The organism is Gallibacterium sp. ZY190522 (assembly GCF_054166015.1).
Map to the genome: position 1 here is coordinate 1782509 of NZ_CM135118.1, position 57671 is coordinate 1840179.

Below are 57671 nucleotides of genomic sequence, written 5' to 3' on the forward strand. Positions count from 1 at the left end.
AGCTATTGTAACTAAGAAAACTGGCGATAAAGGACAAAATATTTACAATGTCCATGTAGACCCTGTAGTTGATGTAGTCGACGCAGACGGAGGTAATGTTGTACGTGGCGATGATGGCAAGTACTACAACCCAACGGATATTGCGGATAAAACATTCGTGTCCGATGGTAAAGGTGGCGGAAGCTGGTATAACAATAGTGATTTAACTGATGGTAAACCAAAACCAGATGCAAAACCGCAAACCATTAAGACAGCAAATATTAAGAACAAGATGGTTAACCCTAACGGTGGTGATAGCATTGTTCTTGATAACATTAAGAGTGGTATTGGCGGTGAAGTGGTAGATCCAAATAAACAAAACAGCAATACATTCTTAGAAAATGTAAATAAGGTCGGAGATACCATTAGCGAAAATACCGTTGTGAATGCGAAAGATTTGAAAAATGTAGTAGATACAGGATTCAAATTGAACACGTCGGGACAAGGTAAGAACCCTGCCGACACGGTTAAGATTGGTGATACAATCCAAGTGGTAGATGGCAAGAATACAACCGTTTCTGCTATTACTCATCCAACCACTGGTGTACATGAATTCCATATTGATGTAACAGGATTACCAGTAACGTACACGGCAACAGAAGGCGAAAATGGTCAACCAGTCGATGTATCCAAAGTAGGGGATACTTATCAATTAGCCGATGGTACGAAGCTAGTTAACTATGATGGTAAGTTCTACAAACCAAATCAAATCGTCAATGGACAACCAGTAGGGGATGCACAAGGCTTCACTATTAATGACGATATTCGTTTAGTAAATCCTAACAATGGCACTGGTCCTGTGAAGATTACCAATGTAGCACCAGGTGTAGGTGATAATGATGCGGTTAATATGTCACAGTTGAAAACCTTGTCGGCTGGTTCTAAAACGGAAGTGACAGGCACTGGGGCAGCAGAAGTTACGAAAGTAACAGGTGCAAACGGTCAAAATATTTACAATGTTCACGTGGATAAATTAATGACCGTAAAACCTGTGGATGCGAATAGCACCATTGCACGCGGTGGTGATGGCAAGTACTACAATGCCGGTGATATTGCAGGCAAAACATTCGTATCTGACGGACAAGGTGGCGGTAGCTGGTATGATGCTAATGACGTAGACCAAGCAACAGGCAAACCGAAAACCGAAGACGATGGCATTACGCCTAAACAACCATTGGCAGATCAACCACAAGCGGTGGATCAAAATACATTGAAAAACAGCGTAGTAAATCCAAATGGCAACGGGCCTACCGTACTGGATAATGTAAAATCGGGAATTGGTGGCGACGCAGGCAATGGTATTAAAAACGGTAGCACCATCGACGGTACAACTGGTAACAATACTTTCATCGAAACCTTGGATAAAGTAGGCAAACCAGCTAACGAAGGTGGTATTGACAAGACGACGGTTGTCAATGCTGGCGACCTTAAGAACCTAGCAGATACCCCATTGTTCTTCAGTGGTGATAGTGCTGATGGTGTGGTTGCAGCAGATGGTACGGATAAAAATACATTCAGTCGCAAGTTGAGTCAAGAAACGAAAATCGTTGGTGGTGTAAACCTTGAATTACAAGATGGTGCAACAGCAGAACAACGCAAAGAAGCGATTGCAGCGAAATTAACAGATGGTAATATCGGTGTTATTTCTGATGGTACTGATACATTAACCATTAAATTGGCGAAAGAGTTGAAGGACCTTGCCTCCGTTAAAGTATCCAATGGCAAAGATGGTAAAGAGGCGAAAGACCTCGTTACTATCGGTAAAGAAGTAGACGATAAAGCCCCAGCTGGCAAAGATGGTGAAAATGGCTTTATCGGTTTAGACGGTAAAAACGGCAGTGAAGCTGTCATTACTATCAACCGTGGTACTAAATCCATTACTGACGAAGCAAACCTAGGGGAAGCTCCAAGTCAACCAGTTAGCGGTACCAACAAATCGGCTAACATGGACCGCATTACGTACACTACAAAAGGTGCTAATGGCGACATTAACCACGAAGTAGCGACGTTAGACGACGGATTCATGCTTACTACTTCTACAGATGTAGCTAACAGCAAAGCACCAGCTAACGTGAAGTTGAACAATACCATCAAGTTCACCGACGGTGCGAATACGAAGGTGTCCACTGTAACGTCTAAAGATGGTGTCCATGAATTACATGTTGATGTAACTGGCTTACCTATGACGTACACCGTATCCCAAACGGGAGATGCAGGCACTAGTGAAAGCGTATCCAAAGTAGGCGACACCTACCAATTGGCAGATGGCACAAAATTGGTGAAAGTAGACAACAAGTTCTATAAACCAAGCCAATTAGTAGACTCTAAGGCGGATCAGCCACAAGTAAGACCAGAAGAAGTAGCTAAAGACTGGACTGTTAACGACAGCATTTCCTTAGTGAATAAAGACGGTTCTACTAACGCACCTACGTTGAAAAATGTAGGCTCTGGTTTGAAAGATGCTAATGGCAATGCTACAACCTTAGATAAAGCAGTAGGGTCTAATGCAGTTAACGTAGATGATTTACGTACGATGGGTAAAGCAGCGACTACGGAAGTAAAAGGCACTGGCGCAGCAGAAGTTACGAAAGTAACGGGTGCTGACGGTCAGAATATCTATAATGTTCACGTTGAACGCTTTATGCAGGTGGCTGAAACCGATGTTGAGGGCAATAAAGTCGTAAAAGCTGCGGATAACCACTATTACAAAGAAGCAGACATCAAAGATAAAACCTATATTGATGGTAAGTGGTATAACAATACCGATATCAAAGATAAAACTAAAATAGGTGACAAGTGGTACAATGCAGACGACGTTGTGAACGGCGTACCTAAACCAAATGCAACAGAATTGACTGTACAAGACACAACTCCAAATAAAGCGGTCGGCTTACAAAATAACCTCGTTAATCCGAATGACAATACACCGACACGTTTAAGCAATCTTGCTTCTGCATTAAGCGGAGAGGTGGGCAACGGTGCAAATACGGAGGACAACAGTGCTATCAACGGCATTGATAAAAATGGTAAACCGACAAGTGAATCCGGTAACAACACCTTTGTGAAAAATGTATTAGACTTAGATGCAACCGTAAAAACAGAGGAACAGTTAAAAACTTCTCTAGGACACGACCCAAGCGAAGATGAAGTAAAAGCGGAAAAGGCACGTGCTGAAAAAGATAAAGCCTTACTCAATTCAGCCGTTACCGTTGCTGATTTACAAAAAACGTTACAATCCCCACTGTTCTTTGAGGGCGACAGTGCTGATGGTGTAGCCAATGAAAATGGTTCAGATAAAAATACATTTGCCCGTAAGTTAAGCCAAAAAACGAAAATCGTTGGTGGCGTTGATTTAGGCTTGAAGGAAAACGCTACAGCAGACGAGCGTCAGAAAGCCATTGCCGACAAATTAACGGACGGCAATATCGGCGTTATTTCCGACGGCACGAACACCTTAACCATTAAATTGGCGAAGAATCTAGTTAACCTAACTTCTGTCGAGACCGGTTCGGGTGATAACAAAACGAAAATGACCGAAAATGGCATCACTACTACGGTCAAAGATGGGGATACCTTTAAGGTAACCACCACAACACCAAATGGTTTAGCAACCACAGAAGTGAAATTAGATAGTGAGGATATGCCAAAAGGTGAATCAACGACTACAATGGTGACTACTGATGGCGTCACTATTACAACCCAAACGCCACCGGATCCGGATGGAGATAAACCAGCAAGCACTACTGAAACGAAGCTTTCTAAAGACGGTCTTGCAACAGACGGTACCGTTAAAGTAACGAATGGTAAAACTGGCGATGACGCAAAAGACCTCGTTACTATTGGCAAAGGTACAGAAACTGATCCAAACGCAACGGATAAAGAGTTTGGTACAGTAGCGATTGATGGCAAGAATGGTTCTAAAGCGACATTGACTGTAGATCGTGGCACTAAATCTGTTACTGACTCGGCGAATGTTGGCACAGATCCAACTAAACCAATAGACAAAGATAACCCAGCTGCTGGAATGGATCGTTTAACCTATACCACTACGGGTATTGGTGACAAAACGATTGAACACCAAGTGGCAACTTTGGATGATGGCTTCTTCTTAACCACAGAACATACCAAAGCAGATAAAACAAGAACAGTGCTATTTAACCACACTATTAAAGTTTTAGATGGCGCTAATACAAAAGTTTCCGCTATGGGTGGCGAAAAGGGAACGCATACTTTTAGTATTGACGTAACTGGCTTGCCTGTAACCTATACGGCAACCAAGACGGATGCTAAAGGTGCACCAACGGGTGAACCTGTGGATGTATCCAAAGTGGGCGATGGTTACCAATTAGCGGATGGTACAAAACTTGTGAAAGTAGACGACAAGTACTACAAACCAGAACAATTGGAAAACAATAAACCTAAACCAGGTGAAGAAGGCTTAACCATTAAACAAAGCGTATCCTTAGTGCAAGATAATGGCGCACCAGCGACTTTAGAGCGTGTTGGCAGTGGTCGCCGTAATGGCATGGATGCTACGGCAGATCCAATGGCATGGGATAAGATTTTAAACCCATCCGATGCTGATAAGGCTAAAGTAGATGACATGTTAACTAATGCAGCTAACATCGGTGATGTACGTGACGCTATTAAGAGCATTACTAACGGTACTGGCGACAATGCAACAGGTGGCTTCGGATTAACTGGTAACAATGGTGAGGTAAAACAAGACCTTGGTAAGACCATAACTGTTAAAGGTGGTATTGCGAACAAGGTTGATGAGGCAGGTCAAGACCTTCATGTGCCAGAAAAATCTACAACGGATAAAAACACCTATGTAAACGTGAAAAATAACGAAATGGTTGTGGAAATTGCCAAAGACCTTACTGATTTAGATAGCGTAACCATTGGCAACGTGGATGAAAAAGGTAATGGTGGCACTGTTATTAACAAAGATGGCATGACCGTTAAGGATGCTACGGGTAATAACAGCACATCCATTGGCACAGGCACTATTGGTACTTCTAAGACTGATGGGAATGGCAATACATCTAGCACTAACATTGATGGTGGTACGATTACCTCTGAAAAGAAAGATAAAGATGGTAACAAGCAAAGCACGACTATTGATGGCAGCCATATGACTTTGGAAAACAAAGATAAAGATGGCAAATTAACAGGACCTAAGACGGAAGTATCTAATAAAGGGATTACCATCACTCCTGTTGATGAAGATGGTAAGCCAATTGAAGGCAAAAAAGTCGAACTTTCTGACAAAGGCCTTGATAATGGCGGTAACCAAATTAAACATGTAGACAGTGGCTTGAAAGATGAAAACGGAAATTCTGTTAAGTTGAAAGATGCTACTAGTGACATGCTTAATAATGCCGTTAATGTTGGCGATTTGAAACAAGCGATTAACTCAGTAACCAATAGTAGTAATGGCGGTGGCTTTGGCTTAACCGGCAACAATGGTAAGATAATGCAAAATCTTGGTGAGACTATCACCATAAAAGGTGGCATTGCTAACAAGAAGGACGATTCTGGTAAAGACCTACCAGCTAAGTCTACAACGGATCAAAACACCTATGTAAACGTGAAAGATAGCGAAATGGTTGTGGAAATTGCCAAAGACCTTATTGATTTGGATAGTGTAACCATTGGCAACGTCGATAAAAAAGGTAATGGTGGCACTGTTATTAACAAAGATGGCATGACCGTTAAGGATGCTACAGGTAATAATAGTACATCCATTGGCACAGGCACTATTGGTACTTCTAAGACCGATGGAAATGGTAATACATCTAGCACTAATATTGATGGCAGTACGATTACTTTGGAAAACAAAGATAAAGATGGCAAATTAACAGGTCCTAAGACGGAAGTATCTAATAAAGGTATTACCATCACTCCTGTTGATAAAGATGGTAAGCCAATTGAAGGCAAAAAAGTCAAACTTTCTGATAAAGGACTAGATAATGGTGGTAACCAAATTAAACATGTAGACAGTGGCTTGAAAAAAGAAAATGGAGATTCTGTTAAGTTGGAAGATGCTGCTGGTGACATGCTTAATAATGCCGTTAACGTTGGCGATTTAAAATCTGTTAACGAAAAACTTAAAGACGATATTATAAATATCAGTAATCAGGTTGATGATATAAAGAACTCTGCACCAGTTGTCTATGTCTATACAAATGAAAAAGGTGAGCGTAAGCGTGTTTCTAAACAAGGGGATAAATTCGTCGATGAAGATGGTAATCCAGTTAAGCCACACGAGATTAAGCTAAGTTTGGTAAATGTAGATGGTAAACCAAGCACATTGCAAAATGTGGCTAAAGGGGTTCAAGACACAGACGCTGTTAATGTAAAACAGCTTACAGATGCAACAGAAAAACCGCTAACATTTAATGGTGATGCCGGCTCATCTAGTGCCAAATTAGGTGAAACCGTTGCTATTAAAGGTGGCGCAAATAGTGCTGATTTAACTGATAATAATATCGGCGTGATCGCAAATAGCTCCACTAAGACTTTAAATGTGAAATTGTCTAAGAAACTGAAAGGCCTAGAAAGTGCAGAGTTTGTAGACAATAATGGCAATACCACTAATATTACAGGCGATGGCGTGCATATTAGTGGCGGTAATGGAAGTAACGTGTCATTAACTTCTCAAGGATTGAATAATGGCGGTAACAGAATTACCAATGTTGCGCCGGGTGTGGAAGCAACCGATGCTGTCAATGTTAGTCAGTTGAATCAGGTTGGTGCAGCTTTACATAACCGTATTAATAATGTGGCGAAAGGTGCATATGGTGGTGTTGCTTCTGCTGGTGCAATGGCAAGTTTGCCGCAAGCCTATTTACCAGGTAAAAGTATGGTTGCTGCTGGCGCAAGCCATTACCGTGGAGAGTCTGCTGTAGCATTAGGTGCATCTCGTATTTCAGATAATGGTAAGATTATTTTGAAATTAAATGCTAGCCATAATACTTCAGGAAATACAATGGTTGGAGCTGGTGTAGGCTATCAATTCTAGTTGTATTCTGTTATCTTGAGTCGAAAATAACCAACTAACTATCCAGTTAGTTGGTTATTTCATTATTGTAGTGAAGATAAAAACACCATTTTAATTGGGTAGAATCAATAATAAGCAAAATAATATGGTTATATTGTTTGAATGGAGAAACGGATGAAAAAAATTATTGTGGCAATATCTGGAGCATCGGGCATTGTTTATGCCATAGATTTACTGCAATCTTTACGAACAATAGGACAGCCGATAGAGATTCACGGCGTGGTGAGCCATTGGGCAAAAGAAAATTTGCGTATAGAAAGCAAAATGCAATTATCGGAACTATATCAGCTTATGGATTATCACTATTCCAATCGAGATATGACATCAACTATTGCTTCTGGATCTTATTTAATTGATGCTATGGTTATTGTGCCAGCAAGTATGAAAACCGTTGCAAGCATCGCTTGTGGTTTTCACGATAGTTTGATTGGTCGAGCCGCAGATGTGACTTTGAAAGAACAACGTAAATTAATTATTGTGCCACGTGAATCACCGTTAAGCGTTATTCATTTGGAAAATTTGACCAAATTAGCAAAATTGGGAGCGCATATTATTCCGCCTATTCCGGCATTTTATCACCCACCACAATCAGTAGATGAACTCATTCGACAGCAGACAGGGAAAATTCTTGATTCATTAGGTTTAGAGCATCAATTAACACCGCGTTGGCAAAGCGGAAATTAAAAACGTAATGCAACAATCTGTCGATAATGGATAAATTGCGGAGCGAACAAGAAAATTTAGCGGAAAAGCGTTATTGCTCGTTCAACAAGCGATAAAAATGTGCAAAAATAAGCAAGTTTATTTATCCGTCTTTTTCCAATAAAAATAACACCGTTGCGGTGATATTTTTTGGCGAGGAAGACAATTTTTCCGGAACTCATTTCGCGCTATTTATCTCGGCGGAGTACGGAATAATAATGAAAATAGAAGAATAAGACTTCTGAAAAAAAAGAATAGGATTTTTATGAAAACAACGGCAGAAATTAGACAATCTTATTTAGATTTCTTTCACAGTAAAGGGCATCAAATTGTTGCCAGCAGTTCATTAGTGCCAGAAAACGACCCTACCTTGCTTTTCACAAATGCAGGGATGAATCAGTTCAAAGATGTTTTCTTGGGCATTGATAAACGATCTTATCATCGTGCCACTACCGCACAACGTTGCGTGCGAGCAGGTGGAAAACATAATGATTTAGAAAATGTTGGTTATACTGCTCGTCATCACACTTTCTTTGAAATGTTGGGAAATTTTAGTTTTGGTGATTACTTCAAACACGATGCCATTCATTTTGCTTGGGAGTTTTTGACTTCTCCGCAATGGTTAGGGTTACCAAAAGAAAAATTATGGGTCACCGTGTATGAAACCGATGAAGAGGCCTATAACATTTGGCATCAACAAATTGGCGTGCCGGCAGATCGTATTGTCAGAATTGGAGATAACAAAGGCGCACCTTATGCTTCTGATAACTTCTGGCAAATGGGAGATACTGGGCCTTGTGGGCCTTGTACTGAAATTTTCTATGATCACGGTGATCATATTTGGGGTGGTCCTCCGGGTTCTGCTGAAGAAGATGGCGACCGTTATATCGAGATTTGGAATATTGTGTTTATGCAATATAACCGTTTAGCAGACGGCACAATGGAAAAATTGCCGAAACCATCTGTAGATACCGGAATGGGATTGGAACGTATCAGCGCGGTATTACAACACGTTAATTCTAATTATGACATTGATATTTTTAAAGTATTAATAGCTAAAGTGGCAGAAATTACGGGTGAGAAAGATCTTGCCAACAAATCTTTACGAGTAATTGCCGATCATATTCGTTCTTGTGCTTATTTGATTGCTGATGGCGTTTATCCATCTAATGAAGGGCGTGGTTATGTATTACGCCGTATTATTCGCCGTGCAGTGCGTCACGGTCATTTATTAGGAGCAAAAGACACTTTCTTCTATAAATTAGTGCCAACCTTAATTGAAGTTATGGCTCAAGCCGGAGAAATTCTTAAAGAAAAACAAGTGCATATCGAAAAACTATTACGTTTGGAAGAAGAACAATTTGCTCGTACATTGGAACGTGGCTTAGCGTTATTAGATGCTGAGTTGGCTTCCTTAAAAGGTAATGTTCTTTCCGGTGAAGTGGCATTTAAACTTTATGATACCTATGGCTTCCCATTAGATTTAACAGCCGATGTTTGTCGTGAACGCGATATTGCGATAGATGAAGATGGTTTCAATCGTGAAATGGAGGCTCAGCGTGAACGAGCGCAAGCAGCAAGCCAATTTGGTATGGATTACAATAATTTAATCCGTGTTGATGGCACTACTGCCTTTGAAGGCTATCACGCGGTTGAAAGTTTAGCGAAAGTGAACGCAATCTTTATTGATGGAAAAGAAGTTAATCAGGTTCAAGCTGGACAAAGTGCAGTGATTGTGCTTGAAAATACACCATTCTATGCGGAATCGGGTGGGCAAATTGGCGATAGCGGTATTTTAGAAAGTGCTGATGTGCTATTCGCTGTAAATGACACTCAAAAGTATGGTCAAGTTTTTGGTCATATCGGCGAGTTAAAAAAAGGCGAAATCAAAGTTGGGCAGACCTTGCACGCTGTTGTTGATGAAAAACGCCGTCAAGCAACTTCTTTGAACCATTCTGCAACTCATTTGCTTCACGCTGCCTTACGTCAGGTGTTGGGAACTCATGTAGCACAAAAAGGCTCTTTAGTTTCCGATAAAGTATTACGCTTTGATTTCTCACAACCTGAAGCGATATCCAAGGCACAAATTACGGAAATTGAACGCATCGTGAATGCGCAAATTCGTGCTAACTACGAAGTCCGTATTGAAGAAATGGATATCGAAGCGGCAAAAGCGAAAGGTGCAATGGCGTTATTCGGTGAGAAATACGGGGATCGCGTGCGAGTGATTACTATGGGCGATTTCTCTATTGAGCTTTGTGGTGGTATTCACGTTAAACGCACAGGTGATATCGGGCTATTCAAAATTATTTCTGAAAGTGCAATTGCAGCAGGAACTCGCCGTATTGAAGCAGTAACAGGTGAAGAGGCGTTTAATGTGGTATTAGCGCAACAATCCTTACTGACACAAAGTGCGGAGTTGTTAAAATCTGATCTGCCTTCTATTGTCGAAAAAATTCAACAATTGCAGGATAGAGCGAAAAAACTTGAAAAAGAGTTGCAACAATTAAAAGAAAAATCCGCTGTTCAAGCAGTTTCTGATCTAGCACAAAAAGCACAGACTATAAATGGTGTTAAAGTAGTAATAGAATCAGTGACTGGCGTTGATCCTAAATCATTGAGAATAATGGTCGATGATTTGAAAAATCAACTTGGTACAGCAGTGATTGTTTTTGGTGCAACACAGGATGAAAAAGTCAATCTTATTGTTGGCGTTACCCAAGACTTAACCGGTAAAGTAAAAGCTGGCGAATTAGTAAATCAACTAGCACAACTTGTCGGTGGAAAAGGGGGCGGCAGACCAGATATGGCGATGGCCGGTGGTAATGAGCCAGCAAAATTGAACGAAGCATTAGCTTTAGCTCAGCAATTGTTAGCGGATAAGCTATAAAAAATCACCTCCGAAAGGAGGTGAATGACCTCGTGAAATGAACCTATCTGAAGTAACAAGATTGATAAATTTCTAATGGAAAAATACAGGAAAAGGAGTGAATTATGTTAATTCTAACTCGAAAAGTGGATGAGAAATTATTGATCGGTGATGATATTGCTATCAGTGTTCTTGAAATACGAGGAAACCAAGTCAAAATTGGCGTAGATGCACCGAAGGATGTTGCGATTTATCGTGAAGAAATTTACCACAAGGTAAAAGAAACACAGGATAAAGCACAACAAGAAGAGTAATTTTGGCAACTGAAAAATGAGGTAAAAAATGGATAAAATAACCTGTTTTAAAGCTTATGATATTCGTGGGCGCTTAGGAGATGAGCTTAATGCGGATATAGCTTATCGAATTGGTCGTGCTTTTGGGCAATTTTTAAAGCCGAAAAGTATCGTTGTTGGTGGCGATGTACGTTTAACCAGTAAAGAACTGAAAAGTGCAGTAACAAACGGGTTACTGGATTCCGGTGTCGATGTTATCGATCTCGGTCAAACCGGAACTGAAGAGATCTATTTTGCTACTTCATTTTTAAAAACAGATGGTGGAATTGAGGTCACTGCAAGCCATAATCCAATGGATTATAACGGCTTAAAATTAGTACGTGAGGGCTCACGTCCAATCAGCGGTGACACCGGTTTAAAAGATATTCAACGTCTTGCTGAAGAAAACAATTTCCCTGAAGTCACCACTAGAGGTCAATATAAACAAATTTCCGTAGTGGATGATTATGTTGCTCATTTACTTTCCTATATCGATTTAAGCAAATTAAAACCACTTAAATTGGTGATTAATTCCGGTAATGGTGCTGCTGGCCCTATTGTGGATAAAATCGAGGCTGTATTTAAACAAAAAAATGTGCCGGTTGAGTTTGTGAAAGTACACAATAATCCAGATGGAACTTTCCCTAATGGCATTCCTAATCCTTTACTTCACGAAAATCGTCAGGATACCATTGATGCAGTATTAAAAAATAAAGCAGATATGGGAATTGCCTTTGACGGTGACTTCGACCGTTGCTTCCTATTTGATGAACACGGTAATTTTATTGAGGGTTATTATATTGTCGGTCTATTAGCTCAAGCATTCCTACAAAAAACACCGGGTGCAAAAATCATCTATGATCCTCGTTTGATCTGGAACACAGAAAAGATCGTGAAAGAACACGGTGGTGAAGCAATAATGTCCAAATCCGGACACTCATTTATCAAAGAAAAAATGCGTAGTGTTGATGCTGTTTATGGCGGTGAGATGAGTGCGCACCACTACTTCCGTGATTTCTTCTATTGTGATAGCGGAATGATTCCGTGGTTATTGGTAACTGAATTGCTTTGCACTACCGGTAAAACCTTAGGAGAATTGGTTGGACAAAGCGTAGAAACTTTCCCTTCTCCGGGTGAGATCAACAGCAAATTAGCGGATGCGAAAATTGCGATTGAGCGTGTAAAAGAGGCGTATGCGCCAAATGCGGTTGATGTCAGCGAATTGGATGGTATCAGTATCGAATATCCTAACTGGCGTTTTAATTTACGTTCTTCCAATACCGAACCGGTTGTGCGTTTAAATTTGGAAACACGCGGTGATAAGGCTTTAATGGAAGAAAAAACAGCTGAAGTTTTAGCTTTATTACGTCAATGATTTGTTAAATACTGTATTAAATAACCGTAACCGCACACAATTGTGCGGTTATTTGTATATATAAAACAACAAAAGGAAATTTTTAATGAAAGCGATTATTCCTGTTGCAGGGTTAGGTACGAGAATGTTGCCGGCAACCAAGGCAATTCCAAAAGAGATGTTGACGATTGCGGACAAGCCGTTAATTCAATATATCGTCAGCGAATGCGTTGCTGCCGGAATTAAAGAAATTATTTTAGTTACACATTCCTCAAAAAATGCGATAGAAAACCACTTTGATACCTCATTTGAACTGGAAACAATGTTGGAAAAACGAGTAAAACGTCAATTATTGGAAGAAGTGCGTTCTATCTGCCCGAAAGATGTCACCATTATGCACGTGCGTCAAGGTTATGCTAAAGGCTTAGGACACGCAGTACTTTGCGGTAAAGCATTAGTAGGAAACGAACCTTTCGCCGTTGTATTGCCAGATGTGGTTTTGGCTGAATTCACCGCCGATCAAAAAACGGAAAACTTAGCGGCAATGATTAAACGTTTTGAACAAACTCACGCCAGCCAAATTATGGTGGCTCCGGTAGCAAAAGAAGATGTTTCCAGCTATGGTATTGTTGACTGTGGCAATGAAGATCTTAGCCTACAGGAAAATGCAGTAATTAAGAATATTGTGGAAAAACCAAGCGTGGATAAAGCCCCTTCCAATTATGCAGTAGTCGGACGTTATGTTTTCTCCGCAGCAATTTGGGATCTACTTGCCAGAACGCCAATTGGTGTCGGTGATGAAATCCAATTAACTGATGCAATTGATATGTTGATTAAACAGGAAACCGTAGAAGCCTTTACAATGAAAGGTAGAACATTCGATTGCGGTGATAAACTCGGTTATATGCAAGCGTTTGTCGAATATAGTTTGCATCATCCTAAATTGGGTGCGGAATTCAAAACTTATTTGAAACAGCTGGCAACTAAGATTTAATTAAAGCATTCACATTAAAAAGTTTTTAATCTCCTTTCAATTAAACAAACCGCCTAAAAATGGCGGTTTACCTCACTGTATCGTCAATTCCTGTCCTTTTGGTGGAGTCTGTCAATTTTCAGGTTATCGCAAAAATATCACTTTTTCATTTCAATAGCTGTTTAAAATTCTTTTTTGCTCATTTATTTGGCTTTTTTAAACCAAAAAATCATAAAGGAAAGAAAAAATATCAAATAATTTGTGATAACGCTCACAAATAATAAATTTGCCAGATAACATTATTTTCGTTTGGTGGTATCCTTATAAACCTTAAAGTTGTTTGCATTACTTAATTTTTATAACAAAAATAGGAGGACGTATGCTTGGTTTTTTAAAACCTTTACCGGAAAAACCTCTGTTACCAGAGGATAAAATCGATCCAACGTATAGACGTTTACGTTGGCAAGTCTTTATGGGAATTTTCTTTGGTTATGCCGCTTATTATTTTGTGCGCAGTAATTTTGACTTAGCACAGAAAGGGTTAATTGAAGCTGGTATGTATACCAAAACGGAATTAGGTGTTATTGGTATTGCACCGGGATTAGCCTATGGTTTATCAAAATTCTTTATGGCTACTGTTTCTGACCGTGCAAATCCGAAAGCATTTTTACCGTTTGGTTTGATGTTGTCTGGTTTGTGTATGACATTAATGGGATTAGTGCCTTGGGCAACTTCAGGTATCCTCATTATGTTTATTCTTTTATTCCTCAATGGTTGGTTCCAAGGAATGGGTTGGCCACCTTGCGGTAAAACAATGGTGCACTGGTGGTCACAAAAAGAACGCGGAACTATCGTATCTATTTGGAATACCGCACATAACCTTGGAGGTATGGTGCCAGCTGTATTAGTTGGTCTGGCAAGTATGATTTATGCAGCTAACCACCCTGAAGTAGCGAAAGTAACTTTCGGTCACGTTTGGCAACAAGCGCTTTACTATCCAGGTATTGCAGCAATGGTAGCAGCTGTTATCATCTATTTTGTAATGAAAGATACTCCTCAATCTTGCGGTTTGCCACCAATTGAAGTGTATAAAAATGATTATCCTGAAAACTACGATGCGAAAAAATCAGAACAAACTTTAAGCACAAAAGAGATTCTTTTAAACTATGTGTTGAAAAATCGTTTGTTATGGTACATCGCAATTGCTAACGTATTCGTTTACTTAATTCGTTATGGTGTTTTGAAATGGTCACCAGTTTATTTGGGAGAAGTAAAACACTTTGATATTAAAGCCACTGCATCTGCTTATGCTATTTATGAATTTGCGGCAATTCCTGGCACATTAATTTGTGGATGGGTATCTGATAAAGTGTTTAAAGGTAAACGTGGTTTAACTGGTTTCGTATTTATGGTGATGGTAACTATTGCGGTTGTTGTCTTCTGGTTAAATCCAGCAACTCCAGCAGACCAAATAGCATATTACTCAACATTACCTTGGTATAAAAACCCATATCAATTAACTGACTTCATTATGATGACTATTATCGGTTTCTTGATTTACGGCCCAGTAATGCTAATCGGTTTACACGCACTTGAATTGGCACCGAAAAAAGCAGCTGGTACATCTGCTGGTTTCACCGGTTTATTCGGTTACTTAGGCGGTACAGTTGCAGCAAGTGCAGTTATTGGTTGGGCAGCAGATAAATATGGTTGGGACGGCGGCTTCTATATTATGATTGGCGGTTCTGTTATAGCCTGTTTATTAATGCTTGTTACTATGATGGAAGAAGGCAAACATAAAGCAAAAATTGCCAGAGAAGATCGTTACGGTAACTAATTCTAAATTTAAAAGGCGATAACTTGGGGGTGTCGCCTTTTTTACCTCTAAATTTGATAATCGTAACTGATAAAGTCTATTCATTAATTATTCCGTTTTAAAGGGAAATATTTTCAACAATAAGTAAAGGGGAAAACTATGAAACTGAAACATGTTGTAGTGGCATTAATGGGCGTTGGTTTATTAGCAGGTTGTGCAGCACAATCAGCAACACAAACAGTATCTTGCGATAAAAAACTGGTAATTGCTCATCGTGGAGCAAGTGGTTATTTACCAGAACATACTCTGGAATCTAAGGCATTGGCATTTGGACAGAATGCTGATTATCTGGAACAAGACTTAGTGATGACAAAAGATAACCATCTGATAGTAATTCACGATCACTTCTTAGATGGTTTGACCGATGTAGCGAAGAAATTCCCGAATCGTCATCGTAAGGATGGAAAATATTATGTAATGGATTTCACCTTGGCTGAAATTAAAACACTTAATATGACCGAAAACTTCAAAACCGAAAATGGTAAACAAGTTCAAGTTTATCCTGATCGTTTTCCAATGTGGAAATCTAATTTCAAAATCCACACTTTTGAAGAAGAACTTGAATTTATTCAAGGTTTAGAAAAATCAACCGGTAAGAAAATTGGTATTTATCCTGAAATTAAAGCGCCTTGGTTGCATCATCAAGAAGGTAAAGATATTGCATTGGCTACCTTAAAAGTGTTGAAAAAATATGGCTATACCGACAAAAACGATCGCGTTTACTTGCAAACCTTCGATTTTAATGAGCTAAAACGCATTAAAACTGAATTGGAGCCGAAGTTAGGAATGGATTTAAAACTGGTACAATTAATTGCTTATAGCGATTGGCACGAAACCGAAGAGAAAAATGCACAAGGCAAATGGGTAAATTACAGTTATGATTGGATGTTCAAACCGGGTGCAATGGAGGAAATCGCAAAATATGCCGATGGTGTTGGTCCGGGCTGGTATATGTTGGTTGATGATGAAAAATCAACATTAGGCAACATTAAATATACGCCAATGGTTAAAGAGGTGGCTGCCCAAAAATTGGAATTGCACCCTTATACCGTGCGTAAAGATGCTTTACCAAAATATATGGCCAATGTGAATGAAATGTATGATGCATTGTTCAATAAAGCCGGTGCGACCGGATTATTCACAGATTTCCCTGATTTAGCGGTTAAATTCTTAGCAAATCAGTGCAAGAAATAGCCGACAATAAGTTGCGAAAATTTAAATCCGTTCAATAAGGTTAAATATTGAGCGGATTTTTATTACTCAATTTCTTTTTTGCGATCAGCTTCCCACTTTTTTAACAACAACATCGCTGAATAGGGTTGCCTTATAGAAAATAGCATTGCCAGATCTAATGGCACCTATAGTTGATAATTTATGAGGTAACTTATGAAATTAAAACATTTATTTGCGTTAACTTTCGGTTCACTAGCACTGTTGTCCGGTTCGGTTGCGGTAGCGGAAAGCGCCAATCCGCCGCCGGCAACTGAAACGGCACAACTCCAACAGGCGGCACAGAGCGACAAAGTGAATCTGAATAATGCTACTGCTGATCAGCTACAAAAAGGCTTGGTCGGCATTGGTGCGAAAAAGGCACAGGCGATTGTCGAGTATCGTGAGCAGCACGGGCCGTTTGTTTCTGTGGAACAGATTACGGAAGTAAAAGGAATCGGTTCAGCTATTTTTGAAAAAAATAAAGATCGTCTAGCGATTGAATGATTGCATCATTAAACAAAAGAAAATTGCTCCTAACTTTACCGCTAGGAGCAATTTTTTCATCATCTGAAATTCAGTTCAGGATCAACCCATACCGTATTTTTTTAATTTTTTACGTAATGTACCGCGGTTAATGCCTAACATTGTTGCTGCACGAGTTTGGTTACCACGCGTATATTGCATAACCATATCCAACATTGGATGCTCAACTTCCGCTAATACGAGTTCATAAAGATCATTAACGTCTTGACCATTTAATTGCGCCAAATAATTTTTTAATGCTTGTTTTACAGAGTCACGTAATGGTTTATTTGTTACTTGTGCCTGTGCATTTAACGTTGAAACGGTTAATGCATCAGCATTGCTACGTTGTTCTAACATTTTTTCCCTTTTTATTACTTTATTATGATCACGACATAGGTCGGATTGAACACAAAAATTCTTCCAACGCCGTTAATTGATCGCTCGGATTGGTTAAGGCGTTAAAAGATCGCTTAAAATCAGAAACAGGAGAAAGTCGATCCAAATACCAGGCTACGTGTTTACGTGCGATACGATAACCTTTTTCCGCACCATAAAATTGATGCAAAGCGGCAATATGTTGCAAAATAACAGTTTTCTTTTCAGAAAACGGCACTTGTTGCACAACTTTACTCGTTTCTAATAATTCGGTAATTTCTCGAAAAATCCACGGATTGCCCAGTGCACCACGTCCAAGCATAATCGCATCGGCTTCGGTGTAATCCAAGACATATTTCGCTTTTTCCGCAGAATCAATATCGCCATTGGCAATGACTGGAATTGACACCGCTTTTTTCACCGCTTTGATGCTGTCGTATTCCGCCTCGCCATTGAACAGGCAAGCTCTTGTCCTTCCGTGAATCGAAAGGGCTTGAATACCGGCATCTTGTGCGATTTTAGCGATTAAAACACAGTTTTTATGTTGTTGATCCCAACCTGTTCTTATTTTTAACGTGACCGGAACATCAACCGCACTCACCACTGCATTTAAAATCTTGGCAACCAGATCAGGATATTGCAACAGCGCTGAACCGGCTAATTTTCGATTTACTTTTTTAGCAGGGCAACCCATATTAATATCAATAATCTCGGCACCATAACCAACGTTTACTTGCGCTGCCTGAGCCATCTCATCCGGATCACTGCCGGCAATCTGCACGGCGTTAATTCCGATTTGCGGATGATGCGCTAAACGTAATTTGGATTTTTCGGTATGCCACACATCCGGATTGGTCGACATCATTTCCGAGAATGTCAATGCCGCCCCATATTGAGAACAAATCCGCCGAAACGGGAGATCAGTAATCCCAGCCATAGGTGCTAAGATAACCGGATTTTTCAAACTGAATTGACCAATCTGCACGCTTAATTACCTATTGCTGTACTACTTCTACTTTCTCATTATGCTGAATCTGAATGATGACAAAATCGCCAGCCTTGAAGACTGAAACGGTCGCTTATCATACGCACTTTTGTTCAATTAGTGAAGAGTTAAATCGTATTTATCGCAGAAAAAGTGTCTTTTTTTTCGTCTTAAATTGCTGAAACTTTAAACAGAACGATTTTTTTGCAAATTCGTTACCAAATTTGATCAAACTTGATTGCGAAAAGCAACGGAAAAAAGGAAGATGGGCATTTTTCAACACCATTTTTGTCGTTCCACCTTTAAAGGATTAAAAAGGAGAAAATATGCCGTTGCAACCGAGTTTAGATTGGTTATCCGATCCGTCCGTTTTTGCGGTTAATCGTTTAACTGCACATTCCGATCACAGCTATTATGCCAGCTTGGCACAGGCACAACGCAATGCCGCAATGTCGATGCGTCATTCGCTAAACGGTGAGTGGTATTTTCATTACGCGAAAAATCCACAGTTACAACCACAAGATTTTTATCAATCGGACGTGGATAATCGCAGTTGGTCGACAATTCGTGTGCCGGGGCATATTCAGTTGCAAGGCTTTGCGCAACCGCATTATGTCAATACGATGTACCCTTGGGACGGCAAGGCGGATATTCGCCCACCGGCAATTCCGCAAGACGAAAACGGTGTCGGCAGTTATGTTACCTATTTTTCCGTACCGACCGCGTGGCAATCACAACCGGTTTTTATCTCTTTTCAAGGGGTGGAAACCGCCTTTTATCTTTGGCTTAACGGGCATTTTGTCGGTTATAGCGAAGACTCCTTTACACCGGCGGAATTTGAATTAACCCCTTATTTAAAAACCGGCGAAAATAAATTGGCAGTAGCGGTATACCAGCGCAGCACCGGCAGTTGGTTGGAAGATCAAGACTTTTGGCGTTTTTCCGGTATTTTTCGTGATGTCTATCTTTACACCATTCCCAAAATCCACCTCTATGATTTGGAGATCAAACAACAGATTTCTGAAAACCTGCAAACAGCGGAAATTCTGATCAAAGGACAATTTTCAACGCACAGTGAAAACGCAAAAACAGTACAAATAATGTTGTGCGATCAAGAGGGCACCACGCTTGCCACCACCGAACAACAGCTGACAACAACAACCTTCAGTGCATCCTTGCCGGTTGCCAATCCACATTTATGGAGTGCCGAATCGCCCTATCTTTATCAGCTTTATATCCAAATTTTCGACCGACATCATAAATTGATTGAAGTGATCCCGCAGCCGGTCGGTTTACGCCGTTTTGAAATGAAAAACGGCGTGATGTGCTTGAATGGAAAACGCATTATGTTCAAAGGCGTCAATCGCCACGAATTTCACCACCAACGTGGACGTGCCATCAACGAACAGGATATGTTGGCGGATATCCAAATTTTGAAACAACATAATATCAATGCGGTCAGAACCTCACATTATCCAAATCAAAGCCGTTGGTATCAATTGTGCGATCAATACGGCATCTATCTGATTGATGAAACCAACCTTGAAACACACGGATCGTGGCAAAAAATGGGGCAAGTCGAGCCGTCTTGGAATATTCCGGGCAGTGATTTACGTTGGAACGAGATCGTATTGGATCGGGCAAAATCGATGTATGAACGCGACAAAAATCATCCATCGATTTTAATTTGGTCGTGCGGTAATGAGTCCTACGCCGGCGAAGTTTTACGCAATGTTGCCAACTATTTTCGTGAAAAAGATCCGCAACGTTTAGTGCATTACGAAGGCGTTTTCCATTGTCGTGAATTCGATCAAATCAGCGATATGGAGAGCCGAATGTATGCCAAACCGCACGAAATTGAGCAATATTTACAACAAAATCCGCAAAAGCCCTATATCAGCTGCGAATTCAGCCACGCAATGGGCAACTCAAACGGCAATTTACACAAATATATTGAGCTGGAAAAATATGCACAATATCAAGGCGGTTTTATTTGGGATTTTATCGATCAAGCCTTATTGCACAAAGATCGCTACGGCAACGATTATTTGGCTTATGGCGGTGATTTTGACGATCGCCCGACCGATCGTAATTTCTGCTGTAACGGTTTGATCTTCGCCGATCGCCGCTTATCGCCGAAAATGCAAGAAGTGAAATTCCTCTACCAAAATATCAAACTCTACCCACAAAAAGATAAGGTATTGATTAAAAACGAAAATCTTTTTATCGATACGCAAGATTACTACTTTGTGGCAACGTTGCGTCTTGATGGCGAAATTAAACAAAGTTACCGTTTTGATGCGCTTATTGCAGCACAAACGGAACGGCTAGTGCCACTGCATTGGGATGAATATAATTGGCTTGAGAATGGTGAATATTGCGTAGCAGTCAGCGTGCATTTAAAACAGAAAACCTTGTGGGCAGCGGCAGACAGCGAACTGGGTTTCGGGCAGTTTATTGTTGCGCAAACCGCTAATAAAACCCAAGAATCACAAATAACGGCATTACCACCGCTAAAAATGGTCGTGGGCGATATTAATGTCGGCGTGTTTGGCGATCATTTTTCTGCACTGTTTTCACGACAGGAAGGCAGCCTAATTTCATTAAAATTTGGCGATAACGAACTAATCAAAACGGCACCGATGCCATTATTCTGGCGTGCAACCACCGACAATGACCGTGGCACAAACAGACGTTTTAAAGCCGGTTACTGGTTAATGGCAAGCCAATGCGGACGCTGCCAGAAAATGGATTGGCAACGTCACCAAGACGGCAGCGTCAGTGTCAGCTTTGACTATATTTATCCGATTTATCAACAACTTAGAGTCACAGTAAGCTATCACATCCGCTGTAACGGCGAGATCAAAGTGCATTGCCATTATAAAGGGGAAGCCGGTTTACCTGATTTACCGACTTTCGCTTTGAGCTTCCGCGTTGCTGCCGACTATCAACATTTACGTTGGTATGCGCTCGGCGAAGCAGAAAATTATCAGGATCGTTGTAGCGGCACAAAATTGAAAATTTTTGAAAACAACGTTAAAGATAACTACACCTTTTATACTATTCCACAAGAGTGTGGGAATCGCACTGGCGTACGTTGGGTGGAGTGTCGTCAATCAGCAGGCGGTTTTAAAATCGAAGCCATAGATAAACCGTTATCCTGCAATTTCTTGCCTTATACTGCTTTTGAATTGGAACAGGCACAACACCATTATGAATTACCGCCAATACATTATACTGTTGTGACAATTGCCGCCCAACAGATGGGGGTTGGTGGTGATGACAGCTGGGGTGCGGAAGTACATCCGGAATATTGCCTGCCGGCGGATGGTGAACTCTCTTTTGCTTTTGTAATCAAGGTAGTGTAGCTTTTATTAAAACTTTACTTTAGACCTTATAGGGAATCTTATTCAGAAAACGAAACTCTAAATGAAAAATTCCAACACAGATCACAAAAACAATTATGTAACCTTATTTACATATTATTAACCCTCCGATATAGTGTTTAAATGTTGATGATTAAATCAGCAAACTATCTGATAAACACATCGTATTTTCATTTTTTAGGAGGATTACACTTATGGATAGTGCAACTTTGCTCCCTCTTATCGGCATCCCTATTGTTGTAATAGGGTTTGCCCTTCGCTTCAATCCATTACTGGTTGTTGTTATTGCTGGCATAGCGACCGGTTTAATGGTTGGAATGGATTTTGGAATGTTGCTTGAAACTTTTGGTGAGAAATTTATCAATAGCCGTTCATTAGCTACTTTTATTTTGATTTTACCTGTAATAGGTTTGCTTGAATATTATGGTTTAAAAGAACGTGCGCAGGCTTGGGTTGCGAAAATAGCCAGCGCCACTTCGGCACGTATTCTAATACTCTATTTTGTGGTACGAGAAGGAACAGCAGCATTAGGATTAATGTCTTTAGGTGGACACGCTCAAACCGTACGCCCCCTGCTTGCACCAATGGCAGAAGGTGCTGCACTGAATAAATATGGTGATTTACCACAACATATCCGTGACAAGATCAAAGCACACTCTGCCGCTTGCGACAATATTGCCGTTTTCTTTGGAGAAGATATTTTTATTGCTTTCGGGGCAGTATTGCTGATTGATGCATTTTTGAAAGAAAACGGTATTACCAATATTGAACCATTACATATCGGACTTTGGGCAATTCCAACCGCTATTGCAGCATTAATCATTCATATGTTCCGCCTTGTTCGTTTAGATGCTGCTATTCATCGAGATGTCATAGCGTGGCAAGCGCAACAGGAAAAAAGAGGTATAAAATAATGACAACCTTACTTTCAATTAATGGTGTTTACTATTTGATTGGTTTTGTAGTAATGATTTTAGTCGTGATGACATTACGTGATAAAGCCAATCCGAAACGATTCACAACTGCACTGTTCTGGTTTTTATTTGGCAGTACATTTCTCTTTACAGATTTAATGATTGATTTGTTTGGTAAATCAATCACCTATCGTATTGTTGGTATAGAAGTGATTATTATTGCTCTGCTTGCTGGTTGTGGTTTAGTAGGTAAAGGGCATTATCCGATGTCGAACGATCAACAGCGTGAACAATCCGCTATAAAACTGGGGAATTGGTTGTTTTTACCTGCATTATTAATTCCTATTGTCACAGTTATCGGCACAGTCGGATTAAAAGGTATTTCTGTTGGCGGTATTTTTTTATTAGATCAAAAATACCTAACTTTAGCTTCGCTTTGTATCGCCTGTATTACAGCAATTTTAGTAGGTTGGAAATTAACCGGTGGTACGCCGTTACACGCAATTCGTCAATCACGTCGCTTAGTGGATACCATTGGTTGGGCTGCTATTTTACCGCAAATGTTGGCAATGCTAGGAGGTGTATTTGTGGCAGCAAATACCGGTGATTCTGTTCAAAAAGTGGTTAGCTTATTTATCGACCCCAATAACCGTTTTTTGCTGGTTTTAACTTACTGTGTTGGTATGGCGTTATTTACAATGGTAATGGGTAACGCATTTGCTGCTTTCCCTGTATTAAGTGCCGGCATTGCATTACCGTTTTTAGTCTTAACTCATCAAGCCGATCCTGCACCGCTGTTTGCAATCGGAATGTATGCTGGTTATTGTGGCACTTTAATGACGCCAATGGCAGCGAACTTTAACATTGTGCCAGCAGCATTACTGGAATTACAAGACAAATACCAAGTGATTAAAGTGCAGATTCCATCCGCTGTCAGTATCTTAATTGCCAATATTTTATTAATGTATTTTATTGTTTTCTAAGGAGATATTATGAAGTTAACACAACAACAGGCATTTGAATTTGCTAATATGCCACTCACCTTTTTAAGGCAAGAATATCCAAATCATATTATGCATTTATTAAACAGTGAGAAAGATATTTTATCTCCCCGTCAACTACACCCTATTTTTTATGGTTGTTTTGACTGGCACTCCGCAGTACACGGTTATTGGTTATTATTACGCTGCTTAAAAATCTATCCGGATCTGGCGTGCAAAAATGACATTATTCAACTCTTTACTGAACACTTTACTAAGGAAAATGTAGCACAGGAACTTGCTTATTTCCAAGCACCTTTTCGTGCTTCTTTTGAACGCCCTTATGGTTACAGCTGGTTGTTAGCATTGGCACAGGAACTAAAACAATCCACCTTAAAGGAAGCCCAAACGTGGTATCAAACATTACAACCATTGACTCAAGATCTGCGTAATCGTCTAATTGAGTATCTCAACAAATTAAGCTATCCGATTCGTGTTGGAACTCATTTTAATACTGCATTCGCACTTGTATTGGCGTTGGATTACACTAAAGCCCTCAAGGATCAAGAATTGGAACAATCAATATTAAATGCTTGTAAACGTTTTTACTTGGATGATAGTAATTATCCGGCACAATATGAACCTGCGGGAGATGACTATCTTTCCGGCGCATTAACTGAAGCATTATTGATGAGTAAAATAATAACCAATTTTACTCAATGGTTTGATCGTTTTTTACCAAATACGCAACTTCAACGTTTACTACATCCGGCGGAAGTAAGTGATCGTACTGATCCGAAAATTGCTCATTTAGACGGTTTAAATTTAAGCCGTGCTTGGTGTTTTAAAGATATAGCTCGTTCATTACCGGTAGATCATACTTTGCAACCTGTTTTACAAAAAGCAATTATGGATCACCTGAACGCAAGTTTACAGCACGTTGTCGGCAGCCATTACAGTGGTGCTCACTGGCTGGCAAGTTTTGCCGTATTGGCATTAGAATGAAGCTTGATTTCAAGCTACTAATAAGTTTAAAAGATTCTCCATTTTCTACGGTATAAAATGAAGAACAGCAAATGATTAATTAGGGCGTTTTTTCTTGCACGAGCAAAAATAAAATCGCCCTTTTTATGAAACTAAAAATAAAGTCTGAATATTGCTACAGTAAAAATCGATCAATGAATACAAGGCCACAGAAACATCCTCCACGAAACTATCATAACCTATGATAACATTGTCTTTTTTGTAAAAATTTCTAAAAACTAACACCCATATTGCAGAAATAGCAATATCCAAACAAAATTTTTAAATAAAATATTAACAGAAAGGCAAAAGAAAGGTAAATTAATCCATTTCCCAATAATTTTATGGAGTAGATATTAGTGAGTAGTTCAATTACGGAATCCATTTCCGCGATTTTTCACTTGATTTTGAGTAATCTGCCGTGGATGGATGATAATAAAGCAACCATTGCGATTGATGCATTCTTCCCAATGTTGCAAGGGATGATTCTTTACACCATTCCATTAACCATTATTTCATTTATTGTCGGAATGGTGATTGCGTTGGCGATTGCATTGCTTCGAGTTACACCTCGCAAACATTTTCTACATAAAATCGCTTATGCACTTTCCAGTTTTTACATTTCAGCAATTCGTGGAACACCGTTATTAGCACAGCTATTTATTATTTTCTATGCACTACCGAATGTAGGCATCACACTCGATCCGCTCCCGACAGCAATTATTGCCTTTTCATTAAACACTGGGGCTTATGCATCCGAAACGGTGCGAGCAGCGATTTTATCCGTACCGAAAGGGCAATGGGAAGCCGGTTATACTATTGGAATGAGTTATTGGCAAAACTTTTTTCGTATCATCGCTCCTCAAGCATTACGAGTAGCTGTACCACCGCTTTCTAATAGCTTTATCGGTTTATTAAAAGAAACCTCACTTGCCAGCGTAGTGTTAGTGCCGGAAATGATGCGTCAGGCAAATGTGATCTCTTCACGCACCTATGAATTTTTGTTGGTTTATTGCGAAGCAGCATTAATTTATTGGATTGTCTGTGCCATTCTCGGCTATGCACAACAACGTCTTGAAAAACATTTTGAACGTTATGTAGCGAGGTAATTATGTTATCAATCAATAATTTACATAAATCCTTCGGTGATCACGAAGTGTTAAAAGGGATCGATATACGCATTAATAAAGGTGAAGTGATTGTGTTGCTCGGTGCTTCCGGTTCAGGCAAAACCACGCTATTGCGTTGTTTAAATGTTTTGGAAACGCCGGATGCTGGCACACTGACATTTGATGACAGCTCATTGTCGATTGATTTTTCACAGCCGTTAACTAAAGAAAAAATTCAGGCATTACGCAAAAAAAGCGGAATGGTTTTCCAGAATTACAACCTGTTTCCGCACAAAACTGCACTGGAAAATATCACTGAAGGGTTGATTGTAGTGCAGAAAATACCTAAAGCTGAAGCGGAGCAGAAAGCACGCCATTTATTGGAACGCGTGGAATTGGCTGATAAAGCTAATTTTTATCCATTTCAGTTATCCGGCGGGCAACAACAGCGTATCGGTATTGCTCGTGCATTAGCGATTGAGCCACAATTAGTGTTATTCGATGAACCAACTTCTGCCCTTGACCCCGAATTGGTACAGGGAATGTTGGCATTGATGAAATCTTTAGCCTCTGAAGGCTGGACAATGGTGATTGTGACACACGAAATTCAATTTGCTCGAGAAGTGGCGGATCAGGTGATTTTGATGGGTGACGGTAAAATTATTGAACAAGGCACACCAGAGCAGCTTTTTGAATACAGCACCAATCCGAGAACAAATGCATTCTTACGTTCGATTCGTCGATAGTTGTTTTGTTTAATTGCTCTTTTGTTTGGAATTGCCTAAAAGCCCCCAACCCACTGACAAGCCCACCTTTTTAGACCTTCTGTCAAAGGTGGGTTTATTTTTTGTCGTTTTATCTCTTTCTCTTGTATTTCTCTTCAAATAGCCTATCAAGCGGTCTTATTTTTAACCTATGGAACATTGCGACAAATTCAAGCATCACACAAAAGGCAGAACTTAAAGCCAAATAAAATCTTTACCCTTTACGCCAAGTCGTACCGTTTGCACCATCCTCAATCACCACGCCCATAGCAGCTAGCTTATCACGTGCGGCATCAGCAGCAGCCCAGTCTTTATTGGCTCTAGCTTGATTACGTTGTGCAATTAATGTTTCAATTATTTTAGTTTCATCATCATCCATACCGGCTTGTAAGAACGTTTCCGGATCTTGATATAACAAGCCCAATACCCCTGCCAACTCTCTTAAACGTGCAGCAAAAGCATCCGTTTGTGGATTCTGTTCTGCTTTTAATTTGTTTAATTCACGTGCCATATCAAATAGAACCGACAACGCACCTGGCGTATTAAAATCATCGTCCATTGCGGCTTTAAAGGCTTCGATAAACTGTTCACCACCGGCAGCAGTAGCATTGACATCAGTGCCTCGTAAGGCGGTGTATAAACGTTCCAATGCTGAATGTGCCAATTTTAAATTCTCTTCGCTGTAATTTAATTGGCTACGATAATGTGCCGTTAACAAGAAATAACGCACGCTTTCCGCATCATAATGTTGTAACACGTCACGGATAGTAAAGAAATTGCCTAACGATTTCGACATTTTCTCTTTATCAACCATAATCATTCCAGAATGCAGCCAATAATTAACATAAGCACCTCCGTGCGCACAGCACGACTGAGCAATTTCATTTTCGTGGTGAGGAAACATCAAATCTGAACCGCCACCGTGAATATCAAAATGTTCACCAAGCTGTTTGCAGTTCATTGCCGAACATTCAATATGCCAACCGGGACGACCTGCCCCCCACGGCGATTGCCAGCTCGGTTCATTCTCTTTTGACATTTTCCACAATACGAAATCCATCGGATTTTTCTTGATATCATTGATCTCAACGCGTGCGCCTGCTTGCAATTGAGATAAATCTTGACGGGATAATTTACCGTATTCTGGGAATGAATCGACATCAAACATCACATCACCATTTTGAGCTACATAGGCGTGCCCGTTATCGATCAATCTTTGCACCAGTGCAATAATTTCTGGAATATGATGTGTAGCTCGTGGCTCAAAATCAGGACGTTGGATATTCAAAGCATCAAAATCTTTATACATTTCTGTTACCATCCGATCAACCAAATGCTCACAGGTTTCGTGATTTTCTAGCGCACGTTTGATAATTTTATCGTCCACATCAGTGATATTACGCACATAAGTCAAGTGGTAACCTAAATAACGTAAATAACGAGCGATAACATCAAAGCTAACAAAAGTACGCCCGTGTCCAATATGACAAAGATCATAGACAGTTACACCGCACACATACATTCCTACCTGATTAGGATGAATAGGGGTAAAAATCTCTTTTTCTCGTTTTAATGTATTAAAAATCTTTAACATATTGATGACCTTACTTTTTTACTCTTTAATCTGATCTCTTTCTCACCACGCTGATATCGTGTTTTTTGCAAAAATAGACCACTTTTACATTTTGTGGAATAATAATGCGATTTTTCACATTATTTAAAGGAATAGCTAATGATAATACTACACACCAATTTTGGCGATATTAAAATTGCATTAAATTTTGAAAAAGCACCGATTACCGCAGAAAACTTCTTAAATTACTGCAAAGAAGGCTTCTACAACAACACCATTTTTCACCGTGTAATCAACGGTTTTATGATTCAAGGTGGTGGAATGGAAACCGGAATGAAAGAGAAAGCGACCAAAGCACCGATTCGCAATGAAGCCAATAACGGGCTTAGTAATAAGCGTGGTACTATCGCAATGGCACGCACTTCCGATCCACATTCTGCTTCTGCACAATTCTTTATCAACGTTGCTGATAACACTTTCTTAGATTACCGTGCAAAACAGATGTTCGGACGTGAAGTCGTACAAGATTGGGGCTATGCTGTGTTCGGTGAAGTGGTTGAAGGAATGGATGTTGTCGATAAAATCAAGGCGGTGAAAACCGGTAATAAAGGTTTCCATCAAGATGTGCCGACAGAAGATGTGGTAATCACTTCCGTTACAGTAGAAGAATAATTTCCTACTATTTTCTTTTCATAGATCTTCAGATAAAAAAATGCCGCTTTTCATCAGCGGCATTTTTGCGTCTGTCTAAAAAGGTGGGCATATGCCCACGTTGTACTACCGATATCAGTTGCATCTTTTTCTCTGTTGTCTACTTTAACTTGACACTATTGACAGTTTCACCATCGCAAACTTTTACCGTCACTAAAAAGCACTTTATCCTCATTCCGCTTCTACCTTATTAAAAACATCGTAACCGGCAACAGTAATAAATTTGATTTCAGTTTCTGCTTTAAAATATACTTCAGGTTTACTCACATTACTATGAAGATCTTGTAACAGGGTTTAGACAATACTACTTACCTGAATAGAAAGTTTACACTCACTATCCACAATTGAAGTAAAGGCTTCATAAGGGTTATTGAATGTAACCTCATGATAAGGATTAGTGAAAAATAACATTAAGCCAAGCATCATATTTTCATTTTTTCTCTTTTGGATAGATTAAATAACAAAAAATAGACCTACGATGAGATTTCATAGATTTATCAATAGACTAAACCACCGCACTTTGTCGGTGGTTTGATGAGGGTTACTCGTAAACGAGAGTTAATCAGGCAAGGCGTAAGCCACGAGGGCGTCGCCGAGTTTGGTGCCAAAGGAACTATGACCGCCTGCCATAATCACGACATATTGTTTGCCGTTTTGCATATAGGTCATTGGCGTGGCTTGACCGCCTGCAGGCAAGCGTGCTTGCCAGAGCTGTTCACCGTTGCTGGCGTTGAAGGCACGAATGTAGTTGTCTTGCGTTGCTGCCACAAACATCACATCGCCTGCGGTGGAAATTACGCCGCCTAAGCCCGGTACGCCGATTTTCAATGGTGGTAGTTGCATCAATTTCGGTAGGCTGTCGCGAATTGTGCCGATGCGTTTTTTCCACACGATTTCTTGGTTGGTTAAATCCACGCCTGCAATATAGCCCCAGCCCGGTTGTTTACAAGGTAAGCCTAGCGGTGAAAGGAAGGGTTCGATGCTGACGCTATATGGCGTGCCATACATCGGTTGGAAACCGCTCTCCGTGCCACTGCCTTTGATGGTTTCTGGGCGATTTGGATCTTCTTTTTTCAATTTCGATACAAATGGCAATGCTAGCGGGTTCATCAAGGCGATTTGGCGATCGCTGTTGAGCGATAAGCCGCCCCATTCAAACACGCCAAGGTTGCCGGGGAACACCAATGTACCGTTTTCAGACGGCGGGGTGTAGATGCCTTGATAGTTCAATTTTTTGAACATAATGCGACAAACCATTTGGTCGAACATTGTCGCGCCCCACATATCTTTGTCACTCAATTTGCCTTTCGGGGCTAAATCCAGCTTGCTAAACGGCTGTGTTGCGGAATAATGTTCGCCCTCAGTTTGTGGACCGAGCAATACTTTTTGCGGTACGGGACGCTCTTCGATTGGCACGAGTGGTTCGCCCGTTTCACGGTTGAGAACAAACAAGTTGCCCGTTTTGGTCAGCACATAAATGGCAGGGATTTTTTGTCCATTCTGTACAAAATCACCCAATGATGGCTGTGATGGCACGTCCATATCCCATAAATCGTGGTGTGTGGTTTGGAAATGCCATAGCAATTTACCCGTGGTGGCATCAAGTGCCAATACGGAATTGGCATAACGCTCTTTCAACTCAGAGCGGTCGCCGCCCCAAATATCTGGCGTGCCAACCCCCGTTGGAATATAGACAATGTCGCGTTCCGCATCATAAGCCAATGGTGCCCACGCATTTGGTGAGTTATGCACATAATCGGTATTTTCACCCGGCATTGCGTTCGGATCTTTCGCGCCCGTGTCAAAAATCCATTTCAATTTGCCACTGTTCACATCATAAGCACGGATCACGCCTGACGGCTCTTTGTTGGATAAATTATCCGTTACCGATCCACCAATAATGATGGTGGAAGCCGTTACCACAGGCGGTGAGGTTGGGTTATAGCCACCTGGGTAGGCGTATGGCATTTTTTTCTTCAGATCGATCGTACCGTTGTCGCCAAAATCGCTACAAGCCTCGCCCGTTTCCGCATTCACTGCGATCAAACGCCCGTCATTCACTGGCAATAAAATTTTACGTGGGCAAACCGCCGATGGCGCACTGTCGCTCAATGCCGCACTTTTCGGATTCATCGCTTTTGACGCGGTTTCATCATAATAAGACACGCCGCGGCAAGTCATATGCTGGAAGCGTTTAGTCGGTGCGAGGTGCGGATCGAACCGCCATAAACGCTTACCTGTCGCTGCGTCCACCGCGTCCAAAAATTGGTGCGTGGTGCATAAATACAGGGTGTCATTCACTTTCAGCGGAGTAACCTCGTAAGTGCCTTCGCCAGAATCCGCATCGGTTTTGAAATCTTCCGTGTGATAAGTCCACGCCACTTGCAGATTTTTCACGTTGTCTTTATTGATTTGAGTGAGCGGTGAATAACGCGTTCCCTCCTGCGTCCGCCCATACGCGGGCCAATCGCCCTCAGCCACACCTGCCACTGGGGTAGCTGGTTCAGGTTGCACGCGAGTGATTGTGCCATTGATTTCCTGCGGATCGTTAAAAATGCTGTATCCCAGCACCGCCAACACCGCCGCCATTACTACACCTAAAGCCTTTTTTGCACTTTTTGCGGATAAAGCACGGTTAGCAACGGGAAGCAACAGCCACACGCCCAGCGCAAACCAAATGTCCAAACGTGGTGCTAACGCCCAAAAATCCGTCCCCACTTCCCACAACGCCCAAATTAGCGTTGCCGCAAAGACAGCCACATAAAGCCATAACGCTGTTGGGCTATTTTTAACCCATAGCTGGGTGATCAGCACAAATAATCCCCCAACGATAAGGTAATAAGGCGATCCACCCAGTGCCACTAACCACCCACCGGCACCAACCAGCACGATGGCAAGCAAGGCAAAAATCACGGCTGTGAGGATTTTTCCCCAACCAGCCCGTGATGTCTGACGTTCTTGCATAAATAAAATTCTCCCTTGAATTTACAATCCAACTGCAACAAACAAATATGTGTTCATCAATTTAATCTATTATTGATTTTTCACACATAACTAAGGGTTAGATAATGAACACTTCCCATGAACATCTTATCCTAACGGAAAGTGAAAAGATAATGGTTTTGTACGCCAAACAGTGCACAATCCTAAACCTTGCTAGACATTTTAAGCGACATAAATCAGCTATTTCGTGAGACAAGGAATAATCAAACTAGCCAGCTATTGCCTCACAAGAAAGAGAAATTTTTATCTCATCAGTGAACCCAGATTCCCCCTAATATTTAAACCTGAAAAATTATTTGTTATCAATCAGTTACAATACAATTTCTCACAGTATTACAAATAAAATCAGTGAAACAATGCAAAATTTCAAGAAAAAGTCAAAAAATTGAATCATCGACCTAGCAAATGTTTAGACTAGTGAACACCTTATGAAGTTTATTTTGATAAGATGTTGTAGTTGGTTTGACAATTCAAACAAAAAAATCTACATCTCTGTGTATTGGACTATAAGTTCAACTTTAGAGATGCAGATCATATAGGCAGAGTTTAGCTAAAAAACAAACCAAGCTACTAATTAAACATCATATGTAGTTGATGCAGTATTACCACCGTGACCAGTCCAGTTAGTGTGGAAAAATTCTCCACGAGGTTTATCAGTACGTTCGTAAGTATGCGCGCCAAAATAGTCACGTTGTGCTTGTAGCAAGTTTGCTGGAAGACGAGCTGTGGTATAACCGTCTAAGAAAGTAAGAGCAGATGCCATACAAGGCATTGGTAACCCGATTTCAATCGCTTTTGCCACCACTTTACGCCAAGAAGGCAAACAATCTTTCAAAATATTGTTGAAATATGGATCTGAGCCTAAGAATACAAGATCAGGATTATTTTCGTAAGCATCTCGAATATTACCTAAGAATGCACTGCGGATAATACAACCTTCACGCCATAATAATGCGGTGTTACCATAGTTAAGATCCCAATGATAAGTTTCAGAAGCTTCACGAATTAACATAAAACCTTGTGCATAAGAGATGATTTTTGATGCCAATAATGCTTGACGTACTGCCTCAATCCACGCTTTTTTATCACCGCTAACCACTTCAATTTTGTTATTGAAAAGTTTGGCTGCCGCTAAACGCTGTTCTTTGAAAGAAGAAACACAACGTGCAAAAACCGCTTCGCTAATTAAAGTTAATGGAATGCCAAGATCTAATGCATTAATACCCGTCCATTTACCTGTTCCCTTCTGTCCAGCAGTATCAAGAATTTTTTCGACTAGCGGCTGACCATCAGTGTCCTTGTAACCAAGAATATCAGCAGTGATATCGATCAAATAGCTGTTTAATTCTGTTTTTTTCCATTCTGTAAAGATGGCTTGCATTTCATCATAACTTAATCCTAAGCCCTCTTTTAAAAATTGATATGCTTCACAGATTAATTGCATATCACCATATTCAATACCATTGTGTACCATTTTTACAAAATGACCGGCACCATCTTTTCCAACCCAATCACAGCAAGGCTCGCCAGCCGGTGTTTTAGCAGCAATCGCTTGTAGAATCGGTTTTACATATGGCCACGCTTCTTCATTTCCACCCGGCATAATAGATGGACCTCGTCTTGCACCTTCTTCACCACCTGAAACGCCTGCACCGACAAAACGGATACCTTTTTCTCTTAATGCTGCAACACGGCGGTTGGTGTCTGGATAGTTTGAGTTACCGCCATCAATAATAATGTCGCCTTGTTCCAAATATGGCACTAGGCTATCGATAAATTTATCCACCACTTCACCAGCACGCACCATTAACATCACTTTACGTGGTTTTTCAAGTTTATCGACTAAATCTTGCAATGAATAAGCACCGATAATATTCGTGCCTTTCGCTGCTCCTTGTAAAAATTCATCCACTTTTGAAGTAGTACGGTTATACGCCACTACTTTAAAACCGTGGTCATTCATATTCAAAATTAAATTTTGCCCCATTACCGCTAAACCGATAACGCCGATATCACCTTTTTGGCTCATATTTTTCTCCTGTTAAATGAGGTGAAACAGATCACCTAAATAGTTAAATCACTAAATTATGCCGGCTTTTGCTGAATCACGATCGACTTCTGCATAATAATCGCTTGAAACGCCGGCGTAGTGGTCGCCCAGTCCACTACATCCACTTTCCAAGGCAAATCGCTGTCGCTAAATGCCTGTTCCACTTCACATAATTGCCTTAATGAAAGCGCTTTCTCACTCATTACCGCCAAATCCAAATCAGAAAATGTGGTTGCGGTTTGCTTTACTCTCGAACCGAATGCTCGCACTTCGTAATCCGGCAAGTAAGTACGTAAAATCTGTTTTACGATCTCAAAATGTTGTGGTTGGATGTCAAGCTTACACATTATGTTGCTTCAGTTGATTAAGTAAAAATTGTGCTGATTGTAAAAAGTCGGAAATTTGTTGATAAATCTGCTGCGCTTTGTCCTGATCATAAGTATGAGAGGTGACATTGCGCATTTTGCGATATAACAACCAATCTTCGACCGTATCAATCAACCCTGCTCTGGCACTTAAACGCAAAATATCTCGGAAATCACTACTGTCAATCTCTTCCGGCACAGCAGCAAGCTGTTTCAACTGGCGCTTCATCATTTTGATACTGAGTTCATAGACAAATTCAAATTTCTGAATCACACCAGCAATTAAGGTATCCTGAACAATCGCATCCTGCTGTGTAAACCACTGTTTATCCGCCAATTTTGCAATGGTTAATGCTAAAGAGGTAAATGCATTCTCTAATGCCGAGAGATCAAGCCGTTCCATATTTTTCCTATTTTTTAGACAATAATTGTGCTGCATCCTGATCTAAATACCATTCAGTTATGCCATACTTCGCTTTAATTTTAGCTGCCGGATAAGGTAGTGCTTCCGCTGGGCTGGTTTCGATCTCTTTTAAAATAGATGCTTTACCAGCACCGGTAACCAAATAGGTTACACGTTTAGCATTTTCAATTAATGCTGCCGTTTTGGAAACACGATACTGCCCACTTTCTGGATGTTGTGCAATTACAGCCCAATGCGAATCTGAAAAATCGGTCGCATTTGGAAACAGCGACGCAGTGTGTCCATCCGCTCCCATTCCTAAAATAATCCAGTCAAATACCGGCATTCCATTTTGTTTATCTTCGATCTGTTGCAAATCCTGCTTGAACTTTTCCAACGCCTGTTGCGGTGTTAATTCCCCATAAATACGATGAATATTTTCAGCCGGAATGACAATATGATCGAATAATAAACGTTGCACTTCACCATAATTACTTTCGACATCGCTCGGTTCAACCATTCGATCATCCCCCCACCAGAAATGTAGATTTTGCCATTGAATCTCTTGGCTATAAGGTGCTTTTGCTAATGTCTGAAACAACAATTTAGGGGTACTACCACCAGAAAGCGAGATATGCACAGCTTTACCTAATTGGCTGTAACGTTTAAATTCCCGGGCAATCTGCTCGACTACCGCTTGGGCAGTCGGAAAAATCTTATAATTCATTTTTATAACTCACAATAGTTAGTATCAGTTAAGTTTTTACACGGAAAACGCCATTCACGATTGCTACGACTCATTAATTTATTTGCCGCTTCAGGCCCCCAAGTGCCACAAGCATAACCGTGAATTTTAGGATTACCAGCTTTATAATCTAAAATAGGTTGAACGAATTTCCACGCTGCCTGTACCGCATCACTACGAGTAAATAGCGTTGCATCACCATTTAAGGCATCCAATAATAAACGTTCATAGGCAGAGAATAAATGCCCTTCTGCAATTGAATCATAATGGAAATCCATCGCCACTTCTTTCGCCTTGAAGCCGGAACCCGGCTGTTTTAAACCAAAGCTCATCACAATGCCTTCATCCGGTTGAATACGAATAATTAATTTATTTTCCGGTGCATTCATATTAAACACCGGATGTGGTGTTTTCTTGAAATGAATCACGATCTCTGTAACACGAGTCGGCATTCTTTTACCGCTACGGACATAGAATGGCACGCCACTCCAACGCCAGTTATCAATATTCAAACGCAATGCTATATAAGTTTCCGTACGAGATTGTGGATCAACGCCTTTCTCTTCACGATATCCCGGTAATTCCATACCTCTTACTTTTGAACGAGTATACTGACCAAGCACTAAATTCTCTTCGATAGTTTCCGCAGTTAATGGATGTAAACTCTGCAACACTTTTACCACTTCATCACGCATTGACTTTGCATTAATGACCGCCGGACTTTCCATCGCCACCAATGACAACACCTGTAATAAATGGTTTTGAAACATATCTCGCATTGCTCCCGAACCGTCATAATAGCCGCCACGCTCTTCAACACCCAATGCTTCCGCACCTGTGATCTCCACATAATCGATATAATTTCGGTTCCAAAGCGGTTCAAATAATCCGTTCGAGAAACGCAACACTAATAGATTTTGTACCGTTTCTTTACCTAAATAGTGGTCGATACGATAAATTTGGTGTTCTGCAAAAGAGCGATGAATTTTATCATCCAATTCGATAGATGAGTTCAAATCATAACCGAACGGTTTTTCAACAATTAAACGTTTCCAACCTTTCGCTTCATCATTCAAACCGTGTGCCGCTAAACATTCAGGAATCACACCATATAAGCTTGGTGGTGTAGAAAGATAATAAAGCACATTATCTTGACAGTGATGACGTGCATTAATATCGTCTAAACGGTTTTTAATTTTGGCATAATCATTGACATTTTTAGTATCAATTGCTTGATAATAAATATGTTGTAAAAAGACTTCTAAAATACCTTCGTTCACTTTTTCATTATCAATTAGACTTTGACGCAATTTATCGCGAAACGCCTGATCACTGAATTCTGTGCGACTTACGCCTAAAATGGCAAAATCTTCAGATAGCTTTTCATTTTCAAAGAGTTGGTATAACGCTGGAATCAGTTTACGGTGAGTTAAATCACCGGAAGCTCCAAAAATAACAATGGTATTATTATCTGGTTTTTGCATACTTTTTATTCCTACAACTTATTTTTACTGCTGTCCATATTATGGATGTTTCAATTTACATTACAGGCAATATATAAATTGCCCTGCTGTGAAAGAGGTTACACCTCTGCTAAATGAGGTACATTCTACCGCCGTGAATTAAGATAACGCTAATCGGTTTTACCTAAAGTAGCGATAACCCGATTACAAAAGGATCTTATGCCAATCCCAATTACGGCTACCAACCGCTATAAAATGTGGGTTAACAAATGTTTCTCGCCGGTTATAACTCAACGGTTGATGTTGTATCGTAAAAATATCACCACCACTCTCCTGCAAAATCACCTGTGCTGCAGCAGTATCCCATTCACCGGTATCACCCAAACGAATATAGCAATCACACTGTTGGCGCGCCACCAAAGTACTTTTCAAACCACTAGAGCCGTAAGTGATAAATTGATATTGAAACGCTGGATTTAATAGAGATAACATTTTTTGTTGATTAGCACTTCTACCAACTGCAATCTTAATTGGTTGTTCTCTATCAAACTGCTTTTGATGTATTAAGCGTGTTTTTTGCCCATTTTCTACAAAAAATGCCCCCTCTCCTTTTACCGCATAAAAGGTCTGTGCCAACACCGGCGCGTGAATAATACCGATAACAGGTTGGTGATTTTCCACCAAAGCGATCAATACGGAAAATTGATCGGTGCGATCGATAAACTGTTGCGTGCCGTCTAACGGATCAATCAACCAATAACGCTGCCATTGTTGGCGATCCGCTAACGGAATGGCGCAATTTTCTTCTGATAACACCGGAATAGTCGGCTCTAATTCACTTAACGCCTTGACTAAAAACCGACTTACCGCAATATCCGCCTCCGTTACCGGCGTTTGATCAGCTTTGATTTTAATATGGACATTCTGATGATAAAACGCTGTTAGCTGTTCGCCTGCCTGATAGGCAATAGTTAATGCCTGTTCCAACAAAGTGGTTAATGTTTTCATTTCAACCTCATTAACGTTGTGTCAGATATTTTTTCAGCAAGAACAATGCTGCTAAATTTCTTGCCTCATTAAAATTCGGATCTTCAATCAATTGATCAATATTTGCTAAAGGATAACGTACCAGTTGCAATGGCTCAGGTTCATCCCCCTCTAATTTGCTTGGAGATAATGTCTCTGCCAATAAAATATGCATTGGATTATTCATATAACCGGGAGATGAGATTAAGGTGCGTAATAACGTTAAACGTTCCGCCTTAAAACCAATCTCTTCCTGCAATTCACGATTCGCACTCTGTTGTGGCGTTTCACCGAGTTCCATCAACCCTTTCGGAAAACCAAGTTCATACTGCTCAGTCCCGACTGCATATTCATAAGTCAATAATAGATTTTGTTGGTCATCAATTGCTAAAATCATCACTGCACTGCGTGTCGAGGGCTTAAAACGCTCATAAGTCCGCAACTCACCATTAGAAAAACGTAAATCCACTGCTTGAATTTCAAAAAGTCGTGATTTAGCGGCTGTATTAATTGCCAAAATTTCCGGTTTTTTCATAAAAAAATTCACCTCCGCACTTTTTTGTTGTCATAATTACTGTGCTTTGTTTTACAAAAAACGATAGTAACGATACCATACTTAACCGAATTATTCGAACGCTTAGACAACTAATTTTTATTGATTATGGCAAAAGATAAACATCAACAGGAACAGGAAAATTATCGCCTTGACAAATGGTTGTGGGCAGCACGTTTTTATAAAACCCGTACTTTAGCCCGTGAAATGGTTGACGGTGGTAAAGTACATTACAACGGGCAACGCACCAAACCAAGCAAAGAAGTAGAAATAGGCGCAATGATCAAATTACGTCAAGGTAATGACGAAAAAGAGGTGCAAGTGTTAGCACTCTCCAATCTACGCAAGGCTGCTCCACTGGCACAACAACTTTATCAAGAAACGGAGGAGAGCATTAAAAGGCGAGAACAGTTAGCGTGGGCAAGAAAAGCGAATGCCTTATCAATGCCGAATCCAGAGCGTCGTCCAAACAAAAAAGAGCGTCGTGATTTATTAAAATTCAAATATCAACAATAATTTATGGCAAAATCAAACTATATTACTCGTACTGGCTGGAATACGCTGGATCAAGAGTTGAAATATTTATGGAAAGTGGAGCGTCCACAAGTAACACAGGCGGTTTCTGATGCAGCGGCATTGGGCGATCGCAGTGAAAATGCAGAATACATTTATGGAAAACGACGTTTAAGAGAAATTGATCGTCGTGTCCGTTTTCTCACTAAACGTTTGGAAGTGCTGCAAATCGTTGATTATCATCCTCGCCAAGAGGGAAAAATCTTTTTCGGTGCGTGGGTAGAATTGGAAACTGAAAGCGGTGATTTAAAACAGTACCGCATTGTTGGTTGTGATGAATTCGATCCGGCGAAAAACTGGATCTCTATAGACTCTCCCGTAGCACGTGCCTTAATCGGCAAAAGCATTGATGATGAAGTGAAAGTCGATACCCCATCCGGAAAAATCGTTTTCTATATCAATAAAATTTGGTATGACAAAAGCGGAATCTAATTTTCCGCTTTCTAGTTAGCTTTTATTTTCTTTTCAAGATTTAAATAATCCGCTCAATTAAAATCGGTTGGTATTTTTTCTGTCGCTGCAAATGGTGGTTCAATAATTTTACGATCACAAATGCCAGTACGGTCATCGCTGATGTAAAAACGATATTCTGCCACTCTTCAACAAACAGGTAATTTCCCAATAACACACTGAAAATTAACACAAATAATGGGATGGTATAAGCAATAAACTCTAATTTCAGTAAGGATTGTTCCGGCAGCCCGATTTCCACCGTTTCCCCGATCTTCATCGGTCTGGAGCAAGGGAAAGTAAAAAGATAACGGCTTGATTTTCCGGTTAATTCACTCAGTGCCGCTGTACCGCAACTTGCTTTGGATGCACAACCGCCGCACGCTTGATTTGCTTGACACTCAACTGTCACTTCACCTGATTGATAAGCAATTACCACCGCTTTTTCTGTAATCATTTGTTATCCTGTTTAAACTCAATGTCCTGCACAATTCGACGTGCCGTTGTTAATGGAATTTCGCCGACCAACACAACGGTTTTACCATTGACCACTTCGGTATAAAGCGTTTCTACGCCTTGTCGCCACGATTCATTAATCGGCATATCTTTCTGTTCCAATAGATAGAGCGAGAAAGAGAATAAACCGTCACTATAAAGCTGTGTTTGGATAGATGGCGATAACCCATCAGAATGAAATTTCACCAATTTAAAACCTTTCGGCAACCACGACGGTTTCCAGTTATAGTCGGTGGTATTCGGGCTATATATGGTAATTGCCGGTGGCTGAATCATTTTATCCGCCGATTCAGTTAAACTTGTTGTATCTTCCAACATAGAAAGATCAATCACTTTAAACTGCGATAACGCATTGCCGCTACGATCAACAATTTCTCCTCGCAATGGCAGGCTGTTTTGCTCATCAATCCAGATCGTATAAGCATAGCGAAATTCATCTTTCGGCATTAGTTTAATCACATTGGCTATACGATTAGCGATTCTGTCCTTACCTAACGGTACGAAATCGTAATACTGTGCTAACTGCTTGAAATCGCTATAAACAATATTTGGTAATGAATCAATAATTTTATCACTGCGAATACTAAACGGCGCATAATTAGCAGAAAAATAACTGATTGTATTATCACGCTGCCAAATTTCTGTTCTAGGTCCATCTAAATAAAGCAGCTGTGCATAATGTTTATGGTCGGCATATGCGTGTCGATAGTTCAATGAAAAATGAAGATTATCCTCACCATAAGTAAACAACATTGTGTAATTTTGCTGCTGAAATGCGGTTTTCATGTGGTTCAGATCAGCAATAATTTGATCAATCGGTGAGGAGGCATATGCAGTAGCGAAGCTGTTAGCAATCCAGAATACTGAGGTGAGGAATAACTTCTTAAACATATAATAAACCTGTGCCTATGGCGTAAATCAAGATGCCTATTATAAAACAACATCACCACCAAAATGGTGGTGATGTCGGGAAATTTCGGAAATTTTTATTCAGATTTTAAGTCAGAATATAAACGACGTTGTAATTGGTAATTCTGCAAAATTTCATTTAAACGTTTATTTTGCTGTTCCAACTGTTCTTTGCTCGGCACATTTTTATGCGAAACATTATAGCTAACTTCTTGAACCGATTGTGTAAACGGCAAAGTTTGTAACGCCGGAGAAACGGTAGTTTCTGTTTCAGAACCTTTATTCAAATTCTGGATGCTAAACACAGCGATTAAACAAACACTTGCAGCCACTGCGGTTTGCACAACAGGAACGACATATTTTTTCGCTTTAGCCCAGAAAGAAACTTTCGGCATTGCCGCAGTTTCTGGTTTCGGCTGTTCTTGCAACTGAACGGTTGTCTCTTGTTCAATTAATACTGCCATTCTTTCTGTAAAAGAAGTATCAAGTATGACTTCACTTTCATTTCGCATCACTGAACGTGCAATATGTAAAGTTGACCACGTCTGCTGTAACGCTTTATCTTGACAAAGACTTTCGACAAAGCCACGTTCTACGTCTTCACCATCCATATAAGCTGAAAGTTGTTCTTTATTTTGCATAATTTCCGCCTTTCCATTCAATTAATGTTTCACCAACGGTGCTAATTGATTTTCAATAAATTCTCTTGCTCTAAAAATTCGAGAACGCACTGTACCGACTGGGCAATCCATCACATCTGCGATCTCTTCGTAACTCATTCCTTCAAGTTCTCGTAACGTGATTGCAGTTTTTAATTCATCTGGTAATTCATTGATAGTTTTAAACACGATCTCTTTCAATTCATCAGATAGAATCAAATGCTCCGGCGTATCAATATTACGTAACTTCGCTCCAGCATCAAAACTTTCCGCATCTTCCGCCAAAACATCTTCCGTTGGTGGACGACGCCCTTGTGTCATCAAGTAATTTTTTGCTGTATTCACGGCAATACGGTAAAGCCATGTATAAAAAGCACTCTCACCGCGGAATGTATCCAAAGAACGATACGCTTTAATAAACGTTTCTTGAGCAACATCCGGAATATCATTAGCTGATACGTAACGAGTCAATAATCCAGCGACTTTATTTTGATAACGTGCAACCAACAAATTAAATGCTTTTTTATCGCCTTGCTGCGCTCTTTCCACCAAAATTTGATCTGTTAGTTGTTCACTCATCTAAGTGAAATCTCCATTTTTATCTTTATCTAACAGCTTCCCAAAACGGTCTGTAAGTTACACAGCAAGCAATGTATTGAACTGTTAGAGTTCAAAATTTAATAAAAGTTCAAAAATTTAAACAAAAAGTTTTTAGAGCTTCTCAAGATGCGGTCAGTTTCACTTTTATCAAGTTCACCATCTGTTGCAATTTATTGGTAGGTGCTTTTTCTTGATTCATTAACCATCGGAATAACTGCGGGTCAGTAAAGGTAAGCAATTCCAAAAAAGTGTCTTTCTGCTCATCAGCTAAATAATCAAACTCTTTTTTATAAAACGGCATTATCATTTTATCCAGTTCCAACATTCCCCGACGACAGTCCCATTCAATCCTTAATTTATTATAGTGTTTCATCTTATGCTTCTTTAATTGTGTTAATCATCAAAGCCGTATCTTATCAATTTTTATCAAGAATAACGAAGAAGAATTAGTAAAGAATTATGATTTTTGCAAAAATGATTATTTGGAATAGAGTTTATCTTTTCGCTCTTTTGCATAAAACTTTACATCACTGAACACTACCAATTATTCCAATCGTTGACTAAATAACCAACTTGCCACTGCTAAAGTACAAGCAGCAATAATTAACATTGGATAAAGGTTCAGCCACACCAATGCAGCGGACATATCTTTCAAAAACAGCCCGTTTACAATAATCAAGAAATGCTTAATCGGGTTGATTTCCACCACCCATTGCAACCAATTCGGCATATTTTCTACTGGTGAAGCATAACCAGAAAGTGCCACTGCTGGCACTAAAAAAATAAACGTACCCAAAATCGCTTGTTGCTGTGTTTTAGAAATTGCAGAAATAAATAAACCTACACCGACCATCGCCAAAATAAATACAAAAATTGCCGCAAACAACAACCAGAAAGATCCTACAAACGGCACTTTGAAAACGGTCAATACCAATACAAAAATAATCAGTCCTTCCGCTAAACCGACCATCACTGCCGGAATAGTCTTCCCTAACAGAATCTCCGCTGGGGTTAGCGGTGAAACCAAGATCTGATCAAAAGTTCCCAACTCTCGTTCTCTAGCAACGGAAAGTGCAGTAACCATCAAAGCCACTAATCCAGCTAAAATACCGACCAATGCCGGCACCGTGTACCACAAGTGCTGTAAATTTTCATTGAACCAATTTCTGGTCAACACCACAACCGGCAACCCCTGTTTACCCTGTTGCTGCGCCAGTTCGGCATTATATTGCAGAATAATTTGCGCGACATAATTGTGAATAATTTGTGCCGAATTGGAATTACGTCCATCCAACAACAGCTGAATATTTGCCGCCTGCCCCGACAACAGTTTTTGACTGAAATCTGCCGGAAACTGGATTGCCATCAATACTTTTTTATTAGCCAACCGCTGTTGTAATTGCTGCTCGCTCTGCACATATTGCAACTCGGTAAAGGTAGGTGAAGCTGCAATGCGTTGAATCACTTCGGTACTATAAACACCGTGATCTTGGTTATAGATCGCCACGGAAATATTTTTCACCTCCAATGTGGCAGAATAAGAGAAAAGGAAAAGTTGCAACAATGGCGGCCCAATCAACACCAATCTACTACGCGGATCACGAAACAGCGCCAATAACTCTTTGATGATTAATGCCCAAATACGTCCATTGAAAATCATACATCGATCCTTTTATGTGTTTTGCGTTTTGTAAAAAGAAAAGTCAAAATGCCGATAATCAACATTATGCAGATCGCTTGCGCCAATAATCCCCATACATTGCCAGATAAAAATAACGTTTGCAAAATAGTCACATAATAACGCACGCTAAATAGATAGGTCAGCCACTGTATCGGCAACGGCATTGAGCTGATTTCAAACACAAAACCGGACAACATAAAAGCGGGCAAAAAAGCAAATAAAATTGCAATTTGTGAAGCAACAAATTGATCCTTTGAAAGCGAAGAGATCAACAATCCCTGCCCTAACGCACAAATCAGGAAAACAGAGGTGGCAATAAACAATACCAACAGCGATCCTCTAAACGGCACATCATAATAAAGCGTTGTTACCAAAAAACAGATCAACATTGAACCGATACCCAAAATATAATAAGGGATTAATTTTCCTAATAAAATTTGAGTAATGGTTACTGGTGTCGCCATCATTGCTTCCATCGTGCCACGTTCCCATTCTCGTGCAACCACTAGGGCTGTTAATAATGTACCAATCAAAGTCATTGTAATCGCCATTGAACCCGGCAATAGAAAATAACAGCTTTTTAATTCAGGGTTAAAGAGATAACGTTCCTGCAAGCCAATGCCACCACTCGCCTCATCAGTGGTATTTTGTTGTTGTAACCAATTCTGAATGACACCGCTGGTATAACCATTAACGAACATTGCTGTATTCGGCTGCGAGCCATCGGTTAACACCTGAATTTGCGCCGGTTGTTGCTGTAATAATTGTCGGCTAAATTGAGGCGAAATCACCACAATCCCTTTAATATCGCCAGCGATCAAATCCTGATATAAAGCACGGCGATCATCCGCAAAACGGCTGTCTAAAAAACGTGAATGACGGAATGCGTCAACTAATTCTGTAGCCAATGGTGATGAAGATTGATTAACCACGCCGATATTGACTTTGTTGCTATCTAAATTGATACCGTAACCAAAAATAAACAACAGAATAAAAGGCAACACAAAAGCAATCAGAATAGAAGAGGGATCGCGAATAATCTGCAACATCTCTTTATAAACTAACGCCCATAATCGTTTCATATTGCCCCCTTAGCCTGATCCTTCGCCTGCACTAGTGCAATAAATGCATCTTCCAATGTCGGTGACTGTAAACCTGCCTGCCGTATTGCCTGCTGTTTTAATTCATCCGGCGTGCCGGTAGCAATGTTTTCACCGTGATAAATCAAACCGATACGATCACAATACTCCGCTTCATCCATAAAATGCGTGGTGACCATCACCGTAACACCTTTGCCCACCATCGCATTGATATGCAGCCAAAATTCACGTCTGGTAATCGGATCAACCCCCGAAGTCGGCTCATCCAAAAACAGAATATCCGGCTGATGAATCACAGCACAAGCAAGTGATAACCGCTGTTTAAACCCTAACGGCAAATCGCCGGCATTCATTTTCAAATAAGGTTTAAAATCAAAAATATCGATCATCATTTCAATACGTTCACGTTGTGCTTTGCCGGTAACGCCATATAAACCGGCAAAAAAACGTAAATTTTGTAACACATCTAAATTGCCGTACAGTGAAAAACGTTGTGCCATATAGCCGATTCTGCTGCGTGCCTGTGAGGTGGCATAACGTAAATTCAAACCGGTAACGAAACATTCTCCGGCAGTCGGCTGCAACAAACCGCACATCATTTTAAATGTGGTCGATTTACCGGCACCGTTCGGCCCTAATAAGCCAAAAATCTCACCACGTTTAATCGAAAAGGTATTATCTTTAACCGCGACAAAATCACCGAATTTTTTGGTTAAACCTTTAGCATCAATAACAGGTTTACCATCATCTGGTTTAGCTTTAATCTGTGCTGCCAATGCTGAATTTCCACCGGGGCCTCCACCTAAACGATTAATAAAGGCATCTTCAAAACAGGGATTAACGGGCTGCCACTTACCCTGTGATAACTGTGGTTTTGCCGCTTCCGTTTTCAACACAATCCGCAAATTACTGCCTTGAATAATGCCGTCCATCACCTGTGGTTGCTGCAATAAATGAATTAGACGGGAACGCCTGTCCGCCACCGGAATATCGCTTACTTGAAAAACACGTCCTCGCACCGATTCCAACAAGCCTTGTGGCGCACCGTCATACAATTTTTTGCCTTCATTCAGCAAAATGACACTATCGCACTTTTCCGCTTCATCCAAATAAGCGGTTGACCACAACACTGCCATTCCTTGCTCTACTAACGCTTGCACCAATTTCCACAATTCACGCCGTGAAACTGGATCAACACCAACGCTTGGTTCATCTAGCAATAACAACTTCGGATCTCCGACTAATGCACACGCCAAACCCAATTTTTGTTTCATTCCGCCGGAAAGCTTACCGGCTAAACGCTGTTGAAACGCTGCCAAATCAGTAAAAGCCAACAATTTGTCAAACTTCTCTTTTCTGGAAGCACCGCTGATTAAACGCAAATCCGCATATAAATTCAGATTTTCGATAACCGTTAAATCTTCATACAAACCAAATTTCTGCGGCATATAACCACTGATTTGATGAATGGTTTCAGCGTCATCATTGACATTGAGTTGATCGACCGTAATCGTGCCACTATCTGCCTGCATTAAACCGATAATATGACGAATTAAGGTCGTTTTACCTGCACCGTCCGGCCCAACCAAACCGGTCATTTTGCCGGGAAAAATCTGTGCCGATACAACATCAAGTGCCGGTTTATCCATTCCTTTGAAATGTTTGGTCACCTTATCGATAACCACCATTGCTTGTGACATTATTTATCCTCAACCTTTTTATTAATAAATAAAGTCACCGGCATACCTTGGCGTAAACTGTTATCACTGTTTTCGACCATAACTTTGAAACGATAAACCAATTCCGTTCTTAACTGTTCGCTTTCCACATTTTTGGGCGTGAATTCCGCTTGAGGTGAAATAAAACCGATCTGCCCGGTATATTGTGCGCCGCTGTCGGTAACGACAGTCACTTTTTGCCCTTGATAAAGATTGCCTAAATTTGGTTCATCTACATAAGCACGTACCCACACCGGTTTTTGTAATGAAATGGCGTAAATCGGTAAACCAGCATTAACCACACTGCCTTTTTCTCGCACTCGGGTTAACACCACACCATCACTCGGTGCAATCAATTTTGTGTCTGCCAAACGAGTTTCTGCAATTGATACTAATGATTTAGAAATATCCACTTGTGCCAAAGCTCGATCACGAGATGCTACCACATCATCATAGTCCGCATCGGACACCGCATTTTTCTTGATTAATCCCTGTACACGTTGATAAAGTTTTTCCGCTTGCACCAACGCTGCTTTCGCATCCGCCAATTTAGCTTTAGCTAAAATAAGTTCATCCTGAAAGGTTTTCTGTTCTAATGTCGCCAGTAAATCACCGGCTTTCACTTGATCGCCTTCATCCACCAATAGCTGTTCAACTTTACCGGCAACTTTAAACCCAAGATTAACATCACGAATATCAACATTGCCGTACAACCTAATTTCGCTTTCATTCACGGCTTGTCGTTGGTGTTGTTGGAAAAGATAATAACCGCTTAATCCGATAATAATGAGGAGTAAAAAAATAAGACTTTTTTTCATAGCACAATCCTTAACCATTCCGTTGCATTGTCTACTGTTTGATCATACTCCTCTCGGCAAGGATCTTCATCCACTGTGTCCGGAAACTGTGACATTAAACAGAAAATAGCGATAAATGATGATTATCAGACGAATAATCACTAAAGAAACTGTCCATTAACAATCAAAACTGTTCTTTACAACTTCAAATAGAAAGGTTTAAACATTGGAATAACATCAGAATGATAACAGTGTTGTTGATCATAAATAGTTAATTTGCTCTGTTTAGGTGATGCCTTATTTACTAAAAAAGTGAACGTTAATAACATTCTTTGTGGCATTTTTCCCTCTTTGGTAATAACGTAACAAATTTCTGTACAACACAGTTTTGATGAGGTTGCCAACAATTGCTGTTGCAAAAAGATTCCTGCTTGAAACGGTAATACAAATTGTATTTTACCGCTCATACTTAGACAATTTTCAGCGGCAAGCAACCAGTCCAAATGGGATAAATCACCAATATAACGTGCAGTTTCTCTAGATTGATCCCTACATTGATTGGCACGTTCAAAATAAGGCGGATTTGCTACAATAAGATCGAAACGCTGTGATGTTTCTCGACAAAATTGCTGCATTGATTGATGATAAATCGTAACACGCTCCGACCACGGAGAAATTGCTACATTATCGACTGCCTGACAATAAGCATTTTCTTCAATTTCAACACCAACAATTTTACAATCCGATGCACTTCTTTGTGCCAACATCAAAGCAATTAATCCAGTGCCACAACCTAAATCTAATATCCGTTTTGCACCGACAATATCCGCCCACGCACCAAGCAGAACCCCGTCTGTACCTACTTTCATTGCACTGCGGTCGTGATAAATTTTAAATTGCTTAAACTGAAAACAGTCTGATTTTGCCATTGTTAAAATCGTTCGGATCAGGATTGAATAGCGATATTTTAATAAAATTTCGCTATAATTCGAGGCTGATTTTTTATTTTCGAGAATTTTTATGACCATTCCTAATTTTGACGAATTTGATCTTGATCCGCAATTACTCAAGGCATTAGCCCAAAAAGGCTTAAATCGTCCGACTGCCATCCAAATTGATGCAATTCCTGCGGCAATGGATGGACACGACGTTTTAGGTTCTTCACCAACTGGTACCGGAAAAACCATCGCTTTTTTATTACCGGCAATTCAACATCTATTAGATTTTCCTCGCCGTAAACCGGGTGCGCCACGAGTTTTAGTGCTGACACCAACCAGAGAATTAGCAATGCAGGTTGCTGAACAGGCACGACAATTAGCACAATTCACCTCTTTAAATATCGCCACCATTACCGGAGGTGTCGCTTATCAAAATCACGGCGAAATTTTCAATAAAAATCAAGATATGGTCATAGCTACGCCCGGACGTTTGCTCCAGTACATTCAGGAAGAAAATTTCGATTGTCGTGCGGTAGAAATCTTAATTTTTGATGAAGCAGATCGAATGTTGCAAATGGGCTTCGGTCAGGATGCTGAACGTATTGCCGCTGAAACCCGTTGGCGCAAGCAGACAATGCTCTTCTCCGCCACACTTGAAGGCGAAGAGTTAAACAATTTTGCACAACGTTTATTGGATAATCCGGTTGAGGTGAATGCAGAACCGAGCCGCCGTGAACGTAAAAAGATTCAACAATGGTATTACCACGCCGACAGCAAAGAACACAAAATCAAATTGTTGGCTCGTGTCATTGTTGACGAAAAAGTAAGCAGAGGTATTGTATTCGTACGCCATCGTGAAAAAGTGCGTGAACTGGCTGAGATTTTGCGTAAACGAGGCATCCGTAGCACCTATTTAGAAGGTGAAATGGCACAAACACAACGCAATAATGCAATTGAGAAATTGCGTGATGGCGTAGTAACAATTTTGGTCGCAACCAATGTGGCTGCTCGTGGTATTGATATTGATGATATATCACACGTTTTCAATTTTGATCTACCTTATAACGCCGATGTTTATCTACACCGTATCGGACGTACCGCTAGAGCGGGTAAAAAAGGTTGTGCGATCTCTTTTGTTGAAGCGCACGATTATCCCATACTTGGTAAAATTTGCCGTTACACCGGTGAAATTCTGAAAGCCAGAGTGATTGAAGATCTTGCTCCTCGTACAAAAGCACCGAAAGTGAATGAAATCAAAAAAGTCATCAAGAAAAAGAAAGCCCATTTAAAACAAAAACGGCAACAAGCCAAAGAACAAACCAGCAAGAAAAAAGTGAAATTACGTCATCGTGATAGTAAAAATATCGGTAAACGTCGAGTTCCTACCGCATTGCGTATGGCGCAACAAAATAATTCTGAACAGTAAGGAGAATTTATGTCATCTCTTCCATTTAGTGTCGTGATTTTAGCTGCCGGTAAAGGCACTCGTATGTACTCCGATTTGCCGAAGGTGTTGCACCCTATCGCCGGTAAACCGATGGTTAAACACGTGATTGATACCGTAGCCAAACTTGGTGCCAATCAAATCCATTTAGTCTATGGCCACGGTGCAGAATTGCTGCAACAACGTCTTGCCAATGAAAAAGTAAATTGGATCTTGCAAGCGCAGCAACTCGGCACCGGTCACGCAATGCAACAGGCAGCGCCTTATTTTAATGATAACGAAACCATTGTAATGTTATTTGGTGATGGTCCTTTGATCAGTGCAGAAACTATCCAGCAATTAATTGCTGCAAAACCGGAAAACGGCATTGCACTATTAACCGTTAAATTGGACGATCCAACCGGTTACGGACGTATTTTACGAGAAAACAATCAGGCGGACGGCAATATTATCGGCATTGTTGAGCAGAAAGATGCCTCCGCTGAACAGCTAAAAATTCAAGAAATTAACACCGGTCTGCTCGCTTGTGACGGCAAAAACCTGAAAAAATGGTTATCACAATTAACCAATAATAACGCACAAAAAGAGTATTACATCACCGATATTATCGCTATGGCGCACCACGACGGTTGCAAAGTGGTTTCTGTTCATCCGCAAGATCCAATGGAAGTGGAAGGTGTCAACAATCGTCTACAATTAGCCCGCTTGGAACGTTATTACCAACAAAAAAATGCGGAACGTCTTTTATTGGAAGGAGTAATGCTAGCGGATCCGAACCGTTTTGATCTTCGTGGCGAATTAATTCACGGTAAAGATGTCGAAATTGATATTAATGTCATTATTGAAGGCAACGTTAAACTCGGTGATCGTGTCAAAATCGGAGCAGGTTGCGTATTGAAAAATGTTGAAGTCGCAGATGATGTGGAAATTAAACCTTATTCCGTTTTTGAAGATGCCGTTATCGGTAAAGGTGCTCAAATCGGTCCATTCTCCCGTTTACGTCCAGGTGCTGTATTGGCAGACAACGTTCACGTCGGTAACTTTGTGGAAATTAAAAAAGCGACTGTCGGTGTTGGCTCCAAAGTAAACCATTTAACCTATGTCGGTGATGCCGTGATCGGTAAAGATTGCAACCTTGGCGCCGGTGTCATCACTTGCAACTATGACGGTGCCAATAAATTCCAAACCACGATCGGTGATAATGTTTTTGTCGGTTCCGATGTGCAGTTGGTTGCACCGGTTTCTGTCGCAGATGGTGCAACTATCGGCGCCGGTTCCACCATCACCAAAGATATTTCCGAAAATGAGTTGGTGATTACACGTGTTCCACAAAAACATATCCAAGGTTGGCAACGCCCTACCAAGAAAAAGCATAATTAAACACCATTAAAGCTTAAAATTTATACCAAATGCAGCGAAAACAGCGCTGCATTTTTTTATTTTTGTGATCTCGTCCAAACTTCTGAAAATTAAAGGCATCCTCCATATTTACAAATATAATGGAGTAGTTTTATCATTAGTCTATCTTTTAACCCATTCAGTGTCGTCTTTAGAATGGTCTATTCACAAACTCAGAGGTGATCTTATGAAATTACAAAAAACCGTTCTTCATTCAATGATCGTTGCCGGTCTTTCATTAGCCGCTTTTGCAGCACAAGCCGGACAATACCCTGATCTTCCGGTCGGGATTAAAAGCGGCGGCGGCGCATTAATCGGTGACACTGTTTATGTCGGGTTAGGTTCAGGTGCAGATAAGTTTTATGCCCTTAATTTAAAAGACTCGAAAGCAGGTTGGAAAGAGATTGCTACATTCCCTGGTGGTGATCGTTCACAACCTGTGGTCAGCGCCGTTGACGGCAAACTCTATGTTTTCGGCGGCTTACAAAAAAATGAAAAAGGTGAATTACAGCTTGTTAATGATGCCTATAGCTACAATCCGCAAGACAACACTTGGAGCAAATTACCAACTCGCTCACCGCTTGGTTTAGTTGGTGCAACCGGTGTAAATTATGGTGATAAAGTTTATGTGATTGGCGGTTCAAATCTTTCTATCTTTAACGGTTACTTCCAAGATTACACCGCAGCCGGTGATGATCAGGCGAAGAAAGATGCAGTAATGGCAGCCTATTTCAATCAACGTCCGCAAGATTACTTCTTCAATACCACATTCTTCAGCTATCAACCATCCACCAATAAATGGCGTAATGAAGGACAACTTCCATTCTCAGGGCGTGCCGGTGCGGCGGTTACCGTAAACGGCGATGTACTCACTGTAATTAACGGTGAAATCAAACCGGGCTTAAGAACAGCAGAAACAGAGCAAGGTAAATTCAATAAACACGGCACTGTCGATTGGAAAAATTTACCTAACTTACCTGAACCGCAAAAAGGCACAGCACAAGACGGTTTAGCAGGTGCATATGCCGGTTATAGTAACGGTCACCTTTTAGTCACCGGCGGTGCTAACTTCCCAGGTGCAACCAAACAATTCAAAGAAGGCAAACTCTTTGCTCATCAAGGTTTGAAAAAAGCCTATCAAACCGCAGTCTACAGTTTGGATAAAGGTAAATGGAAAGTGGTCGGCAACTTACCGGCAGGTGCAGGCTATGGCGTCAGCGTATCTTACGGTAACAAAGTACTACTCATCGGTGGTGAAACTGATGGCGGTAAAGCTTTAACCTCCGTACAGGAATTAAGCTTTGACGGCAAAAAACTTACCGTTGAATAACCCTCCCTCCTCTTGAGTTAATCAACATCAGCACGGCAAATGCCGTGTTTTTTTGTATCTGCCATATTATTTCAATAGTACCAATTAGAAACTTCCGCTATTAAAAATACTGATTAAGTAGTACACTAATTGCATTTATTGCGTTGAATATTGGGAGCTGACTATGAAACCTTATCTTATTGCACCGTCCATTTTATCCGCCAATCTTGCTCATCTTGGCGATGATGTAAAAAAGGTGCTATCTGCCGGAGCTGATGTTATCCATTTTGATGTGATGGACAATCATTATGTGCCGAATTTAACGTTTGGACCTGCAGTTTGTCAGGCTTTGCGTGATGACGGCATTACCGCTCCTATTGATGTGCATTTAATGGTGAAGCCGGTTGATCGTTTAATTCCCGATTTTGCCAAAGCAGGAGCTACTTCAATCACATTCCATCCTGAAGCAAGTGAACATATCGATCGCTCATTACAATTAATCAAAGATCTCGGCTGTCAAGCAGGGTTAGTTTTTAATCCAGCCACACCGTTACATTATTTAGATCACGTTATGGATAAACTCGACATTATTTTAATTATGTCGGTTAATCCGGGGTTCGGCGGGCAATCTTTTATTCCGCACGCTTTGGAGAAATTGCGTCAGGCTCGTCAACGCATTATTTCCAGCGGTCGTGATATTCGTTTAGAAGTGGATGGCGGCGTTAAAGTGGATAATATTGCTGATATTGCTCGCGCCGGTGCGGATATGTTTGTTGCCGGTTCGGCAATTTTCGGTCAGCCCGATTATCAACAGGTTATTCAAGCAATGCGTGAACAACTTGCTCACGCTCATAAATAATAAGGAAAAACTATGAGTCAATTTAAAGCTATCGGTTTCGATCTGGACGGAACTTTGGTTAACAGTCTGCCAGATCTCGCTTTAGCCGTTAGCCATACATTAAAGGAATTAAATTTGCCAGCACCTAGCGAAGCGTTGGTGTTAACTTGGATTGGCAACGGTGCTGATATTTTATTGGCACGTGCATTGGAATGGGCGAAATTTTCGCCGGATGCTGAACAGTTAAAACAGATTAAATCCCGTTTTAACTACTATTACGGTGAAAATATTTGTAATAAAAGTCAGTTATTTCCAAATGTAAAACAGACTTTAGAACAATTAAAACAGAAAGGATTTATTCTCGCAGTCGTCACCAACAAACCGACCCAACACGTCATTCCGGTGTTGAAGGCATTCGGGATTGATCATCTGTTCTCAGAAACATTGGGCGGGCAATCTTTGCCGGCGATTAAGCCACATCCGGCTCCGCTGTTTTATCTCTGCGGTAAGTTCGGCATTTTGCCTAAAGAGCTGTTATTTGTCGGTGATTCCAAAAATGATATTTTAGCCGCTCGTGCCGCCGGCTGTTCAGTGGTCGGTTTAACTTACGGTTACAACTATAATATTCCGATTGCTGATTCCCATCCTGATTGGGTATTTAGTGATTTTGCACAAATTTTAACTATTGTTGAATAGAATAAGGAAAGAAAATGAGTAAACCTATTGTATTTAGCGGCGTTCAGCCTTCCGGCGAATTGACGATTGGTAACTATCTCGGTGCTTTACGCCAATGGGTTAAAATGCAGGATGATTATGAATGTTTATTCTGCGTGGTGGATTTGCACGCCATTACTGTCCGTCAAGATCCGGTTGCTTTGCATAAAGCGACTTTAGATGTTCTGGCACTTTATTTGGCTTGCGGTATTGATCCGAATAAAAGCACAATTTTCGTACAATCTCACGTGCCTGAGCATACGCAATTAGCGTGGGTATTAAATTGTTACACCTATTTCGGCGAAATGGGGCGTATGACACAATTTAAAGATAAATCCGCACGCTATGAAGGCAATGTCAGCGTTGGCTTGTTTACTTATCCGGTTTTGATGGCGGCAGATATTTTGTTATATCAAGCCAAACAAGTGCCGGTCGGCGATGACCAAAAACAACATCTTGAAATCACACGTGATATTGCGCAACGTTTCAATGCGCTTTATGGCGATATTTTCACTATTCCAGAAGTTTTCATTCCAAAAGCCGGCGCAAGAGTGATGTCCTTGCTTGATCCGAATAAAAAAATGTCAAAATCGGATGACAATCGCAATAATGTGATTGGCTTATTGGAAGATCCGAAAGCGGTGGCGAAAAAAATCAAACGTGCAGTGACCGACTCTGAAGAACCGCCTCGCGTAAAATTTGATGTTGAAAATAAACCGGGTGTGTCCAACTTGTTAAGTATCCTCTCTGCGATTACTGAAAAGTCCATTCCAGAATTGGAATCTGAATTTGAAGGCAAAATGTATGGTCACCTAAAAGGTGCGGTTGCCGATGAAGTGAGTGCAATGTTGACGCAATTGCAGGAACGTTATTACCATTTCCGCAATGATGAAGCCTTGTTGAACAAAATTCTGCACGAAGGTGCGGAAAAAGCACGAGCTAAAGCGAAAGAAACATTGGATAAAGTTTATCAGGCAGTCGGCTTCGTCAGATAATTTTCCTATCCTCAAGGTGCGATTTCGCACCTTGAATTTTTTCATTTATCCGCGCGGATGGTATTTGCTGTGCAACTGTTTTAAGCGTTCTTTGGCAACGTGTGTATAAATTTGCGTTGTAGAAAGATCGCTATGCCCCAATAACATCTGTACTACACGCAAATCAGCACCGTGATTAACTAAATGTGTAGCAAAAGCGTGCCGCAAAACGTGCGGCGATAATTTATCTGCATCAATATTTGCTAAACTAGCATAATGTTTAATACGATACCAAAATGTCTGTCGTGTCATCAATTTACCCTGTCGGCTTGGAAATAAAATATCACTGCTCTGCCCACCTAACAATTCTGTTCTACCATAAAGGATAAATTGTTGTATCCAATAATTAGCCTCTTCGCCCATCGGAACTAATCGTTCTTTATCGGCTTTACCGATAACCCGAACAACGCCCTGTTGCAAATTGATGTTGTCAACTGTTAATGTTACCAGTTCTGTTACTCGTAACCCAGTAGCATATAACAACTCTAACATTGCTTTATCCCGTAATTCCAATGCATTTTCTGTTGCCGGTGTATTTAAAAGGTCTGTAACTTGGCTCTCAGTTAAATACTTTGGTAAACGTGACGGTAATTTAGGTGAAGAAAGTAATGAACAAGGGTTGTCTTCACGATATTTTTCCTGATATAGATATTGGAATAATTTTCGCATTGAACTCAACATTCTAGAATAACTTGTTGCTTTATATCCTTTCTCCAATCTCTCACCAAGAAATGCCTGTAAATCAAGATATTGAACCTGTTGCAAAGTTAAATGATGTTTTTCCAACCATTCACTGAGAAATTTAAGATCCGAACGATAACTGGCGATAGTATTCTGTGATAGATTTTTACTTAGCCAAATATCATCTAGAAAAAGATTGATTAAAGTGCTGTCTTTCATTTAGGTTTTAATTAATATGTGATCAGGTATAATGTGCCGAAAATTGTCAATAATAACGGACTTTATCGCTATTCTCGCTCCGCCGCAAGGTTGGAGCGTGATTTTTTGATAAACCGTTTAAATCTTATTCCAGTTCAACTTATTGACATTACTTTTTATACAAACTTTTATTTCATTTGAGGATTATTTTATGGCTCGTTCACAATGGGGGTCACGTCTTGGCTTTATTTTGGCATCTGCCGGTTCCGCTATCGGCTTAGGTGCGGTGTGGAAATTCCCTTATGTTACCGCCACACAAGGCGGAGGTGCATTTTTATTAATTTATCTCTTTATCTGTCTGACTTTAGGGTTAATTCTAATGGCTACCGAAATGGCTATCGGTCGTGCCACACACTTAGGTCCGATAGGTGCATTCCGAAAATTAGGCAATAATAAATGGTCTATCATCGGTATTATGGGCGTATTGGTTGCCTTTTTTATCCTCTCTTTCTATAGCGTTGTCGGCGGTTGGACAGTTGCTTATTTAGTAAAAGCAGTAACTGGTAACATTGCAGGTTCAACCGATCCGGTTATTAACGGAAATCTATTTTCCTCTTTTATTACAGATCCTTTGCAACCACTTATTTACCACTTTATTTTCGGTTTCCTCACATTATTTACTGTCGTGTCCGGTGTGGAAAAAGGAATTGAGCGTATCTCAAAATATTTAATGCCAATCTTATTGATTTTAATGTTGGTATTAATCGGTCGTGCCGTTTCACTGCCTGGCGCAATAGAAGGCATTAAGTTCTTCCTACTACCCGATTTCAGCAAAATTGATGGTAGAACTTGGTTGGAAGCACTTGGCTTAGCATTTTTCTCTTTGTCTTTGGGAATCGGTATTATGATTACCTACGGCTCTTATGTTGGACCAGAAGCAAAATTGGTCAGTTCATCCGTTTGGGTTATTCTGCTTACATTATTGACCTGTGTTCTTTCCGGTTTAATGGTACTGCCCGCAGTTTTTGCTTTTGGTTTTGAACCAGGTGCCGGCCCAGGTTTAACTTTTATCACAATGCCGGCAGTATTCGCTAGTATGCCTTTCGGACATCTGTTGGCTGTACTATTCTTTGCTTTGTTATTAGTAGCCGCATTAACTTCTTCTATCTCTTTACTTGAAGTTTTAGTCAGCTTTCTTATTGATGAATTTAAGTTTCACCGACTTAAAGCTGGTGTAATATCTTTCGTACTCTTTTTCTTACTTGGTATTGGCGCTTCCCTCTCTTTAGGTTCTTGGAGCGAATATAAAATCTTCAATTACAATATTTTTGATGCATTGGATAAATCCACACAAAATCTATTGATGCCGTTGGGTGAAATTCTATTAACACTATTTGTCGCTTGGTGGCGTTGGGATAAAATCAAATCGCAAATTTGCTCCACAAATACTATTTGGACAACGCTATTACGATTACTATTAGGTATTGTTATTCCTTTGATAATATTTGCAATTTTCTTACAAGGAATTCTGTCATAAAAATAATTAATTAAAAGTGGTTGAGTTTTCAATGAATACTCTTTATACTGCCGCCCCAGTGCTTATAGACTGGAACCCAAAATGCAAGTTTATCAACCAAACAACGAGGCAAACTCAACTTACCAACAAGTGGTAAAATTAAGTCCATTGTTGTTTGTTGCTTATTTTTAAAATCCTCATTTATTGAGGATTTTTTTTGCT

The 57671-nt window shown here is 40.4% G+C and carries 47 protein-coding genes (1 of these 47 cut by a window edge); 25 read left to right on the plus strand and 22 right to left on the minus strand.

Annotation, left to right across the window (positions count from 1 at the left end; genetic code table 11):
• The 9 genes from ACXPAV_RS08695 to ACXPAV_RS08735 all read left to right on the plus strand — a co-directional run.
• Positions 1 to 7066, plus strand: the 3' portion of a protein-coding gene (locus ACXPAV_RS08695) for a YadA-like family protein (protein ID WP_458003273.1). Its footprint begins 5171 nt before the window's first position; 7066 of the gene's 12237 nt are visible here — the last part of the coding sequence; the start codon falls outside the window, past its left edge; its stop codon occupies positions 7064 to 7066.
• Between the two features lie 153 nt (positions 7067 to 7219).
• Complete coding sequence (locus tag ACXPAV_RS08700; protein ID WP_039166938.1) at positions 7220 to 7789, plus strand: UbiX family flavin prenyltransferase; 570 nt, start codon at positions 7220 to 7222, stop codon at positions 7787 to 7789.
• Between the two features lie 283 nt (positions 7790 to 8072).
• Positions 8073 to 10697 carry an alanine--tRNA ligase gene (alaS, locus tag ACXPAV_RS08705; protein ID WP_458003274.1) on the plus strand — a complete coding sequence of 875 codons (2625 nt, stop codon included), beginning with the start codon at positions 8073 to 8075 and terminating at the stop codon, positions 10695 to 10697.
• Positions 10698 to 10801: 104 nt separating this feature from the next.
• The gene (gene csrA / locus ACXPAV_RS08710) at positions 10802 to 10990 is read left to right on the plus strand and encodes a carbon storage regulator CsrA (RefSeq protein ID WP_021462397.1); all 189 of its coding nucleotides are present in this window, start codon (positions 10802 to 10804) and stop codon (positions 10988 to 10990) included.
• Positions 10991 to 11018: 28 nt separating this feature from the next.
• A complete protein-coding gene (locus tag ACXPAV_RS08715; RefSeq protein ID WP_021462396.1) occupies positions 11019 to 12383 on the plus strand; it encodes a phosphohexomutase domain-containing protein in 1365 nt (454 codons plus the stop codon).
• 85 nt (positions 12384 to 12468) lie between these two features.
• Positions 12469 to 13356, plus strand: a complete 888-nt coding sequence (gene galU / locus ACXPAV_RS08720) for a UTP--glucose-1-phosphate uridylyltransferase GalU (RefSeq protein WP_416101204.1) — start codon at positions 12469 to 12471, stop codon at positions 13354 to 13356.
• A 358-nt stretch (positions 13357 to 13714) separates the two neighbouring features.
• Positions 13715 to 15172: a glycerol-3-phosphate transporter gene (gene glpT / locus ACXPAV_RS08725; RefSeq protein ID WP_065230876.1), complete on the plus strand. Its 1458-nt coding sequence runs from the start codon at positions 13715 to 13717 to the stop codon at positions 15170 to 15172.
• A 138-nt stretch (positions 15173 to 15310) separates the two neighbouring features.
• Positions 15311 to 16405: a glycerophosphodiester phosphodiesterase gene (glpQ, locus tag ACXPAV_RS08730; RefSeq protein ID WP_458003275.1), complete on the plus strand. Its 1095-nt coding sequence runs from the start codon at positions 15311 to 15313 to the stop codon at positions 16403 to 16405.
• A gap of 192 nt (positions 16406 to 16597) precedes the next feature.
• Positions 16598 to 16927: a ComEA family DNA-binding protein gene (locus tag ACXPAV_RS08735; RefSeq protein ID WP_039086546.1), complete on the plus strand. Its 330-nt coding sequence runs from the start codon at positions 16598 to 16600 to the stop codon at positions 16925 to 16927.
• Between the two features lie 81 nt (positions 16928 to 17008).
• Here the strand turns inward: ACXPAV_RS08735 and fis are convergent, their stop codons facing one another.
• Both fis and dusB read right to left on the minus strand, forming a co-directional pair.
• Entirely contained in the window at positions 17009 to 17305 is a 297-nt protein-coding gene (fis, locus tag ACXPAV_RS08740) for a DNA-binding transcriptional regulator Fis (RefSeq protein ID WP_013746362.1), read from the minus strand.
• Between the two features lie 28 nt (positions 17306 to 17333).
• Positions 17334 to 18308 carry a tRNA dihydrouridine synthase DusB gene (gene dusB / locus ACXPAV_RS08745; RefSeq protein ID WP_013746363.1) on the minus strand — a complete coding sequence of 325 codons (975 nt, stop codon included), beginning with the start codon at positions 18306 to 18308 and terminating at the stop codon, positions 17334 to 17336.
• Between the two features lie 326 nt (positions 18309 to 18634).
• Between dusB and ACXPAV_RS08750 the strand changes: the two genes are divergently transcribed.
• The 6 genes from ACXPAV_RS08750 (at position 18635) to ACXPAV_RS08775 (ending at position 26466) form a co-directional block, all read left to right on the plus strand.
• Positions 18635 to 21676, plus strand: a complete 3042-nt coding sequence (locus ACXPAV_RS08750) for a glycoside hydrolase family 2 TIM barrel-domain containing protein (RefSeq protein ID WP_458003276.1) — start codon at positions 18635 to 18637, stop codon at positions 21674 to 21676.
• A gap of 212 nt (positions 21677 to 21888) precedes the next feature.
• Positions 21889 to 22608, plus strand: a complete 720-nt coding sequence (locus ACXPAV_RS08755) for a DUF969 domain-containing protein (protein ID WP_458003277.1) — start codon at positions 21889 to 21891, stop codon at positions 22606 to 22608.
• On the plus strand, positions 22608 to 23591 hold the full coding sequence (locus tag ACXPAV_RS08760; protein WP_013746367.1) for a DUF979 domain-containing protein: 984 nt from the start codon (positions 22608 to 22610) through the stop codon (positions 23589 to 23591). The genes ACXPAV_RS08755 and ACXPAV_RS08760 overlap by 1 nt, the downstream gene beginning before the upstream one ends.
• A gap of 9 nt (positions 23592 to 23600) precedes the next feature.
• On the plus strand, positions 23601 to 24593 hold the full coding sequence (locus ACXPAV_RS08765; protein WP_458003278.1) for a DUF2891 domain-containing protein: 993 nt from the start codon (positions 23601 to 23603) through the stop codon (positions 24591 to 24593).
• 410 nt (positions 24594 to 25003) lie between these two features.
• A complete protein-coding gene (locus ACXPAV_RS08770) occupies positions 25004 to 25720 on the plus strand; it encodes an amino acid ABC transporter permease (RefSeq protein ID WP_458004408.1) in 717 nt (238 codons plus the stop codon).
• Between the two features lie 2 nt (positions 25721 to 25722).
• Positions 25723 to 26466 carry an amino acid ABC transporter ATP-binding protein gene (locus ACXPAV_RS08775; RefSeq protein WP_458003279.1) on the plus strand — a complete coding sequence of 248 codons (744 nt, stop codon included), beginning with the start codon at positions 25723 to 25725 and terminating at the stop codon, positions 26464 to 26466.
• A gap of 232 nt (positions 26467 to 26698) precedes the next feature.
• Here ACXPAV_RS08775 and cysS read toward each other — a convergent pair whose 3' ends face one another.
• Positions 26699 to 28078: a cysteine--tRNA ligase gene (gene cysS, locus ACXPAV_RS08780; RefSeq protein ID WP_458003280.1), complete on the minus strand. Its 1380-nt coding sequence runs from the start codon at positions 28076 to 28078 to the stop codon at positions 26699 to 26701.
• Between the two features lie 138 nt (positions 28079 to 28216).
• On the opposite strand from cysS, the gene ACXPAV_RS08785 reads away from it, so the two are divergent.
• On the plus strand, positions 28217 to 28729 hold the full coding sequence (locus ACXPAV_RS08785; protein ID WP_013746381.1) for a peptidylprolyl isomerase: 513 nt from the start codon (positions 28217 to 28219) through the stop codon (positions 28727 to 28729).
• Between the two features lie 597 nt (positions 28730 to 29326).
• On the opposite strand, the gene ACXPAV_RS08790 is transcribed toward ACXPAV_RS08785, so the two are convergent.
• The 8 genes from ACXPAV_RS08790 to nudE all read right to left on the minus strand — a co-directional run bounded on the left by ACXPAV_RS08790 (position 29327) and on the right by nudE (position 38358).
• Positions 29327 to 31732, minus strand: coding sequence for a glucose/quinate/shikimate family membrane-bound PQQ-dependent dehydrogenase (locus ACXPAV_RS08790; protein ID WP_458003281.1), 2406 nt, complete (start codon positions 31730 to 31732; stop codon positions 29327 to 29329).
• Positions 31733 to 32345: 613 nt separating this feature from the next.
• The gene (gene gnd, locus ACXPAV_RS08795; protein ID WP_039172115.1) at positions 32346 to 33800 is read right to left on the minus strand and encodes a decarboxylating NADP(+)-dependent phosphogluconate dehydrogenase; all 1455 of its coding nucleotides are present in this window, start codon (positions 33798 to 33800) and stop codon (positions 32346 to 32348) included.
• 56 nt (positions 33801 to 33856) lie between these two features.
• Positions 33857 to 34168 (minus strand): nucleotidyltransferase family protein, encoded by a 312-nt coding sequence (locus tag ACXPAV_RS08800; protein WP_039136947.1) that lies wholly within the window; start codon positions 34166 to 34168, stop codon positions 33857 to 33859.
• The gene (locus tag ACXPAV_RS08805; RefSeq protein WP_458003282.1) at positions 34161 to 34589 is read right to left on the minus strand and encodes a nucleotidyltransferase substrate binding protein; all 429 of its coding nucleotides are present in this window, start codon (positions 34587 to 34589) and stop codon (positions 34161 to 34163) included. The genes ACXPAV_RS08800 and ACXPAV_RS08805 overlap by 8 nt, the downstream gene beginning before the upstream one ends.
• A gap of 7 nt (positions 34590 to 34596) precedes the next feature.
• Positions 34597 to 35316: a 6-phosphogluconolactonase gene (gene pgl, locus ACXPAV_RS08810; protein WP_458003283.1), complete on the minus strand. Its 720-nt coding sequence runs from the start codon at positions 35314 to 35316 to the stop codon at positions 34597 to 34599.
• 2 nt (positions 35317 to 35318) lie between these two features.
• Complete coding sequence (gene zwf, locus ACXPAV_RS08815) at positions 35319 to 36818, minus strand: glucose-6-phosphate dehydrogenase (RefSeq protein ID WP_039136953.1); 1500 nt, start codon at positions 36816 to 36818, stop codon at positions 35319 to 35321.
• 183 nt (positions 36819 to 37001) lie between these two features.
• Entirely contained in the window at positions 37002 to 37805 is an 804-nt protein-coding gene (gene cysQ / locus ACXPAV_RS08820; RefSeq protein WP_458003284.1) for a 3'(2'),5'-bisphosphate nucleotidase CysQ, read from the minus strand.
• 10 nt (positions 37806 to 37815) lie between these two features.
• Positions 37816 to 38358: an ADP compounds hydrolase NudE gene (gene nudE, locus ACXPAV_RS08825; RefSeq protein WP_458003285.1), complete on the minus strand. Its 543-nt coding sequence runs from the start codon at positions 38356 to 38358 to the stop codon at positions 37816 to 37818.
• 126 nt (positions 38359 to 38484) lie between these two features.
• On the opposite strand from nudE, the gene hslR reads away from it, so the two are divergent.
• Positions 38485 to 38892, plus strand: a complete 408-nt coding sequence (gene hslR / locus ACXPAV_RS08830; RefSeq protein ID WP_039172124.1) for a ribosome-associated heat shock protein Hsp15 — start codon at positions 38485 to 38487, stop codon at positions 38890 to 38892.
• A 3-nt stretch (positions 38893 to 38895) separates the two neighbouring features.
• Complete coding sequence (gene greB / locus ACXPAV_RS08835; protein WP_458003286.1) at positions 38896 to 39381, plus strand: transcription elongation factor GreB; 486 nt, start codon at positions 38896 to 38898, stop codon at positions 39379 to 39381.
• A gap of 40 nt (positions 39382 to 39421) precedes the next feature.
• Here the strand turns inward: greB and ACXPAV_RS08840 are convergent, their stop codons facing one another.
• From ACXPAV_RS08840 to ACXPAV_RS08885, 10 genes are all read right to left on the minus strand, one after another.
• Positions 39422 to 39856 carry a SoxR reducing system RseC family protein gene (locus ACXPAV_RS08840; RefSeq protein ID WP_458003287.1) on the minus strand — a complete coding sequence of 145 codons (435 nt, stop codon included), beginning with the start codon at positions 39854 to 39856 and terminating at the stop codon, positions 39422 to 39424.
• Positions 39853 to 40806, minus strand: coding sequence for a MucB/RseB C-terminal domain-containing protein (locus ACXPAV_RS08845; protein WP_013746446.1), 954 nt, complete (start codon positions 40804 to 40806; stop codon positions 39853 to 39855). Before ACXPAV_RS08845 ends, ACXPAV_RS08840 begins: the two co-directional genes overlap by 4 nt.
• Positions 40807 to 40901: 95 nt before the next feature.
• Positions 40902 to 41465: a sigma-E factor negative regulatory protein gene (locus ACXPAV_RS08850; protein WP_039136968.1), complete on the minus strand. Its 564-nt coding sequence runs from the start codon at positions 41463 to 41465 to the stop codon at positions 40902 to 40904.
• A gap of 21 nt (positions 41466 to 41486) precedes the next feature.
• The gene (rpoE, locus tag ACXPAV_RS08855; RefSeq protein WP_039172141.1) at positions 41487 to 42062 is read right to left on the minus strand and encodes an RNA polymerase sigma factor RpoE; all 576 of its coding nucleotides are present in this window, start codon (positions 42060 to 42062) and stop codon (positions 41487 to 41489) included.
• A gap of 142 nt (positions 42063 to 42204) precedes the next feature.
• Entirely contained in the window at positions 42205 to 42456 is a 252-nt protein-coding gene (locus tag ACXPAV_RS08860; protein ID WP_458003288.1) for an FAD assembly factor SdhE, read from the minus strand.
• Positions 42457 to 42627: 171 nt separating this feature from the next.
• Complete coding sequence (locus ACXPAV_RS08865; protein ID WP_458003289.1) at positions 42628 to 43743, minus strand: ABC transporter permease; 1116 nt, start codon at positions 43741 to 43743, stop codon at positions 42628 to 42630.
• The gene (locus ACXPAV_RS08870; protein WP_458003290.1) at positions 43740 to 44846 is read right to left on the minus strand and encodes an ABC transporter permease; all 1107 of its coding nucleotides are present in this window, start codon (positions 44844 to 44846) and stop codon (positions 43740 to 43742) included. The genes ACXPAV_RS08865 and ACXPAV_RS08870 overlap by 4 nt, the downstream gene beginning before the upstream one ends.
• A complete protein-coding gene (locus ACXPAV_RS08875) occupies positions 44843 to 46564 on the minus strand; it encodes an ATP-binding cassette domain-containing protein (protein WP_458003291.1) in 1722 nt (573 codons plus the stop codon). Before ACXPAV_RS08875 ends, ACXPAV_RS08870 begins: the two co-directional genes overlap by 4 nt.
• Complete coding sequence (locus tag ACXPAV_RS08880) at positions 46564 to 47400, minus strand: efflux RND transporter periplasmic adaptor subunit (protein WP_458003292.1); 837 nt, start codon at positions 47398 to 47400, stop codon at positions 46564 to 46566. Before ACXPAV_RS08880 ends, ACXPAV_RS08875 begins: the two co-directional genes overlap by 1 nt.
• Positions 47401 to 47576: 176 nt before the next feature.
• Positions 47577 to 48308, minus strand: coding sequence for a tRNA1(Val) (adenine(37)-N6)-methyltransferase (locus ACXPAV_RS08885; protein WP_458003293.1), 732 nt, complete (start codon positions 48306 to 48308; stop codon positions 47577 to 47579).
• Positions 48309 to 48399: 91 nt separating this feature from the next.
• Between ACXPAV_RS08885 and srmB the strand changes: the two genes are divergently transcribed.
• The 6 genes from srmB (at position 48400) to trpS (ending at position 55015) form a co-directional block, all read left to right on the plus strand.
• Positions 48400 to 49743, plus strand: a complete 1344-nt coding sequence (gene srmB / locus ACXPAV_RS08890) for an ATP-dependent RNA helicase SrmB (RefSeq protein WP_458003294.1) — start codon at positions 48400 to 48402, stop codon at positions 49741 to 49743.
• Between the two features lie 9 nt (positions 49744 to 49752).
• Positions 49753 to 51141: a bifunctional UDP-N-acetylglucosamine diphosphorylase/glucosamine-1-phosphate N-acetyltransferase GlmU gene (gene glmU, locus ACXPAV_RS08895; RefSeq protein ID WP_458003295.1), complete on the plus strand. Its 1389-nt coding sequence runs from the start codon at positions 49753 to 49755 to the stop codon at positions 51139 to 51141.
• Positions 51142 to 51346: 205 nt separating this feature from the next.
• Positions 51347 to 52489, plus strand: coding sequence for an N-acetylneuraminate epimerase (locus ACXPAV_RS08900; protein ID WP_458003296.1), 1143 nt, complete (start codon positions 51347 to 51349; stop codon positions 52487 to 52489).
• Between the two features lie 163 nt (positions 52490 to 52652).
• Positions 52653 to 53327 carry a ribulose-phosphate 3-epimerase gene (gene rpe, locus ACXPAV_RS08905; protein ID WP_458003297.1) on the plus strand — a complete coding sequence of 225 codons (675 nt, stop codon included), beginning with the start codon at positions 52653 to 52655 and terminating at the stop codon, positions 53325 to 53327.
• A 12-nt stretch (positions 53328 to 53339) separates the two neighbouring features.
• Positions 53340 to 54002: a phosphoglycolate phosphatase gene (locus ACXPAV_RS08910; RefSeq protein WP_458003298.1), complete on the plus strand. Its 663-nt coding sequence runs from the start codon at positions 53340 to 53342 to the stop codon at positions 54000 to 54002.
• Between the two features lie 14 nt (positions 54003 to 54016).
• Positions 54017 to 55015 (plus strand): tryptophan--tRNA ligase, encoded by a 999-nt coding sequence (trpS, locus tag ACXPAV_RS08915; protein ID WP_458003299.1) that lies wholly within the window; start codon positions 54017 to 54019, stop codon positions 55013 to 55015.
• A gap of 45 nt (positions 55016 to 55060) precedes the next feature.
• Here the strand turns inward: trpS and xerD are convergent, their stop codons facing one another.
• Positions 55061 to 55954 (minus strand): site-specific tyrosine recombinase XerD, encoded by an 894-nt coding sequence (gene xerD, locus ACXPAV_RS08920; RefSeq protein ID WP_416103955.1) that lies wholly within the window; start codon positions 55952 to 55954, stop codon positions 55061 to 55063.
• A gap of 190 nt (positions 55955 to 56144) precedes the next feature.
• Here xerD and ACXPAV_RS08925 point away from each other — a divergent pair, with 190 nt between their 5' ends.
• On the plus strand, positions 56145 to 57470 hold the full coding sequence (locus ACXPAV_RS08925; RefSeq protein WP_039172167.1) for a sodium-dependent transporter: 1326 nt from the start codon (positions 56145 to 56147) through the stop codon (positions 57468 to 57470).
• Positions 57471 to 57671 lie beyond the last annotated feature (201 nt).

Coding starts and splice junctions, on each gene's coding strand:
- ACXPAV_RS08790 (WP_458003281.1), bottom strand. CDS start 31,732: ATGCAAGAACGTCAGACATCACGGGCTGGTTGGGGAAAAATCCTCACA.
- xerD (WP_416103955.1), bottom strand. CDS start 55,954: ATGAAAGACAGCACTTTAATCAATCTTTTTCTAGATGATATTTGGCTA.
- ACXPAV_RS08925 (WP_039172167.1), top strand. CDS start 56,145: ATGGCTCGTTCACAATGGGGGTCACGTCTTGGCTTTATTTTGGCATCT.
- csrA (WP_021462397.1), top strand. CDS start 10,802: ATGTTAATTCTAACTCGAAAAGTGGATGAGAAATTATTGATCGGTGAT.
- ACXPAV_RS08860 (WP_458003288.1), bottom strand. CDS start 42,456: ATGAAACACTATAATAAATTAAGGATTGAATGGGACTGTCGTCGGGGA.
- trpS (WP_458003299.1), top strand. CDS start 54,017: ATGAGTAAACCTATTGTATTTAGCGGCGTTCAGCCTTCCGGCGAATTG.
- alaS (WP_458003274.1), top strand. CDS start 8,073: ATGAAAACAACGGCAGAAATTAGACAATCTTATTTAGATTTCTTTCAC.
- ACXPAV_RS08845 (WP_013746446.1), bottom strand. CDS start 40,806: ATGTTTAAGAAGTTATTCCTCACCTCAGTATTCTGGATTGCTAACAGC.
- ACXPAV_RS08765 (WP_458003278.1), top strand. CDS start 23,601: ATGAAGTTAACACAACAACAGGCATTTGAATTTGCTAATATGCCACTC.
- cysS (WP_458003280.1), bottom strand. CDS start 28,078: ATGTTAAAGATTTTTAATACATTAAAACGAGAAAAAGAGATTTTTACC.
- ACXPAV_RS08750 (WP_458003276.1), top strand. CDS start 18,635: ATGCCGTTGCAACCGAGTTTAGATTGGTTATCCGATCCGTCCGTTTTT.
- ACXPAV_RS08700 (WP_039166938.1), top strand. CDS start 7,220: ATGAAAAAAATTATTGTGGCAATATCTGGAGCATCGGGCATTGTTTAT.
- glpQ (WP_458003275.1), top strand. CDS start 15,311: ATGAAACTGAAACATGTTGTAGTGGCATTAATGGGCGTTGGTTTATTA.
- rpoE (WP_039172141.1), bottom strand. CDS start 42,062: ATGAGTGAACAACTAACAGATCAAATTTTGGTGGAAAGAGCGCAGCAA.
- zwf (WP_039136953.1), bottom strand. CDS start 36,818: ATGCAAAAACCAGATAATAATACCATTGTTATTTTTGGAGCTTCCGGT.
- ACXPAV_RS08885 (WP_458003293.1), bottom strand. CDS start 48,308: ATGGCAAAATCAGACTGTTTTCAGTTTAAGCAATTTAAAATTTATCAC.
- galU (WP_416101204.1), top strand. CDS start 12,469: ATGAAAGCGATTATTCCTGTTGCAGGGTTAGGTACGAGAATGTTGCCG.
- gnd (WP_039172115.1), bottom strand. CDS start 33,800: ATGAGCCAAAAAGGTGATATCGGCGTTATCGGTTTAGCGGTAATGGGG.
- ACXPAV_RS08870 (WP_458003290.1), bottom strand. CDS start 44,846: ATGAAACGATTATGGGCGTTAGTTTATAAAGAGATGTTGCAGATTATT.
- hslR (WP_039172124.1), top strand. CDS start 38,485: ATGGCAAAAGATAAACATCAACAGGAACAGGAAAATTATCGCCTTGAC.
- ACXPAV_RS08805 (WP_458003282.1), bottom strand. CDS start 34,589: ATGGAACGGCTTGATCTCTCGGCATTAGAGAATGCATTTACCTCTTTA.
- ACXPAV_RS08865 (WP_458003289.1), bottom strand. CDS start 43,743: ATGATTTTCAATGGACGTATTTGGGCATTAATCATCAAAGAGTTATTG.
- ACXPAV_RS08760 (WP_013746367.1), top strand. CDS start 22,608: ATGACAACCTTACTTTCAATTAATGGTGTTTACTATTTGATTGGTTTT.
- ACXPAV_RS08840 (WP_458003287.1), bottom strand. CDS start 39,856: ATGATTACAGAAAAAGCGGTGGTAATTGCTTATCAATCAGGTGAAGTG.
- ACXPAV_RS08900 (WP_458003296.1), top strand. CDS start 51,347: ATGAAATTACAAAAAACCGTTCTTCATTCAATGATCGTTGCCGGTCTT.
- srmB (WP_458003294.1), top strand. CDS start 48,400: ATGACCATTCCTAATTTTGACGAATTTGATCTTGATCCGCAATTACTC.
- rpe (WP_458003297.1), top strand. CDS start 52,653: ATGAAACCTTATCTTATTGCACCGTCCATTTTATCCGCCAATCTTGCT.
- ACXPAV_RS08880 (WP_458003292.1), bottom strand. CDS start 47,400: ATGAAAAAAAGTCTTATTTTTTTACTCCTCATTATTATCGGATTAAGC.
- pgl (WP_458003283.1), bottom strand. CDS start 35,316: ATGAATTATAAGATTTTTCCGACTGCCCAAGCGGTAGTCGAGCAGATT.
- nudE (WP_458003285.1), bottom strand. CDS start 38,358: ATGAAAAAACCGGAAATTTTGGCAATTAATACAGCCGCTAAATCACGA.
- ACXPAV_RS08735 (WP_039086546.1), top strand. CDS start 16,598: ATGAAATTAAAACATTTATTTGCGTTAACTTTCGGTTCACTAGCACTG.
- cysQ (WP_458003284.1), bottom strand. CDS start 37,805: ATGAAAACATTAACCACTTTGTTGGAACAGGCATTAACTATTGCCTAT.
- ACXPAV_RS08850 (WP_039136968.1), bottom strand. CDS start 41,465: ATGCAAAATAAAGAACAACTTTCAGCTTATATGGATGGTGAAGACGTA.
- ACXPAV_RS08910 (WP_458003298.1), top strand. CDS start 53,340: ATGAGTCAATTTAAAGCTATCGGTTTCGATCTGGACGGAACTTTGGTT.
- ACXPAV_RS08755 (WP_458003277.1), top strand. CDS start 21,889: ATGGATAGTGCAACTTTGCTCCCTCTTATCGGCATCCCTATTGTTGTA.
- ACXPAV_RS08715 (WP_021462396.1), top strand. CDS start 11,019: ATGGATAAAATAACCTGTTTTAAAGCTTATGATATTCGTGGGCGCTTA.
- fis (WP_013746362.1), bottom strand. CDS start 17,305: ATGTTAGAACAACGTAGCAATGCTGATGCATTAACCGTTTCAACGTTA.
- ACXPAV_RS08875 (WP_458003291.1), bottom strand. CDS start 46,564: ATGTCACAAGCAATGGTGGTTATCGATAAGGTGACCAAACATTTCAAA.
- ACXPAV_RS08785 (WP_013746381.1), top strand. CDS start 28,217: ATGATAATACTACACACCAATTTTGGCGATATTAAAATTGCATTAAAT.
- ACXPAV_RS08775 (WP_458003279.1), top strand. CDS start 25,723: ATGTTATCAATCAATAATTTACATAAATCCTTCGGTGATCACGAAGTG.
- greB (WP_458003286.1), top strand. CDS start 38,896: ATGGCAAAATCAAACTATATTACTCGTACTGGCTGGAATACGCTGGAT.
- glpT (WP_065230876.1), top strand. CDS start 13,715: ATGCTTGGTTTTTTAAAACCTTTACCGGAAAAACCTCTGTTACCAGAG.
- ACXPAV_RS08800 (WP_039136947.1), bottom strand. CDS start 34,168: ATGTGTAAGCTTGACATCCAACCACAACATTTTGAGATCGTAAAACAG.
- glmU (WP_458003295.1), top strand. CDS start 49,753: ATGTCATCTCTTCCATTTAGTGTCGTGATTTTAGCTGCCGGTAAAGGC.